General features: G+C 74.9%; 48 protein-coding genes, 2 tRNA genes and 1 pseudogene (2 of these 51 only partly in view). 19 read left to right on the top strand and 32 right to left on the bottom strand.

Annotation, left to right across the window (positions count from 1 at the left end):
- The 4 genes from GXP71_RS14910 to GXP71_RS14925 all read left to right on the top strand — a co-directional run.
- Positions 1-2117, top strand: partial view of a carboxypeptidase regulatory-like domain-containing protein gene (locus tag GXP71_RS14910; RefSeq protein ID WP_162353287.1) — the 3' portion only. It extends 922 nt beyond the left edge of the window; only the last 2117 of its 3039 coding nucleotides appear in the window; the start codon falls outside the window, past its left edge; the stop codon is at positions 2115-2117.
- Positions 2118-2250: 133 nt separating this feature from the next.
- The gene (locus GXP71_RS14915; RefSeq protein ID WP_162353288.1) at positions 2251-3063 is read left to right on the top strand and encodes an MBL fold metallo-hydrolase; all 813 of its coding nucleotides are present in this window, start codon (positions 2251-2253) and stop codon (positions 3061-3063) included.
- A 99-nt stretch (positions 3064-3162) separates the two neighbouring features.
- Positions 3163-3351: a hypothetical protein gene (locus GXP71_RS14920; protein ID WP_160142814.1), complete on the top strand. Its 189-nt coding sequence runs from the start codon at positions 3163-3165 to the stop codon at positions 3349-3351.
- A 14-nt stretch (positions 3352-3365) separates the two neighbouring features.
- Positions 3366-3554 (top strand): hypothetical protein, encoded by a 189-nt coding sequence (locus tag GXP71_RS14925; protein WP_162353289.1) that lies wholly within the window; start codon positions 3366-3368, stop codon positions 3552-3554.
- Positions 3555-3778: 224 nt separating this feature from the next.
- Here GXP71_RS14925 and GXP71_RS14930 read toward each other — a convergent pair whose 3' ends face one another.
- Positions 3779-4534, bottom strand: a complete 756-nt coding sequence (locus GXP71_RS14930) for an SDR family NAD(P)-dependent oxidoreductase (protein ID WP_162353290.1) — start codon at positions 4532-4534, stop codon at positions 3779-3781.
- Between the two features lie 254 nt (positions 4535-4788).
- Between GXP71_RS14930 and GXP71_RS14935 the strand changes: the two genes are divergently transcribed.
- The 3 genes from GXP71_RS14935 (at position 4789) to GXP71_RS14945 (ending at position 7601) form a co-directional block, all read left to right on the top strand.
- Positions 4789-5592 (top strand): exodeoxyribonuclease III, encoded by an 804-nt coding sequence (locus GXP71_RS14935; protein ID WP_162353291.1) that lies wholly within the window; start codon positions 4789-4791, stop codon positions 5590-5592.
- A gap of 42 nt (positions 5593-5634) precedes the next feature.
- Complete coding sequence (locus GXP71_RS14940) at positions 5635-6930, top strand: DUF4190 domain-containing protein (protein WP_162353292.1); 1296 nt, start codon at positions 5635-5637, stop codon at positions 6928-6930.
- Between the two features lie 110 nt (positions 6931-7040).
- On the top strand, positions 7041-7601 hold the full coding sequence (locus GXP71_RS14945; RefSeq protein WP_238402437.1) for a DUF4190 domain-containing protein: 561 nt from the start codon (positions 7041-7043) through the stop codon (positions 7599-7601).
- 91 nt (positions 7602-7692) lie between these two features.
- Here GXP71_RS14945 and GXP71_RS14950 read toward each other — a convergent pair whose 3' ends face one another.
- The 4 genes from GXP71_RS14950 to GXP71_RS14965 all read right to left on the bottom strand — a co-directional run bounded on the left by GXP71_RS14950 (position 7693) and on the right by GXP71_RS14965 (position 13256).
- On the bottom strand, positions 7693-8388 hold the full coding sequence (locus GXP71_RS14950) for a DedA family protein (RefSeq protein ID WP_162353293.1): 696 nt from the start codon (positions 8386-8388) through the stop codon (positions 7693-7695).
- 42 nt (positions 8389-8430) lie between these two features.
- Complete coding sequence (locus GXP71_RS14955) at positions 8431-9480, bottom strand: Gfo/Idh/MocA family protein (protein WP_162353294.1); 1050 nt, start codon at positions 9478-9480, stop codon at positions 8431-8433.
- A 156-nt stretch (positions 9481-9636) separates the two neighbouring features.
- On the bottom strand, positions 9637-12237 hold the full coding sequence (gene clpB / locus GXP71_RS14960; protein ID WP_162353295.1) for an ATP-dependent chaperone ClpB: 2601 nt from the start codon (positions 12235-12237) through the stop codon (positions 9637-9639).
- A gap of 143 nt (positions 12238-12380) precedes the next feature.
- Entirely contained in the window at positions 12381-13256 is an 876-nt protein-coding gene (locus tag GXP71_RS14965) for a hypothetical protein (RefSeq protein ID WP_162353296.1), read from the bottom strand.
- 212 nt (positions 13257-13468) lie between these two features.
- Here GXP71_RS14965 and GXP71_RS14970 point away from each other — a divergent pair, with 212 nt between their 5' ends.
- The 3 genes from GXP71_RS14970 to GXP71_RS14980 all read left to right on the top strand — a co-directional run bounded on the left by GXP71_RS14970 (position 13469) and on the right by GXP71_RS14980 (position 15741).
- Positions 13469-14125 carry a histidine phosphatase family protein gene (locus tag GXP71_RS14970; protein ID WP_162353297.1) on the top strand — a complete coding sequence of 219 codons (657 nt, stop codon included), beginning with the start codon at positions 13469-13471 and terminating at the stop codon, positions 14123-14125.
- Between the two features lie 300 nt (positions 14126-14425).
- Positions 14426-15418: an alpha/beta hydrolase gene (locus GXP71_RS14975; RefSeq protein ID WP_162353298.1), complete on the top strand. Its 993-nt coding sequence runs from the start codon at positions 14426-14428 to the stop codon at positions 15416-15418.
- Positions 15415-15741 carry a hypothetical protein gene (locus GXP71_RS14980; protein WP_162353299.1) on the top strand — a complete coding sequence of 109 codons (327 nt, stop codon included), beginning with the start codon at positions 15415-15417 and terminating at the stop codon, positions 15739-15741. Before GXP71_RS14975 ends, GXP71_RS14980 begins: the two co-directional genes overlap by 4 nt.
- A gap of 74 nt (positions 15742-15815) precedes the next feature.
- On the opposite strand, the gene GXP71_RS14985 is transcribed toward GXP71_RS14980, so the two are convergent.
- Both GXP71_RS14985 and GXP71_RS14990 read right to left on the bottom strand, forming a co-directional pair.
- Entirely contained in the window at positions 15816-17153 is a 1338-nt protein-coding gene (locus tag GXP71_RS14985) for an ion channel protein (RefSeq protein WP_162353300.1), read from the bottom strand.
- Positions 17154-17235: 82 nt separating this feature from the next.
- The gene (locus tag GXP71_RS14990; protein ID WP_162353301.1) at positions 17236-18228 is read right to left on the bottom strand and encodes a cation diffusion facilitator family transporter; all 993 of its coding nucleotides are present in this window, start codon (positions 18226-18228) and stop codon (positions 17236-17238) included.
- An 88-nt stretch (positions 18229-18316) separates the two neighbouring features.
- On the opposite strand from GXP71_RS14990, the gene GXP71_RS14995 reads away from it, so the two are divergent.
- The 3 genes from GXP71_RS14995 to GXP71_RS15005 all read left to right on the top strand — a co-directional run bounded on the left by GXP71_RS14995 (position 18317) and on the right by GXP71_RS15005 (position 20785).
- Positions 18317-19102, top strand: coding sequence for a VOC family protein (locus GXP71_RS14995; protein WP_162353302.1), 786 nt, complete (start codon positions 18317-18319; stop codon positions 19100-19102).
- A 115-nt stretch (positions 19103-19217) separates the two neighbouring features.
- Entirely contained in the window at positions 19218-19961 is a 744-nt protein-coding gene (gene trmB / locus GXP71_RS15000) for a tRNA (guanosine(46)-N7)-methyltransferase TrmB (protein WP_162353303.1), read from the top strand.
- Complete coding sequence (locus GXP71_RS15005; RefSeq protein WP_162353304.1) at positions 19958-20785, top strand: LysR family transcriptional regulator substrate-binding protein; 828 nt, start codon at positions 19958-19960, stop codon at positions 20783-20785. The genes trmB and GXP71_RS15005 overlap by 4 nt, the downstream gene beginning before the upstream one ends.
- 102 nt (positions 20786-20887) lie before the next feature.
- Here GXP71_RS15005 and GXP71_RS15010 read toward each other — a convergent pair whose 3' ends face one another.
- The 9 genes from GXP71_RS15010 to GXP71_RS15050 form a co-directional block, all read right to left on the bottom strand.
- On the bottom strand, positions 20888-21292 hold the full coding sequence (locus GXP71_RS15010) for a DUF5997 family protein (protein ID WP_304515689.1): 405 nt from the start codon (positions 21290-21292) through the stop codon (positions 20888-20890).
- A gap of 94 nt (positions 21293-21386) precedes the next feature.
- Positions 21387-23873, bottom strand: a complete 2487-nt coding sequence (locus tag GXP71_RS15015) for a glycogen/starch/alpha-glucan phosphorylase (protein WP_162353305.1) — start codon at positions 23871-23873, stop codon at positions 21387-21389.
- Positions 23874-24115: 242 nt separating this feature from the next.
- The gene (locus GXP71_RS15020) at positions 24116-24589 is read right to left on the bottom strand and encodes an aromatic ring-opening dioxygenase LigA (protein ID WP_124344427.1); all 474 of its coding nucleotides are present in this window, start codon (positions 24587-24589) and stop codon (positions 24116-24118) included.
- A 377-nt stretch (positions 24590-24966) separates the two neighbouring features.
- Positions 24967-26796, bottom strand: a complete 1830-nt coding sequence (locus GXP71_RS15025) for a YhgE/Pip domain-containing protein (RefSeq protein ID WP_162353306.1) — start codon at positions 26794-26796, stop codon at positions 24967-24969.
- A 43-nt stretch (positions 26797-26839) separates the two neighbouring features.
- Positions 26840-27934, bottom strand: coding sequence for a hypothetical protein (locus tag GXP71_RS15030; protein WP_162353307.1), 1095 nt, complete (start codon positions 27932-27934; stop codon positions 26840-26842).
- Positions 27935-28033: 99 nt separating this feature from the next.
- Positions 28034-31327, bottom strand: coding sequence for a hypothetical protein (locus GXP71_RS15035; RefSeq protein WP_162353308.1), 3294 nt, complete (start codon positions 31325-31327; stop codon positions 28034-28036).
- A gap of 182 nt (positions 31328-31509) precedes the next feature.
- Entirely contained in the window at positions 31510-34062 is a 2553-nt protein-coding gene (locus GXP71_RS15040; RefSeq protein WP_162353309.1) for an ABC transporter permease, read from the bottom strand.
- Positions 34062-34880 (bottom strand): ABC transporter ATP-binding protein, encoded by an 819-nt coding sequence (locus tag GXP71_RS15045; RefSeq protein WP_162353310.1) that lies wholly within the window; start codon positions 34878-34880, stop codon positions 34062-34064. The genes GXP71_RS15040 and GXP71_RS15045 overlap by 1 nt, the downstream gene beginning before the upstream one ends.
- A 122-nt stretch (positions 34881-35002) precedes the next feature.
- A complete protein-coding gene (locus tag GXP71_RS15050) occupies positions 35003-35692 on the bottom strand; it encodes a hypothetical protein (RefSeq protein ID WP_124341948.1) in 690 nt (229 codons plus the stop codon).
- A 233-nt stretch (positions 35693-35925) separates the two neighbouring features.
- Here GXP71_RS15050 and GXP71_RS15055 point away from each other — a divergent pair, with 233 nt between their 5' ends.
- On the top strand, positions 35926-40212 hold the full coding sequence (locus GXP71_RS15055) for an S-layer family protein (protein ID WP_162353311.1): 4287 nt from the start codon (positions 35926-35928) through the stop codon (positions 40210-40212).
- A gap of 86 nt (positions 40213-40298) precedes the next feature.
- On the opposite strand, the gene GXP71_RS15060 is transcribed toward GXP71_RS15055, so the two are convergent.
- The 3 genes from GXP71_RS15060 to nrdI form a co-directional block, all read right to left on the bottom strand.
- On the bottom strand, positions 40299-40961 hold the full coding sequence (locus GXP71_RS15060; protein WP_238402438.1) for a vancomycin high temperature exclusion protein: 663 nt from the start codon (positions 40959-40961) through the stop codon (positions 40299-40301).
- A 220-nt stretch (positions 40962-41181) separates the two neighbouring features.
- On the bottom strand, positions 41182-43587 hold the full coding sequence (locus tag GXP71_RS15065) for a beta-galactosidase (RefSeq protein ID WP_162353312.1): 2406 nt from the start codon (positions 43585-43587) through the stop codon (positions 41182-41184).
- Between the two features lie 190 nt (positions 43588-43777).
- Positions 43778-44251, bottom strand: a complete 474-nt coding sequence (gene nrdI / locus GXP71_RS15070) for a class Ib ribonucleoside-diphosphate reductase assembly flavoprotein NrdI (protein ID WP_162353313.1) — start codon at positions 44249-44251, stop codon at positions 43778-43780.
- Between the two features lie 150 nt (positions 44252-44401).
- Here nrdI and GXP71_RS15075 point away from each other — a divergent pair, with 150 nt between their 5' ends.
- Complete coding sequence (locus GXP71_RS15075; protein WP_162353314.1) at positions 44402-45409, top strand: aminoglycoside phosphotransferase; 1008 nt, start codon at positions 44402-44404, stop codon at positions 45407-45409.
- A 51-nt stretch (positions 45410-45460) separates the two neighbouring features.
- Here the strand turns inward: GXP71_RS15075 and GXP71_RS15080 are convergent, their stop codons facing one another.
- The 3 genes from GXP71_RS15080 to GXP71_RS20415 all read right to left on the bottom strand — a co-directional run bounded on the left by GXP71_RS15080 (position 45461) and on the right by GXP71_RS20415 (position 46419).
- Entirely contained in the window at positions 45461-45829 is a 369-nt protein-coding gene (locus GXP71_RS15080) for a DUF2200 domain-containing protein (RefSeq protein ID WP_124341953.1), read from the bottom strand.
- 83 nt (positions 45830-45912) lie between these two features.
- Positions 45913-46263 carry a hypothetical protein gene (locus tag GXP71_RS15085; protein ID WP_162350970.1) on the bottom strand — a complete coding sequence of 117 codons (351 nt, stop codon included), beginning with the start codon at positions 46261-46263 and terminating at the stop codon, positions 45913-45915.
- A gap of 9 nt (positions 46264-46272) precedes the next feature.
- Entirely contained in the window at positions 46273-46419 is a 147-nt protein-coding gene (locus tag GXP71_RS20415) for a hypothetical protein (RefSeq protein ID WP_235843352.1), read from the bottom strand.
- Between the two features lie 134 nt (positions 46420-46553).
- On the opposite strand from GXP71_RS20415, the gene GXP71_RS20675 reads away from it, so the two are divergent.
- Positions 46554-46730 carry a DUF4241 domain-containing protein gene (locus GXP71_RS20675; RefSeq protein WP_370521018.1) on the top strand — a complete coding sequence of 59 codons (177 nt, stop codon included), beginning with the start codon at positions 46554-46556 and terminating at the stop codon, positions 46728-46730.
- Between the two features lie 89 nt (positions 46731-46819).
- On the opposite strand, the gene GXP71_RS15095 is transcribed toward GXP71_RS20675, so the two are convergent.
- Positions 46820-46892 (bottom strand) — tRNA-Arg (locus tag GXP71_RS15095).
- 107 nt (positions 46893-46999) lie between these two features.
- Between GXP71_RS15095 and GXP71_RS15100 the strand changes: the two genes are divergently transcribed.
- On the top strand, positions 47000-48250 hold the full coding sequence (locus GXP71_RS15100) for a low temperature requirement protein A (protein ID WP_162353315.1): 1251 nt from the start codon (positions 47000-47002) through the stop codon (positions 48248-48250).
- Between the two features lie 55 nt (positions 48251-48305).
- Here GXP71_RS15100 and GXP71_RS15105 read toward each other — a convergent pair whose 3' ends face one another.
- The 5 genes from GXP71_RS15105 to GXP71_RS15125 form a co-directional block, all read right to left on the bottom strand.
- Positions 48306-49316, bottom strand: coding sequence for a hemolysin family protein (locus GXP71_RS15105; protein WP_162353316.1), 1011 nt, complete (start codon positions 49314-49316; stop codon positions 48306-48308).
- A complete protein-coding gene (locus GXP71_RS15110; protein WP_162354385.1) occupies positions 49313-50704 on the bottom strand; it encodes a hemolysin family protein in 1392 nt (463 codons plus the stop codon). Before GXP71_RS15110 ends, GXP71_RS15105 begins: the two co-directional genes overlap by 4 nt.
- 183 nt (positions 50705-50887) lie before the next feature.
- Positions 50888-51472, bottom strand: a complete 585-nt coding sequence (locus tag GXP71_RS15115; protein WP_162353317.1) for a hypothetical protein — start codon at positions 51470-51472, stop codon at positions 50888-50890.
- 60 nt (positions 51473-51532) lie between these two features.
- Positions 51533-52165 (bottom strand): PQQ-binding-like beta-propeller repeat protein, encoded by a 633-nt coding sequence (locus tag GXP71_RS15120; protein ID WP_162353318.1) that lies wholly within the window; start codon positions 52163-52165, stop codon positions 51533-51535.
- Positions 52162-52872 (bottom strand): hypothetical protein, encoded by a 711-nt coding sequence (locus tag GXP71_RS15125; RefSeq protein ID WP_162353319.1) that lies wholly within the window; start codon positions 52870-52872, stop codon positions 52162-52164. The genes GXP71_RS15120 and GXP71_RS15125 overlap by 4 nt, the downstream gene beginning before the upstream one ends.
- A gap of 169 nt (positions 52873-53041) precedes the next feature.
- On the opposite strand from GXP71_RS15125, the gene GXP71_RS15130 reads away from it, so the two are divergent.
- A complete protein-coding gene (locus GXP71_RS15130; protein WP_162353320.1) occupies positions 53042-53914 on the top strand; it encodes an aldo/keto reductase in 873 nt (290 codons plus the stop codon).
- 163 nt (positions 53915-54077) lie between these two features.
- Here the strand turns inward: GXP71_RS15130 and GXP71_RS15135 are convergent.
- Positions 54078-54166, bottom strand: a tRNA-Ser gene (locus GXP71_RS15135).
- A 120-nt stretch (positions 54167-54286) separates the two neighbouring features.
- Between GXP71_RS15135 and GXP71_RS15140 the strand changes: the two genes are divergently transcribed.
- Positions 54287-55342: an HNH endonuclease family protein gene (locus tag GXP71_RS15140; RefSeq protein WP_162353321.1), complete on the top strand. Its 1056-nt coding sequence runs from the start codon at positions 54287-54289 to the stop codon at positions 55340-55342.
- A 127-nt stretch (positions 55343-55469) separates the two neighbouring features.
- On the opposite strand, the gene GXP71_RS15145 is transcribed toward GXP71_RS15140, so the two are convergent.
- The 3 genes and pseudogenes from GXP71_RS15145 to GXP71_RS15150 all read right to left on the bottom strand — a co-directional run.
- Positions 55470-56750, bottom strand: a complete 1281-nt coding sequence (locus GXP71_RS15145) for a threonine/serine exporter ThrE family protein (protein ID WP_124341966.1) — start codon at positions 56748-56750, stop codon at positions 55470-55472.
- 216 nt (positions 56751-56966) lie between these two features.
- Positions 56967-57647 (bottom strand): annotated as a pseudogene (locus GXP71_RS20680) (rhomboid-like protein); the annotation flags it as partial.
- Between the two features lie 10 nt (positions 57648-57657).
- Positions 57658-57671, bottom strand: the 3' portion of a protein-coding gene (locus GXP71_RS15150) for a YdeI family protein (RefSeq protein WP_162353322.1). Its footprint extends 565 nt past the window's final position; only the last 14 of its 579 coding nucleotides appear in the window; its start codon lies beyond the right edge, outside the window; its stop codon occupies positions 57658-57660.

Here is a 57671-nt window from a genome sequence, read left to right on the forward strand (position 1 = left end):
CGACCCCCGTCGCCGTCACCGCGGGCGGCACGACCGCGCGCGTGGACGCCTCCCTGCGCCAGGGCGTGTGCCTCACCGGCGTCGTGCGCAGCGCCGCGGGCACCCCCGTCTCCGGCGCCCTGGTCCTCCTGCACCCGGCGGACGGCGGCACCGCGAGCCCGCACGGCACGACGGGCTTCGACGGCACCTTCCGCGTCTCCGACGCGGCTCCCGGTGACTACCTCCTCGAGGTCAGCACGTGGAACGACGACCTGGCCGACGGGTTCTACCCCGGCAGCACCGGCCGGGACGACGCGACCGTGCTCACGCTCGCCGCGGGCGACTGCGTCGACGTCGACCCGGTCACGATGCCCGTCGGCGGCACGATCACCGGACGCCTGCTGGCGGTCGACGGCACGCCGACGGCCGGCAACGTCACCGTGACGAGCGACGACGGGGCCTACGGCAGCGCGACCGCGGGACCCGACGGCCGGTTCGTCGTGCGCGGCCTCGCGAGCGGCGACTACGTGGTCCAGGCCAGCGCGTTCGGCGGCGGCATCGCCGTCTACCACCCGGGCGTCCCGACGCGCGCCGACGCCGAGACGGTGCGGGTGACCCTCGGCGAGGACACGGCGACCGGTGACCTGCGCATCGTCGCGGGCGGCACGCTGACCGGCACCGCGGTCAAGCCCGACGGCTCCGGGTTCAGCTCCGAGCTGTACGTCACGCCGGTCGGCGGCGGGTACGACGACACGCTGCTGCGCTACGTCGTCGACGGCGCGTTCACCGCCGGCGACGTGGTGCCGGGCCGCCACATCCTCTCGGTGGTCGCGGAGAGCCGCGGCTCGAGCGGCTTCTACGACGGCGTCACCACGTACTACGACGGCGGCGTCGGCACGCAGCAGCGCAGCAAGGCCGTGCCGCTCGACGTCGCGGCGGGCCAGACCGTCGACGGCCTGCACCTCGTCGTGCCGCCGCGCGGCACCGCGGCCGCGCAGGTCACGGCGGTGTCCTCGCCGCAGCCCGCGCCGGTCGGCCGCCCGGCGACCGTGCGGGTGACCGTCACGGGTGACGGCACGACGCCGACCGGTGCCGTCGGGATCTACGGTCCGACCGGGTTCCTCGGCGACGCGCTCCTCGAGGACGGCCGCGCGGACGTCACCTTCACGGTGCCGGACGTCGAGTGGGCCACCGACGGCGGGACGCCGCAGATCGGCGTCGAGTACGTCGGCGACGCCGTCCACGACCGGCAGTACGTGAGCGTGCCGTTCGCCGTGACGACGTCGACCGACCCGGAGCCCGCACCGCCGACGGTCTCGTCCGTCGACCCGGCCGCCGGGTCGGCGCTCGGCGGCACCCAGGTCGTCGTCACGGGCAGCGGTTTCGTGGGGACGCCGGAGGTGACGTTCGGCGGGGTCGCGGCCACCGGCGTCGTCGTGGAGTCCCCCACCACGCTGCGCGCGACCGCGCCGGCCCACGCGGCGGGGCCGGCGCCCGTGGTCGTCACGACCGACCGGGGCGCGAGCGACGGCACCGTGGCGTACACCTACGAGCACGTGCCGACGGCGACCACGCTCACCGCGACGCCGGCGACCGTGCCGAGCGGTGGCTCCGTGACCCTCACCGCGACGGTGGCGGCCGCGGGCGTCGTCCCCGGCGGCGCGGTCGCGTTCACGGTGGCCGGCGGCCAGCCCCGGACGGTGCCGCTCGTCGACGGGACCGCGTCGCTCACCGTCACGGCCGGCACGGCCGGGACGCAGGTCGTCACGGCGGCGTTCGTGGGCGACACGACGTTCGCGTCGTCGACCTCGACGCTCGACCTCGTCGTCACACCGGCGGCCGTGAAGCCCGTGCTCACGGCCGTGCTGCCGCCGGTCGCGTGCACCGCCGGCGGGACCACGGTGCTGCTGGCCGGGCGCAACCTCACCGGCACGACCGGCGTGACGTTCGGGTCGACGGCCGCGGCGTCGTTCCGCGTGGTCAGCGACACCGCGGTGTCCGTGCGGGTCCCGGCGCACGCCGCGGGCAAGGCCGAGGTCCGGGTCACCACGCCGGGCGGCACCACGAAGGCCGTGCCGTTCGTGTACGTCGCGCCGCCGCGCGGCTTCACGTGCCCGAAGGTGGCGGCCGTGTCCTGACGGACGCGTCGCACGACGACGGGAGGGGTCACCGGGCGCGGCTCGGTGGCCCCTCCCTCGTCGTGGGTGGTCCACGGCAGCATGGGCGGCGGACCCGCGGCCGCGTGCGCCGCGGGCGGCGGAGGAGACGACGATGACGTGGTGGATCTGCCGGACGTGCGCGGTGGAGAGCGCCGCACGGTCCGACGTGTGCCCCATCTGCGCCGACGAGCGGCAGTGGGTGCCGCAGACCGGGCAGGAGTGGACGACGCTCGACGCGCTGCAGGCCGAGGGCCACCGCGTCGCGGTCCGTGAGCTCGAGCCGGACCTCTTCGGGCTCACCGCGTCGCCCGGCGTGGGGATCTCGCAGGAGTCGAAGCTGCTGCGCACACCCGCCGGGATGCTGCTGTGGGACCCGCTGGGCTTCGTCGACGACGCGGCCGTGGCGGCGGTCCGCGCGCTCGGGGACGTCGTCGCCGTGGCCGCGTCGCACCCGCACATGTTCGGCGTGCAGGTCGAGTGGAGCCGCGCGCTCGGCGGGATCCCCGTGCTGGTGTCCGCGGCCGACGCGGGCTGGGTGCAACGGCCCGACCCCGTGGTCCAGACGTGGGAGGGCGAGCGCGCGGTGCTGCCCGGCGTCGTGCTGTCGCAGCCCGGCGGGCACTTCCCCGGCAGCGCGGTCGTGCACTGGTCCGCGGGCGCCGAGGGCCGCGGGGTGCTGCTGTCGGGCGACACGATCTTCGCCAACCCCGACCGCACGGCGTCGTTCATGCGGTCCTACCCCAACCGCATCCCGCTGTCGGGCGCGGTCGCGCTGCGGGTCGCCGAGCACGTGGCGCGGCGACCGTTCGACCGGCTCTACAACAACTTCGACGGCGTCATCCCCGCGGACGCGACCGCCGTCGTCCGGCGGTCGGCCGAGCGGCACGCCGCCTGGACCCGCGGGGACTTCGACGACCTCACCTGACGCGCGCGCGTCGCGAGGTCGACATACCGTCGGGGAGGGCGGACGCCCGTCACCACGGCGGAGCGACCGCACAGCCGCTCCCAGGAAGAGGGAGCACCCATGAGCAACCCGATCCCCGACCCCGGACGCGTGCCGGACTCGCCGGTGTTCGACGACCTCCCGCCCGACGACCCCCGCCGGGAGGAGGACCCGCTGCCGAGCGACGCGCCACCCGCACCCGACGCGCCCGACGTGCCGGACCGCGGCGACCTGGGCCCGACGACGTCGGCCGGGGAGCCGCCCGACTGACCCGAGGAGCCATCATGTGGGCCTTCCTGATGCGCCGCGTGCGCACCGTCCTCATCGCCGCCGTCGTCGTGCCCGTCGTCTCGGGCGTCGCCGGGAAGATCGCGTCCCGCGTCGAGCACGCACAGGGCGGACCGACGCTCGTGTCGCGCAGCCTGCGGCTCGTGGAGTCGACCGGCCGTCGCGCGCGCCGCGCGCTCGCCTGAGCCGCCCGCCACAGCGGGACGCTGACGCACCGACGGGATCCGTCCGGTTCACGCCGGCCGGGTCCCGTCGTGCTGCGCCGGTCGACGGGGACCGTCCGCCCTCCGGGCGCGGCACGCCGCTGCACCGGTCCGACGGTTCCATCCGTCCCGCCCGGCGCGGCATGCCAGTCCGACGGGTCCGTCCGCCCCGCCGGGCGCGGCGCCTCCGCCGGTGTCGGTCGACGTCAGCTGAAGTACGCGCCCCCGTTGACGTCGAGCACCGCGCCCGTCACGAAGGCCGCGCCGTCGGAGACCAGGTAGAGGACCGCCTCCGCGACGTCGTCGGGGATCCCCGCGCGACCGACCGCGGCCGCCGCGACCGCCGCCCGCTGGGCCGGCTCCGGGGTGTGCGTCGCGTGGAACGGCGTGTGCGCGACGAACCCCGGCGCGACCGCGTTCACCGTGATGCGCCGCGGCCCGAGCTCGCGCGCCAGCGCCCGCGTGAACCCCTCGAGCGCCGCCTTCGCGGTCGTGTACGCGACCATGCCCGTGCCGCCGCCGCTGCGGGCCGCCTGCGCACCGATGCTCACGACGCGGCCGCCGTCCGGCATGACCGACAGCGCCGCACGCGTCGCGTAGAACACCGACGACAGGTTGAGGTCGAGGACGTGGTGCCAGTGCGCGTCGTCCATCGCGGCGAGCGTGCGCCGCTCCACGATGCCGCCGACGTTGTTGACGAGCAGGTCGATCCCGCCGCCCAGCGCCGCGGCCGCGGTGCTCACCGCCTTGTCGACGTCCCACGAGTGCCGCGCGTCGACCTGGACCGCCGTCGCCGAGCGGCCCTCCTCCTCGATCTCCGCGACGACCTGCGACGGGTCGTGCGCGAGGTGCGTGACCGCGACGTCCGCACCGGCGCGTGCGAGCGCGACGGCCACCGCGCGGCCGATCCCGCTCGCGCCGCCCGTGACCAGCGCGCGTCGCCCCTTCAGCCCTTCGCCCACGTCGTCCTCCCTGACCCGCTCGTGACGGGTGCGCGCGAGCCGGGCAGCCCGGGGTCCGGTCCCCGGACCCGGCGTCGCTGGCGGAACGGTATCGAGGCGCTTCGCCCCAGGAACAGCCCGTACGTCCTTTTCGTCCGTCCGGTCGACACCCACCCGGTCCAACCGCGGCCGGGCGGGTGGCGCCCGCGACCGCGTCGTGGACCAGCGGGGCCGTCGCACGGAGGTGTCGGCCAGGGCCGGTAACGTCGCCGTCCATGCGTCTGGCCACCTGGAACATCAACTCGATCCGCGCCCGCACCGAGCGGGCCGTGTCCTTCCTCGAGCGCAGCGGCGTCGACGTCCTCGCGCTGCAGGAGACGAAGTGCAAGGACGAGCAGTTCCCCCGTGAGCCGTTCGAGGCCCTCGGATACCAGGTCGCGACCGCCGGGCACAGCCAGTGGAACGGTGTCGCGATCGTGTCGCGCGTGGGGATCGAGGACGTCGAGGTCGGGTTCCCCGGCATGCCGACGTGGGGCGACCCCGCCGTCGCGGAGGCCCGTGCGCTCGGCGCGACGTGCGGCGGCGTCCGCGTCTGGAGCCTGTACGTCCCGAACGGGCGCGAGGTCGACGACCCGCACTACGTCTACAAGCTCGAGTGGCTCGCGCGGCTCCGCGACGCGGCCGAGGGCTGGCTGGCCGCCGACCCCGCCGCCCCGTTCGCGCTCGTCGGGGACTGGAACATCGCGCCGCTCGACACCGACGTGTGGGACCCGGCCTGGTTCGCGGGCCGCACGCACGTCACGCCCGCCGAGCGCGACGCGTTCACCGCGCTCGCCCGGGCCGGCCTCACCGAGGTCTCCCGCGAGCACCTGCCCGCCGAGCACACCTACACCTACTGGGACTACCAGCAGCTGCGGTTCCCGCGGAACCAGGGCATGCGCATCGACCTCACGTACGCCTCGCCCGCCCTGGCGGCACGGGTCACGGGCGCGGCGATCGTGCGGGACGAGCGCAAGGGCAAGGCGCCCTCCGACCACGTCCCCGTCGTCCTCGACATCGGCGACCGACCGACCTCCTGAGCGGGAGGTCCGCGCGTGGGCGCGGTCGGCTAGGTTGCGGCCATGAGCAACGAGCCGGGCGGGCCGACGCCCGAGCAGAACCCCTTCGCCGCCCCGGACGCCCCGAAGCCGTCCCCGGGGACGACGCAGCCCGTCCCGCCTCCCCCGAGCGGGTACGAGGCCGTGCCGGACCCCGCGTCGGCGGCGGGACAGCCGCCCGTCGGGCAGCAGCCGACCACCGGTCAGCCGGGCGAGCAGCAGCCGACCTACGGGCAGCAGCCCGGGCACGGCCAGCCCGGCTACGGCCAGCAGCCCGGCTACGGCCAGCAGCCCGGGTACGGCCAGCCCGGTGCCGCGCAGCAGCCCGGGTACGGCCAGCCTGGTTACGGTCAGCAGCAGGGCCACGGTCAGCAGCCCGGCTACGGTCAGCAGCCCGGCTACGGCCAGCAGCCCGGGTACGGCCAGCCTAGTTACGGTCAGCAGCAGGGCCACGGTCAGCAGCCCGGCTACGGCCAGCAGCCCGGCTACGGCCAGCAGCCCGGGTACGGCCAGCCCGGCTACGGGCAGCAGCCGGGCTACGGGCAGCCGCAGGCCTACGGCGCCTACGGGCAGCAGCCCGGGTACGCCCCGGCGACCCGGACGACGGACGGGCTCGCGATCGCCTCGATCGCGACGAGCGCCGGTGGCCTGCTGCTCACCGCAGGCCTGCTGTCCCCCGTCGGCCTCGGGCTGGGCATCGCGTCGCTGCGCCGCATCCGGCGGACCGGTCAGGACGGGCGCGGTCTCGCGATCGCCGGCATCGTCGTCGGGGCAATCGGCACCGCGGTGATCGCCGTCAGCATCGTGGTGGGCCTCATCCTCTTCGCACGGGTCGCCACGGACGACAGCGTCCAGACCGCGCTCGACGACCTGGGCGAGACCGTCGACGAGGGCCAGACCGGGCCGGACGCGTCCGGCGAGCTCGGCTACTGGGAGCTGCGGACGGACCTGCCGGTCGGCACGTGCCTCGCCGCGTACCCGAACCAGTACGACATGAGCGACGCCGAGGTCGTAGCGTGCTCCGAGCCGCACAGCACCGAGATCGTCGCCCTGGTCCAGCTGGACGGGCCGATCGTCGACGACGTGGACGACCCCGCCTACGACGCGGCGGTCGACGTCTGCTTCACCGCGATCGACTCGCGCGCACCGGGCCTGTTCGACGTCGGCGGGTTCCCGGACGTGTACTACCCGCACCCCGACGACTTCGACCAGGCGGGCGGGTCGACGGCGCTCTGCACGTACACCGCGGACGACCCGGACCTCACGGGCTCGATCGTCGTCGGTGACCTGCAGGTCGCCGGGCAGGGGGTCGGCTCCTGAACGAGCCGCTCGGGCGGGGGGACGACTACCCCGAGCCGTACTACGCCGCGGGCTGGGAGGACGCCCCCGCACGTCGCGAGCCGCTCGCGGGCTGGGCGCTCGCCGCGGGCGTGCTCCTGCTGGCCCCGCTCGCGCTGGTGCTCGGGATCGTCGCGCTGCGCCGCACGTCGGCGCACGGCACCCGGGGCCGCGGGATGGCGGTCGCCGCGATCGTGCTCGGCGCCCTGGGGACGCTCGGCGTCGTCGTGGCCGTCGTCGTCGGGCTCGTGACCGCGCAGACGACGCGTCCCCTGCCGGGCGACGTCGGGTCGGCGCGCGACGCGCACGCCGTGCAGCTCGTGACCGGCACGTGCGTCGAGCAGCTGCCCGCCGACGGGTCGGTCGACGTGGTGCGGGTCGTGCCGTGCGCGCAGCCGCACGAGGCGCAGGTCGTCACGGAGTACGACTTCGCGGAGAACGCGGTGTGGCCGGGTCAGCAGGCGGCCGACGCGCGCGTCGCGAAGGCGTGCGTGCTCGACGACGCGGAGACGGCGGCGGGTGTGCGACCGGTGACGTGGGCGCCGACCGAGCAGGGCTGGTCGCGCGGCGACCGTCGCGGGCTGTGCCTCGCGGTGGTGGACGGCGGGGGCGTGACCGGGTCGTTCCTGGACGGGTCGGCGACGCTGCCCTGAGCCGGCGCCGCCCTGAGCCGCGGCGCGGTCGGCCCGCGGGTCCCTGCCCACGACCGGCCCGACGCGCGGACGTGGTGCCGCGCAGCGGTCGTCAGCCGCGGTCGGGCACGGCGCGGCGGCGGCGGGTGCGCGTCCACACGAACCGGCCGACGAGCCACGCGAGGATCGCGTAGACCAGCCAGTTCAGCCAGTCGCTGTACCGCCCGATGTCCTCCCACCGGTCGCCGAGGGCGTATCCCGCGAGGATCAGGCCCGCGTTCCAGACACCCGAGCCGATCACCGTGAAGACGCTGAACCGCAGCAGCGGCATCCGCTCGACGCCCGCGGGGATCGACACCAGGCTCCGCACGACCGGCACGCACCGCCCGACCAGCACCGCGGCGCCGCCGTGCCGGACGAACCACTCCTCCGACCGGTCGAGGTCCTCGACCTCGACGAGCGGCACCTTGCCGAGCCAGCGGCGCAGCCGCACCCGCCCGACGCTCGCGCCGATCCCGTACAGCACCCACGCGCCGATCAGCGAGCCCAGCGTCGAGGCGACGATCGCCCACACGAGCGACATCTCCCCCTGGCTCGCGACGTACCCGGCGACGGGCAGCACGACCTCGGACGGCAGCGGCGGGAAGACGTTCTCGAGCGCGACGAGCAGCCCGACCCCGACGGGTCCGAGCGCGGCGATCACGGAGACGACCCACCCGACGAGGCCGGTGAGCTCGGCCTCCGAGGTGGTGGTGGCGAGGGTCGCGTGGGGCCCGAGACCGGCGGCCAGCTGCAGGGGGGACCTCATCGGTCCGATGCTGTCATCCGCCCGCGACGGACGCGCGGCGGGTCACTCGCCCGGGTAGACGACGCCCAGCTGGCGGCGGGCCTCGTCGGCGGTCTCGAGGATGCGGACCGTCTCGGCCAGCGGCAGCAGCGGCGAGTCGGTGCGCCCCTCGGCGACGTAGGTCGCGAAGGCCGCGGCCTGGTACGCGAGCCCGTCGTACCCGGTGACGCGGTTGGCGTCCCAGCGGGCCGTGCGGTCGCCGACCGTCACGGTGAGCGCGGACGGGACGTACGCCGACTCGTCGACGCGCACGTGGCCGAGCGATCCGTGCACCGCGGTCGTCTGACCCGCGGCGGTGAGCATCGACGTGAAGAGCTGCGCCTGCGCCGCGCCGTACGCGACCTGCAGGCTGACCTGCGCGTCGACCCCGGTCGACGTGAGCGACCCGGTCGCCTGGACGGCCGACGGCGCGACGCCGAGACCCGCGTGCCGGGCGACGAACGAGGCGAACGCCACCGGGTACACCCCGAGGTCGAGCAGCACACCGCCCGCGAGCGCCGGGTCGACGAGCCGGTGCGTGGGGTCGACCTCGGCGCGCACCGCGAAGTCGCCGGTGACGCGGTGGACGTCGCCGAGCGCGCCGTCGTCGAGCAGCTGCCGCAGCACGTCCGTGTGCGGCAGGTACCGCGTCCACATCGCCTCCATGAGCAGCACGCCGGCCTCGCGGGCCGCGTCGACGAGGTCGCGCGCCTCGGCGGCGTTGCGCGTGAAGGCCTTCTCGACGAGCACGTGCTTGCCGGCGCGCAGCGCGAGGAGCGCCTGCTCGTGGTGGTGGCTGTGCGGGCTCGCGACGTAGACGGCGTCGATGCCGGGGTCCCCGACGAGCTCCTCGTACGACCCGTGCGCGCGCTCGAACCCGTGCTCGTCGGCGAACGCCTGCGCCCGCTCGCGCGACCGCGACCCGGCGGCGACGAGCTGCTGGTGGCTGTGCTCGCGGACGGCCGTGGCCCAGCGCCCCGCGATGTAGCCGGGCGCCAGGACACCCCAGCGCAGCGGCGGGGCGTCGGCGGGGTCGGGCGTGCGCGGGTCGGGCAGGTGCAGGTCGGCGGGCATCGGGCCAGCGTGCCAGACGCCCGCGCGGCGAGCCCCCGGCGACCGCCCGGCAGACCGCGCGCCCCGGCCCGTCACCCCCCGTCCGCCGGTGGCGTGGAAGGTCTGTCACGCCTGGTGCGACAGACCTTCCACGCGGGCGGACCGCGGCGACGGGGGTCAGGCCGCGGACGTCACCGTGAGCGTGTCGCCGTCGCGGTCGACGCGGACCGTCTGCCCGTCGTGCACCTCGCCGGCGAGCAGCGAGCGGGCCAGCCGGTCGCCGATCTCGCGCTGGACGAGCCGTCGCAGCGGGCGCGCACCGTACGCGGGGTCGTACCCCTCGAGCGCGAGCCACTCGCGCGCGGCGGGCGTGACGTCGAGCGTGAGCCGACGGTCGGCCAGCCGCCGGGCGAGCGACGCGACCTGCAGCTCGACGATGTGCCCGATCTCGTCGAGCGACAGCGGGTCGAACAGCACGACGTCGTCGAGCCGGTTGAGGAACTCGGGCTTGAACGCGGTCCGCACGGCGCTCATGACGGCGTCGCGCTTCGCGTCGGCGGACAGCAGCGGGTCGACGAGGAACTGCGACCCGAGGTTCGACGTGAGCACGAGGATGACGTTGCGGAAGTCGACCGTGCGGCCCTGGCCGTCGGTGAGGCGGCCGTCGTCGAGCACCTGGAGCAGCACGTCGAAGACCTCGGGGTGCGCCTTCTCGACCTCGTCGAGCAGCACGACGGAGTACGGCCGGCGGCGGACGGCCTCGGTGAGCTGGCCGCCCTCCTCGTACCCGACGTACCCCGGGGGCGCGCCGACGAGCCGCGCGACCGAGTGCTTCTCGGAGTACTCCGACATGTCGATGCGGACCATGGCCCGCTCGTCGTCGAAGAGGAAGTCCGCGAGCGCCTTGGCGAGCTCGGTCTTGCCGACACCGGTCGGCCCGAGGAACAGGAACGAGCCCGTCGGGCGGTCGGGGTCGGAGATGCCGGCCCGCGCACGGCGGACCGCGTCGGACACGGCCGCGACGGCGGGGCGCTGGCCGATGAGCCGCTCGCCGAGCACGTCCTCCATGCGCAGGAGCTTCGCGGTCTCGCCCTCGAGCAGCCGGCCCGCGGGGATGCCGGTCCAGGCGGCGACGACCTCGGCGACCTCGTCGGGCCCGACCTTGTCGGCGATCATCGGTGTGCCCTGCGCGGCGACCTCGTCGTCGGTCGTCTCCTCGCTGGCCTCGGCCTCGGCGATCTCCCGCTCCAGCGCCGGGATCTCCCCGTACTGGAGCCGCGCCGCAGCCTCGAGCGAGCCCTCGCGGAGCAGCCGCTCGGCGTCGGTGCGCAGCGTGTCGAGCCGCGCCTTGAGGTCACCGACGAGGTTGTGACCCGCCTTCTCCTTCTCCCACCGCGCGGTGAGGGACGCGAGGTCCTCGCGCCGGTCGGCGAGGTCCTTGCGCAGCCGCTCGAGACGGTCGAGCGACGCGGGGTCGTCGGACTCCTGGAGGACGACCTCCTCCATCTCCAGGCGCGTGACGGCGCGCTGCAGCTCGTCGATCTCGACGGGCGAGGAGTCGAGCTCCATGCGCAGCCGGGACGCGGCCTCGTCGACCAGGTCGATCGCCTTGTCGGGCAGCTGACGGCCGGTGATGTACCGGTCGGACAGGGTCGCGGCGGCGACGAGCGCGGCGTCGGAGATCGTCACCTTGTGGTGCGCCTCGTACCGCTCCTTGAGGCCACGCAGGATCGCGACGGTGTCCTCGACGGACGGCTCGCCGACGAACACCTGCTGGAAGCGACGCTCCAGGGCGGGGTCCTTCTCGATGCGCTCGCGGTACTCGTCGAGCGTCGTCGCGCCGACCAGGCGCAGCTCGCCGCGGGCCAGCATGGGCTTGAGCATGTTGCCCGCGTCCATCGCGCCCTCGGACCCGGCGCCCGCGCCGACCACGGTGTGCAGCTCGTCGATGAACGTGACGACCTGCCCCTCGGCACCGGTGATCTCGGCGAGGACGGCCTTGAGCCGCTCCTCGAACTCGCCGCGGTACTTGGCGCCCGCGACCATCGCCGCGAGGTCGAGGCTCACGAGCCGCTTGCCCCGCAGGGACTCGGGCACGTCACCGGCGACGATGCGCTGCGCGAGCCCCTCCACGACGGCCGTCTTGCCGACGCCGGGCTCGCCGATGAGCACGGGGTTGTTCTTGGTCCGGCGGGAGAGCACCTGCACGACGCGGCGGATCTCCGAGTCGCGCCCGATGACCGGGTCGAGCTTGCCGTCCCGCGCGCGCTGCGTCAGGTCGATGCCGTACTGCTCGAGCGCCTTGAACGTGCCCTCGGGGTTCGGCGTGGTCACGCGCGCGTTGCCCCGGACGTTCGGCAGCGCGGCCGCGAGCGCGTCGCGGCTCGCACCGGCGGAGCGCAGCGCGTCGGCCACGCCGGACTGCCCGGCGGCGAGCCCGAGCAGCAGGTGCTCGGTCGAGACGTAGTCGTCGCCGAGCGCGCGCGCCTCGGCGGACGCGGCCTCCAGGGCGGCGGCGGTCGCGCGCGACGCGGACGGCTGCGCGACGGTCTGGCCGGCCGACGACGGCAGGCCGACGAGCGTCGAGCGCACCGAGCGGCCGAGCGCGGCACGGTCGGCGCCGACGGCGTCGAGCAGCGCGTTCGCGACGCCGCCCTCCTGCTGGAGCAGGGCGTTGAGGACGTGCGCGGGCTCGAGCTGGGGGTTGCCGGCGGCCGACGCCTGCTGGATGGCGTCGCCGAGGGCCTCCTGCGAGCGGGTGGTGAACTTGGCGTCCACGGAATCTCCTGTCCGAGCGGTATCGGGGTCTGCCCGACTCAACATCGACCAAACTTGAGTCTATTCCGCTCAACTTGGCCGAGCGACCCGATCCGATCGGTGACGACGGCGGGGCCGGCCGTCCGGGCACCCTCGCCGACGCGTCAGGACGTCGGCCTGCCCGCGCACTGGCCGCGCCGGGTCCCGTCGACGGTCACCCCGTCGAGCACGGCGACCCCGCCCACGTTCGCGCGGCACACCAGGTCACCCGCGACGCGCACGTCGCCGACCCGCACCGGGCCCACGTTGCGCAGGAGCGTGAGCGTGCCGCCCACGGTCGTCGTCGGTGCGTCGGGTCCCGTGGGGCACGTCGCGCGGGGACCCACGTCGACGGCGGCCGCTGCGTCGCGGACGGTCACGCCTCCCGCGACGTCGGTCCCGCACACGATCACGCCGAACGGCGGTCGGGTGATCTGGAGCGACCCGCCGAGCGTCGAGTCCAGGATCCACGTCCAGCCGTCGGTGATCCGGACGTCGCCGTCGACGGTCGCGCGCTCCAGGTCGGTCTCGAACGCGCTCGACCGGACGTCGCCCAGCACGTGCACGTCCGCGAGCTCCAGCCACTGGCCCGGGCCGGTGACGTCACCGGCGACGGTCGAGCCGAACGCGAGCACGACCGCGGTTGCGGCGCGCAGGCGGATCGCGCCGAGGTCCGACCCGTAGACCTGCACCGACCCGGCGACGCGCAGCGTCCCGTCGACGGTCGAGTCGCGCAGCAGCAGGTACGAGCCCTCGGCCTCGAGGACCCGCACGTCGCCGTGCACGACGGAGTCGGTGAGCTCGCACGGCCCGTCGACGAGCAGGTCGCCGTCGACCACGACGTCACGCGCCTGCCACGGCAGGGCGCTGCAGCGGGTCACCCCGGACCCGTGCCCCGTCCGCTCCCGCGCGTCCGCGACCCCCGCGGGTCCGACCAGGGCACCCGTCGCGAGCGTCACGGCGGCGAGCGCCACGGTCAGCCGGCGGACATGAGCACGCATGGTCCTGCTCCCGACGTGTGGGGACGTGACGAGCCCAGTGTCCTCGCACCCTGCGGCCGTCACCGGTCCGATCGGGCAGCCGTTCGGATGGTCCGACCGTCGCGCGGGCGTGCTGCCGGCGAACGGTCGCCGACGCGTCACCTCCCCGTCGGCCGGGCGACACGTCGCGCGCCTAGCGTCGCGAGCGACACCGAAGAGAGAGCAGGGCGACGATGACCCTCACGATGACGCTCGTCCGGCACGGGCGCACCCACTTCAACGCACGCCGCGTCCTGCAGGGACGCTGCGACTCCCCCCTGACCCGCGACGGCCGCGCCGGCGTGCGGACCACCGCGCGGCACCTCGCCGACGTCCCGTTCACCGCCGCGTGGTCCTCGCCGTCCGGCCGGGCCGTCGCCACCGCGGTCGAGCTGCTGCGCCACCACGACGGCATCCCGCTGCGCACCGACCGCGGGCTGCTGGAGTACGCGTTCGGGATCTACGAGCAGAAGCCCGAGAGCGTCCTCGACCAGGTCGTCGCGTGGCCCGACCTGGTCACCGAGGTCCTCGCCGGTCGCCACCCCGGCCTGCCCGGCGGCGAGCACGCGCGCGACTTCATGGACCGCACGCGCGACGTCTTCGCCCGCATCGCCGCGCAGCACGAGGACGGGCACGTCCTCGTCGTCGGCCACGGCCTCACGCTCGGCGCGTACCTGGCGACGGTCGACGAGGTCGGCCTGGTGCCGCTCCCGAACGCGTCCGTCTCGACCGTCGATGTCGACCGCGACGGCACCCCCCGCATCACGAGCCTCGCCGTCGACGTCGCGCACCAGGGCCACATCGCGGCCCGCCCGATGCGCACCGCGACGGCGGTCCCGTCGGTCGCCTGACGCACGACCCGCCGTTCGACCCGGTCCTGGGTACCGCTCAGGCGCGTCCAGCGACCGCCAGGACCGGGTCGGCGAGCGCGGCAGTCACCCAGGACCGGGTCGGCGGGCGCGGCGGTCACCCACGACCGGGTCGGCAGGCGCGGCGGTCACCCACGACCGGGTCGGCAGGCGCGGCGGTCACCCACAACCGGGTCGGCAGGCGCGGCGGTCACCCACAACCGGGTCGGCGGGCGCGGCGGTCCGTGACGGCCGGTCGGCGTGTGCTGCCGGCGCGCGGGTGTCCGGTGGCAGGATCGCCGCATGGACGACGACGTCATCGACGTGCCCGACGTGCTCGGCGACGGGTGGACCGCCCGGACGATCCCGCTGCGGCCCGACCACCGGTCGACGCGCGGCGTCGACCCCGTCGCCACCCTCGTCAGCCCCGCGGGTTCGCTGAGCGACGAAGGGCCGCGGCGCGAGCGGGCCGTGCTCTACCTGCACGGGTTCGTCGACTACTTCTTCCACCCGCACGTCGCCGACGCGCTCGCCCAGCACGGGTACGACCTGCACGCGCTGGACCTGCGGGACTTCGGGCGGTCGATCCGCGACGGCCGCGTCCCGAACGCCGCGCGCGAGCTGTCGGTGTACGCGGAGGAGATCGACGCGGCGGTGCGGCTGCTGCGCGAGCGGTACGCGTCGGTGTCGCTGCTCGGCCACTCGACGGGCGGGCTGGTCGCGGCGCTGTGGACGAACGGGCGGCCGGGTGCGGTCGACGCGGTCGTGCTCAACAGCCCGTGGCTCGACCTGCGGGGCTCGTGGTTCGAGCGGCACGCGCTCACGCAGGCGCTGCGCGTCGTCGGGCGGGTCGCACCGGACGTCGTCGTCGGGCACATCGCGCCGCACTACGGGCGCGCGCTGCACAGCGAGACCGGCGGCGAGTGGGACTTCGACCTCACGTGGAAGCCGCACGACGGCTTCCCGGCGCGAGCCGGGTTCGTCCGCGCGGTGCGCGCGGGGCACCGGCGGGTCGCGCACGGGCTCGACATCCGGGTCCCGGTGCTGGTGCTGGCGTCCGACGCGTCCGGCCCGGACGACCGCGAGCACGACGCGCTGCTCACGACGGACTCGGTGCTCGACGTCGCGCACATCCGCACGCTCGCGCCGCGGCTCGGCCCCGACGTGACGTTCGTCGAGGTGCCGGGCGGCGCGCACGACCTGGCGCTGTCGCCGGCGCCGGCCCGCGAGCGCTACCTCAAGGAGGTCGTCGGCTTCCTCGACCGCGTGACGGGCGGTCGCCCGGAGGCGTCGTGAAGGTCGTCGACCACGAGCCGTCGTCGTGGTTCCTGCTGGAGTCGGACGGGTCGCTGCTGCTCGACGTGCACGTGAACCAGGGACCGGTCAGCGGCTCGCTGCTGGTCGCGCTCACGGACGGCGAGCAGGACGCGTACGAGCACCAGGGCCGGACGGCGCTGACGCGGCTCGCGGCGCGCGTGCAGGACTCGGCGCCGCTCGCGGCGGCGTCGACGTCGCCGTACCGCTCGCGGGACCTCACGCGGGTGCTCGGGGCGGACGTGACGGCGGCGGTCGTGGCGTGGCGCGCGGGCGTCGACGGTGGGACGGTCGCCGGGGCCTGAGCCGGCCGCGCCGGTCGACGTCCGCGGTCACCGGTCGTGTCCGCCCCCGGGGGCGGCCTCGGCCGGACGGGCGCTCACGTACGGTCGACGGACCCCTGCTCCTCGGTGGTGTCCGGCGGGGTGAGCGACGCCCCCGAGCCGGCCTCGGCGGGTGTCGGCTCGTCGAGCGGTGCCGCCCGCAGCTCGGGCCGGTTGGTGACGAGCAGCCAGGCCGCGAGCGTCGCGAAGAGCAGCGGCGGGATGAGCGTGGCCTGCGGGATGATCGCGACGACGAGGAAGATGCTCAGCCACCCGCTACGGGTCGCGGCGACGATGATGCCGACGGTCGCGGAGCCCACGGCGAGCGCGGTCGGGACCGACGGGAACGCCACGGCGACGGTGTACCCGAGCGCGACGCCGACGAAGGTCGCGGGGAAGATCCGGCCGCCGCGGAACCCGACGCTCGACGCGACGAGCAGCGCGACGAGCTTGATGAGGGCGAACGCGAGGAACCCGAGGGCCGTCGTCTCGCCGACCATCCCCGGGAGCTGCTTCATCTGCTCGAGGCCCTTGAACAGCGTGATCGGCCCGCCGAGGACACCGAGGAGCCCGAGGACCAGGCCGCCGAGCGTCAGCAGCAGGACGGGCTGCCGGACGCGGTGCACGAACCGGTGCAGGGGCGTGAAGACGTACGCGGCGAGCAGCCCGACCGCGGCGGCACCGAGCGACACGGCGACGGCGATCGCGAGGTCGGCGACCTGGATCCCCGGGTAGGCCGGTACGTCCATCGCGAAGTCGAGGTCCGACAGCAGCAGCATCGTGAGCGCACCGGTCGACGACGACACGAGCGGTGCGAACAGCCGGTCCCACAGCGGGATGCGCCGGTCGCCGGGGTCGAGCTCGCTGAACATGAGCGCCGCGGCGAGCGGCGTCCCGAACATCGCGCCGAGCGTCCCGGCGGTCGACAGCGCCATCCACTGCGGCACCCCGACGCGTCCGGCGACGCGCGCGCCGAGCCACACGACCAGCGCGGCGTTGATCGCCATGATCGGGTTCTCGGGACCGAGGCTGACGCCGCCCGCGAGCATGAGGACCATCGCGAGCGCGAGCCCGGGCAGGACCCGCGGCGGCAGCGGCGGCTCGACGAGCCCCGCGGACGCGGGGTCCGGGCCGGCGTGCCCGGGCGCGAACCGGATGACGAGCCCGACGAGCAGCCCGGTGAGCGTGAGGATCACGACGATCCACACGGGCGAGTCGCGGTCGAGCCCGAACAGGCCCGACAGGTCGTCCCAGAGCCAGCCCTCCACCACCGACGCGAGCGCGCTGAGGCCGATGAGCAGGAGCCCGCACAGGATGCCGACGAGGGCAGCCGGGATCGTGAGCTCGAGCAGCTGCCGCACGGGCACGCGGAACTCGGTCGTCGGCTCGGTCATCGCCACCCCCCGTCCCCGCGTGCCCGCCCAGCGTCCCCGGACCGGCGCGTCGTGCGCGTCACCCCTCACGGATGACCGCCGGTCAGTCGTGGATCGACGGCTCCTCCGGCTCGGAGAGCGACAGCAGGGCCCCGACGACGCCGGCCGTCGCGGAGATCCGGCGCTCGAGCGACGCGAGCAGGTGCGACGCCTCGGTCTCGCCCGGGTCCCCGTCGAGGTCGACGGCTCCCGTGAGGTAGACCTGGCGGGCACCGACGAACTCGAGGCGCAGCTGGGTCACGCGTGCGACCTCGGGCAGCGCCAGGAGCGCGTGGACCGCGGCGGCGTGCAGGGCGGGGTCGACCGCCTCCCCGACGAGGAAGCGTCGGTTGCGGTCGATGAGCACGACGGCGACGACGCCCAGGAGGATCCCGACGAGGATCGAGCCGATCGCGTCGGGCACCGCCGAGCCGGTGATCTGGTGCGCGGCGATGCCGCCGGTCGCGATGAGGATGCCGACGATCGCCGCCGCGTCCTCGAAGAACACCGCCCGGACCGTCGGGTCGGACGTCGCGAGGACGTGGTCGACGAGGTCGCGGTCGCGTCGTGCGGCGGCCCGCTTCGCCTGCCGCGACGCCTGCACGAACGACACGCCCTCGAGCACGAGGGACACCCCGAGCACCGCGTAGGCGATGCCGAAGTCCGACGCGGGCTCCGGGTGCGACAGCTCCTGGACGCCGTGCGTGATGGACACGCCCGCCCCGACGGCGAACAGGCCGATCGCCGCGAACAGCGACCACACGTACACCTCGCGGCCGTACCCGAGCGGGTGCGAGGTGTCGGCGGGCTTGGCCGCGCGCCGCTGGGCGATGAGCAGGAAGACCTCGTTGCCCGCGTCGGCCCACGAGTGCGCGGCCTCGGCGAGCATCGACGCCGCGCCCGTGATCACGGCGGCGGCGGTCTTCGCGACCGCGATCAGGACGTTCGCGCCGAGCGCGATCGCGACGGTGAGCGCGGACTCGCCGTGCCCGTCGTCCTCGGCCTCCTGAGGCACCCCCAGGACGTCGACGGCGGGCTCGTCCGGACCCGGCTGCATCATGCGTCCGTGACTAGCACCATCGCTCGCGTGGTGCGACCCGGAGGAACGGTGTGGGATGGGCACGCACCGACCACGAGGAGGACCGATGACGACGCACCGGGGCAGCTGGCCCACGGGCACCCCCGCCTGGGCCGACATCACCGTGCCGGACCTGGACCGCGCCATCGCGTTCTACGGCGCGCTGCTGGGCTGGCGGTTCGAGCGCGGCGGGCCGGAGGTCGGCGGCTACACGCAGGCGTTCGTCGGCGGCCGCCGTGTCGTCGGGATGGGCGAGCCGACCGGCGAGGACCCCGCGCCGCCGTCGGCCTGGTGCCTGTACCTCGCGACGGACGACCTGGCCGCGACCACGGACGCCGTCACCGAGGCCGGCGGGCAGGTGCTGCTGCCGGGCATGGAGATCGTCGACTTCGGCTCGATGGCGATCTTCGTCGACCCGACGGGTGCCGTGTTCGGCGGTTGGGAGCCGCACGGGCACACCGGGTGGGACGTCACCGACGAGCCCGGGGCGATCGTGTGGACCGAGGTCATGTCGCACGACCAGCCCGCGTCGCTCGCCTTCTACCAGCACGTGTTCGGGTTCACGGCCGACGACATGAGCGGGCCGGGCTTCGCGTACGCGTCCGTGCGGCTCGACGGTCAGCTCGTGTGCGGCATCGGCGGCTACAGCGACAAGGTCGACCCCGAGACGCCCGCCGCGTGGACGCTGTACTTCGGCACGCCCGACACCGACGTCGCGACCCGACGGGCCGTCGACCTCGGCGGCACCGTCCTGAGCCCGCCGTCCGACACGCCCTACGGCCGCATGTCGATCGTCTCCGGCCCGTTCGGGGAGGTCTTCGCGCTCATCGCGGAGAGCGACGACGAGGCCTGACGTCGATCCTGCCGCCTGCCGTGCCGGTCCGCGGATCGGCCCGACGGGCGCCGGGGCCGATCCGAGGGCGGGGCACGAGGACGGGCACCGGCGCCAGGTTCCGTAGGCTCGCGGGGTGACCCTGCCCTCCGACGCGTTCCGGCACGTCGCGTCGCGAGCCCACGAGCCGCTGCGCACGTTCCACCCACGACGCGCGACGCTCGGGCGCGATCGCGAGCGCGCGCTCGCGCACCTGTGGCCGCGGTTCGGTTTCTCGGTGCACGACGACGCGCTCGGCCGGGCGCCGCTGCGCGCCGACGGGTCGCTCGACGTCGCGGCGCTGTTCGGGCGGGCCGCGCCCCTCGTGCTGGAGATCGGGTCGGGCATGGGCGAGACGACCGTCGCCATGGCCGCCGCCGACCCCGACCGCGACTACCTGGCCGTCGAGGCGCACCTGCCGGGCGTCGCGAACCTGCTGGTCCTGGTCGAGCGTGCCGGCCTGACGAACGTGCGGGTCGCGCACGGCGACGCGCTCGACCTGGTGCGCCGGCACGTCCCGGAGGGCACGCTCGACGCCGTGCACGTCTTCTTCCCCGACCCGTGGCCCAAGGCCCGGCACCACAAGCGGCGGTTGGTGCAGCCCGCGCACGTCGCGCTGCTGCGGTCCCGGCTGCGCGTCGGCGGCACCCTGCACTGCGCGACCGACTGGGCCGACTACGCCGACCAGATGCTCGACGTGCTCACCGCCGACCCCGGCCTGGAGAACCCCGCCGACGGGTTCGTCGCCCGCCCCGCGCACCGCCCGGTCACCAAGTTCGAGCAGCGCGGGATCGACCTGGGCCACGAGGTCCGCGACGTCGTCATGAGGAGAACCCGATGACCGCCGACGAGCACGCCACACCCGGGGCGGACGACACCGGCGGAGCAGGTCGCGTGTTCCGCGTGCTCGTCGTGCCCGGCGTGAACCCGGACCGCTGGCTGCGCGTGTGGCGCGAGCGCCTCGCCGACGTCCCGCTCGAGCTCGTCGTCGTCGAGCCGCCCGACGCCGAGCCCGCCCTGCGCGCGGGCGACGCCGACGTGGCGATCCTGCGGCTGCCCGTCGACCGCGACGCGCTGTCCGCGATCCCGCTCTACACCGAGGAGACCGTCGTCGTCGCCGCGCGCGACCACGTCTTCTCCGTCGCCGAGGAGGTCGCGCCCGCGGACCTCGCCGACGAGACCGTGGTCCGCCCCGACGACGACCTGGTGCGCTGGACCGACGCCCCGGGCGAGCCGTTCGCGGGCGGCCCGGTCGCGACCACCGCCGACGCCGTCGACCTCGTCGCCGCCGGGATCGGCGTCGTCCTGCTGCCCCTGTCCGTCGCGCGCCTGCACCACCGCCGCGGCCTCGTCTCCCGCCCGGTCACCGACGCCCCCGGCTCGGTCGTCGCCCTCACGTGGCTCACCGACACCCACGACGACCTGACCGAGGAGTTCATCGGCATCGTCCGCGGCCGCACCGCCGGCTCGTCGCGCGGACGCGGTGCGCCCGAGCCCGCGGGGCGGTCGGCGAAGGGCGACAGGAAGTCCACGAAGGCGCGTGGCACGTCGGGCGGCACGAGCGCCGGGAAGACGGGTGGGGCGTCAGGACGGCGCGCGGGCGGGTCGTCGTCGGGCCGCCCGCAGCGCGGCGGGACCAACCGAGGCCGTCGCCAGGGGCGGTGACGGCGCGCATCGCTCACCGAGCGCGTCACTCCGTGCCGAGGTCAGGCGCAGCTCACGAGCTCGGCGCGGACCGACGAGCTCGACGGCGACGGCGGGAGGCGTTCAGTCCTCCGCGCGCTTGGCCGCCTCCGCGCGGCGGTCCGTCTCACGCGCGCGCAGACGGCGCTCCTCGCGCCGGACCTCCTCGAACGTGGCGCGCTCGCGGACCAGCCACTCCGGCGGGTCGGCGATCAGGGCGTCGATCTGCGCGGTCGTGAGCGGGTCGGTGACGCCGCCGCGCGCGAGGCCGCTGATCGACACGCGCAGGCGGCCGGCGACGACGGTGCGCGGGTGCGGCCCGTCGCGGCGCAGGTCGACCAGCCACTGCGGGGGGTTGCGCTGGAGCTCGGCGAGCTCGTCGCGCGTCACCGGGCCGGCCTGGAACTCGGGCGGCGTCGCGGGGAGGTAGACGTCGAGCTTGGCGGCCGCGGTCGACGGCTTCATCTCCTGCGGCTTCTTGGGGCTCACGCGCCCACCCTAACGACCACGCGCGCCCCCGACGCCCGTGGGGCCCCGCCGCTCGTCGCGACGAGGCCCCCGGGTCGGTCGGGTCGGACCCGGCTCAGGCGCTCGGGTCGACGGGCGCCGCGTGCCAGACGCGGTCGAGGTAGTCGCGCATCGACCGGTCGGACGAGAAGAACCCGGCGCGGGCGACGTTGATGATCGCCGACCGCGTCCAGGCCTCCGGGTCGGCGTACGCGGCGTCGACGCGGGCCTGCGCGTCGGCGTACGCCTGGAAGTCCGCGAGCACCAGGAAGCGGTCCTCGTGGAGGAGGTTGGAGACGACGGGCTCGAACACGCTGCGGTCACCGTCGGAGAAGGCGCCCGACGCGACGAGGTCGAGCGCGTGCCGGAGCTGCGGGTTCGTCTCGTAGTACGACGTCGGGTGGTAGCCCCGCTCGACGACGTCCGCCACCTCCGGCTCGGTGAGGCCGAACAGGAAGAAGTTCTCGTCGCCGACGAGCTCGCGGATCTCGACGTTGGCGCCGTCGTCCGTCCCGATCGTCAGGGCACCGTTGAGCATGAACTTCATGTTCCCCGTGCCGGACGCCTCCTTGCCGGCGAGCGAGATCTGCTCCGACAGGTCGGCCGCGGGGATGAGCGTCTCGGCGAGCGTGACGTTGTAGTTCGCCGGGAACGCGATCGTGAGCCGCCCCTCGACCGCGGGGTCGGCGTTCACCGTCCGGCCGACCGCGTTGATGAGCCCGATGATCTGCTTGGCCATCCGGTACCCGGGTGCGGCCTTGGCACCGAACGCGAACGTCCGCGGCGTCACGTCGGCCGGGTCGAGCGCGCCCGACGTGATCTGCTCGTAGAGCGACACGACGTGCAGCAGCTTGAGCGTCTGCCGCTTGTACTCGTGCAGGCGCTTCACCATGACGTCGAACATCGTCTCGGGGTCGAGCACGATGCCGTCGCGCTGGGCGAGCAGGTCGACGAGCCGGCGCTTGTTCGCCGCCTTGATGTCACGGAACCGGCGGCGGAACTCCGCGTCCTCGGCGAGCGGCTCGAGCGCGCGCAGCTCGTCGAGGTCGGTCACCCACTTCTCGGACCCGAGGACCTCGGTGACCAGCCCGGACAGCCCGGGGTTGGACAGCCGCAGGAACCGGCGCGGCGTGATCCCGTTGGTGACGTTGGTGAACTTGCCGGGGTAGTACTCGGCGAAGTCGTGCAGCACCTTGTCGCGCAGCAGCTGCGAGTGCAGCGCCGCGACACCGTTGACCTTGACCGCCGCGACGGTCGCGAGGTGCGCCATGCGGATCCCGCGCTCCGGGAACTCCGCGATGATCGACATGCGGCGCGCCCGCAGCTCGTCGTCGGGGTACGCGGCGCGCAGCCCGACGAGGAACTGCTCGTTGATGCGGTAGATGATCTCGAGGTGGCGCGGCAGGAGCCGGCCGAGCAGCTCGACGGACCACACCTCGAGGGCCTCGGGCAGCAGCGTGTGGCACGTGTACGAGAAGACCTGCCGCACGACGCTCCACGCGTCGTCCCAGGACCACTTCTTCTCGTCGACCAGGATCCGCATGAGCTCGGGGATCGCGATGACGGGGTGCGTGTCGTTGAGCTGGAAGTGGATGCGGTCGGGCAGGTTCGTCAGGTCGAAGTCCTTGGGCAGGACCTGGTCGACGAAGTCCTTGAGCGAGCACGCGACGAAGAAGTACTGCTGCTGGAGCCGCAGCTCCTTGCCCTGCGGCGTCGAGTCCTCGGGGTAGAGGACCTTCGAGATGTTCTCGGCGAACGTCTGCGCGCGGACGGCCTGGGCGTAGTCGCCGGAGTTGAAGATCTCCAGGTCGAACGCGCGCGTCGCGCGGGCCGACCACAGGCGCAGGGTGTTGACGCGGCCGTTGCCGTAGCCGGGGACCATGTAGTTGTACGGGACGCCGAGCACGCTCCAGCCCGGGAGCCAGCGCTTGCGGGTGGTGCCGTCGTCGTCCTCGTAGTCCTCGACGGTCCCGCCGAAGCTCACGTTGACGGCCATCTCCGGGTGCGGGAACTCCCACGGCGAGCCGAGCGTGAGCCACGAGTCGGGCTTCTCGACCTGCCAGCCGTCGACGAACGTCTGACGGAAGATGCCGTACTCGTAGCGGATCCCGTAGCCGATCGACGGGACGTTCATCGTGGCGAGCGAGTCGATGAAGCACGCCGCCAGACGGCCGAGGCCGCCGTTGCCGAGGCCCGGCTCGACCTCGGCCTGGCGCAGCGTGTCGAGGCTGATCCCGAGGCCCGCGAGCCCCTCCTCGACGATGTCGGTGAGGTCGGCGGCCAGCAGGGCGTTGTCGAGCTGGCGCCCCAGCAGGAACTCCGCGGACAGGTAGGCGACGGACTTGGCCTGGAGCTCGGACTGCCGGCGCAGGGTCTCGAGCCAGCGGACCATGAGGTAGTGGCGGACGGTGCGGGCCAGCGCGAGGTACTGGTCGTTGACGGACGCACGGGAGAGGTCGACTCCCTGCCCGAAGTTCAGCTCGCGCAGGTACTCCCGCACGAAGCCCTCGACAGTGCGCTCACGCGTCGCGACGGGTTCGGTGTTCGCTGTCACCTCACTCACGGTAGCGGCGCTCCTCCCAGAAGGTCACCGTTGCGGTGACGGTGCAGGTCGTGGCACCCTGCCCGGCCCGTCGGACGGTCGTCCGGGTGGCCCGGCAGGGGTCGTGCAGGTGCGCGGGACGGCCCGAGGGTCGGCGCCCGGCGCGCATGCGGAAGGCCGGCACCCCCTGGTCGGGTGCCGGCCTCCCGGTGGTCCTCACCGCGGCGGGGTCACCGCCGTGCTGGCGGGTTCGCCGTGCGGTGTCAGACCGCGGCCACCACGGGCCGCTCGACCGTCGAGGTTCCGGCGACGACGGTGCCGAGCGAACGGATGGCCCAGCCCACGAGCCCGAAGGTGACGCCGACGCCCATGACGAGGAGCGCGACACCGAAGGCGACGACCGAGGTGAACAGCGACGCCCGCAGGAACGAGCCGTTCATCACCGTGGCGCGGACCGGGTCCTCACGGTCCAGCTCGGCGTAGGTCTTGCCGCCCGACGCCTCGAGCGCGTGGTGGTTGATGATCGCGGCCTGCGAGTACGCCTCCCAGGGCGTGTCGACGATCTGGTTCGCGAACATGTCCGCGTCCTCCGAGACCGTGATGTTCTCGGCGCGCAGGTTGCTCGACACGGCGCCCCACGTGACGGCGCCCGCGACGAGGAAGACGCCGCCGAGGATCATGACGATCAGGCCGATCAGACGGGCCGGCGACTTGGTGGTGACGGTGCTGGTGCTCATGGTTCGTGACCTTTCGGTACCCCCGGAGTGCGGATCTCCCCAGATCCGGTGAGCCGATCGGGCTCACATGAAGATCGTTGCGTTCACATCTGCTTCACGTACGGGACCCAAGTCCCACGTTCTTCGCGGTGTCGCCGCAGGTCATCCGCCCTTTTTCGGGCAGGCGCACGGAGGAGGGCGCGCGGGGACCGGGGGTCGGACGCGCCCTCCTCCTCGCCGGAGCGCGTCCCCACGCACCGGCGTCGTGCCCCCTGCTGCCCCGACCGGCCGCACCTGCCGGTTTGCCCGGGGCCATGCCCGCAATCCCACTCCCCCCGCGGGGCGTTCACGCGGGACTTAGGTCACTGCGGACCTGCGCGTTCACCGGTTCGGGGGTGTCAGACGAGCTCCACCGACGGGCGCAGGCCGGCCGGGGTCCAGCGCTCGCGCCGGCGGGCGGCCACGCACGTGAGGGCGAACGCCACGGCCGCGGTGCCGAGGAGCAGCCCGACGTCGACCCACACGTACGGCGTGAGCGGCCCGCCCGCGACCGAGCGGCGCACCGCGTCGTTCGTCCAGCTCATCGGCAGGTAGGGGTGCACGGTCTGGAAGAACGTGCCGAACGTCTGGATCGGGTACGCCCCCTCGCCCGCCGCGACCTGCAGGACCAGCAGGATCACCCCGACGAACTCGCCGACGAGCCCGAACGCGGCCTTGAGCAGCTGCATCAGCGCGACGAAGCACACGCCCGACGCGGCGAGCACCCCGAGCAGCACCCACGGCGCGTCGGGGGCGACGCCGACCAGCAGGAGCGCGCCGAACAGCAGCCCCGCCTGCAGCAGCACCACCGCACCGCCCGCCAGCAGGGGTGCCCCCGCGACGGCGAGCGGGCCCGCACCCCAGAGCTGCCCGCGCCGGTCCAGCGGGGACAGCACGAGGAAGACGAACACCGCGCCGACGAACAGGCCGAGGCCCGCGAAGTAGCTCGTGAAGCCGTCGCCGAAGTGCGCGATCGGGTTGTCACGCACCTGCTCGACCGTCACCGGCCGCGACAGGACCTCCCCGAACGTCTCGCGGTCGACGTCGGTGATCGGCACGTCGAGCTGCTCCGCGGCCTGCGCGAGCCCGTCGGCGAGCTGCTGCGCGCCGGGTGCGAGCTGGTCGGCCAGCACCGTCGCGAGGTCCTCCGACCCGTCCGCGACCGCCTGCGCGCCGTCGGACAGCGCCTGGCCCTGCTGGCTGGCCCGGTCGGCGGCGGTCACGGCCTCCGTCGCGAGGTCGGACAGCGCGCTCGCGTCGTCGGCGATGTCCGACGCGTCGTCGGCGGCGTCCTCGACGGCGGGCAGCACCGTCGCCTCGAACGAGTCGCGGATCTCCGCGACCCGCGCCGCCGCGTCGACCTGCCCGGCGGCCGTGAGCTGCTGCTCGAGCGCCGTGAGCCGGGCCGACACGTCCTGCGCGGCGTCGGCCGCCCCCGAGGTGCGGGCCGCGACCGACGAGGCCACGTTCGCGACCGAGTCGGCGAGCGCGGGAGCGTCCTGCACGGCGTCGTCGACGTCGGCGAGCGCGTCGGCGACCTGCGCGACGCCGTCCGCGACCTGCGCAGCGCCGTCGGCGACCTGCCGGGCGGCGTCGGCGGCCTCCCGGGTCCCGTCCGCGAGCTCCTGCGCGGACCCGCCGACCTCACCGCCCGCGTCCTTCGCCTGTCCCAGCAGGCCGTAGACCACGTCGAGGTAGTCCGCCTGCACCTGGCTCCCGGCGGTGCCCTCGACGGCCTGCGACGCGTCGCCCGCGAGCACCCCGACGAGGTAGTTCCCCGCGTCGTTGGTGCGGACCTCGACGCGCGCCTGCTGCGGGTCGGCGCTGGACAGCGACGCGACCTGCGCGGAGAACTCCGGCGGGATCGTGACGACGACGTAGTACGTCTTGTCCTCGAGACCCTGCGCGGCGGTCTCGGCGTCGGTCGCGGTCCAGTCGAGCGTGTCCGACGTGAGGACGGCCCGTTCGAGGTCGTCGCCCGCGGCGAGGTCGCTGCCGTCGGCCGTCTGGACCGGCTCGTCGAGGTTCACGAGCGCCGCGGGGATGTGGCCCGAGCGCGCGTACGGGTCCCAGTAGCCCCACACGAGCACCGCACCGTAGATCGCGGGCACGGCCAGCACGCCGACCAGCACGACGGCCGCGAACCGGTCGCGCACGAACCGTGCGAGCGTCAGCAGCGCGGCCCTCATGCGGCACGTCCCACGGAGCACCCGCGCACGACCTGCGTCGCCCTCATGCCGCACGACCCACGATGCGCGTGAGCGGGCCCGCGTCGGGCGGGCGGAAGTCGCCCGCGGTCACGACGAGGACCGTCGACCCCTCGCGGGCCAGCCGCTCGGTGAACGCGGTCATCGCGTCGCGGTCCTGCGTCGAGCCCGACGGGAACGGCGCGACGACGACCGGCGGGTCGCCCGCGACCGCCACGACGAGGCCCAGGAGCGCCTTGTGCGACGCCGGCAGGTCGTCCGCGGGCTGACCCGCCGTCCCTGCGAGCCCGGCGTCCGTCAGCAGCGTCTCGAGCGTCTCGTCGTCCAGCCGCGTGCCCGCCCGCCGGTGCGCCTGCCGGACGACCTCGCCGACCCGGGCACGGTCCTCCAGCAGCCGCAGCCGTGGCACCCAGCCGATCCCGACGACGCGACGCACGGCCCGGCCGGAGCGGCGCGTGGCGTCCCGCGGGTCGACGACGTGCACGTGCCCCTCGTCGACGGTCAGCCGGCCCGCGAGGGCGAGGGCCGTCGCGTCGCGCGCGAAGGGGTCGAGCGTGACGAGCCACGTGACCGTGCGTGCGGCGAGGCTCAGCTCGAGACCGCGGACCAGCCAGCGCGAGCGGTCGCGCACGCCGACGCCCGCCGCCTCCAGGACGGCTGTCGACGCGTCCGGGACGAGCACCGCGCCCACCGCCGCCCCGATCGCCGCCGGCGGGGTGGGCGCGGGCGGGACGGAGCGCGGGAGTGCCACGGTCGGGGCTGCGGGGGGCGGGGTGCGGACGGGCGTCGCGGACGGTCCCGCGACGACCGCGACGGGCGCGGTCGGCCCGGCGGGTGCGGTCGCCTCGCTCGGGAGCGGGCGGTCCCGGCTCGTGCGCGGCTCGCGGTCCGTGGCCGGGTCGTCCGCTGCGGTGCGCGGCTCGCGGTCCGCGGCCGGGTGGTCCGCCGCCGGGAGCGGCTCGCGGTCCGCAGCCGGGTCGTCGGCCGCGGTGAGCCGCTCGTCCGTCGCGGTCGTGTCGGGGGCGTCCGCGTCGGCGGCGGTCGGCGGGTGCTCCGGGTTCGGGGGCGCGTCGTCGTCGGGCCCGGCGCTGCGCGCGGGCTCTGCTCGGCCGTCGGTCATCCCGCCCCCCAGCGTCGGATGTCGCACCCGGGGTCAGCCAAGCACGGACGCGACGTCGCCGCGCGCGACGCACCTGGCCCCGCGCGACGTCGTCCGTCGTCAGGTGGTCCGGCGGCGGACCACCAGACGCAGCGCGGCGCCGCCGACGAGGAGCCCGAGGGCGAGCGCGACGAGCGCGACGGCGGACGCACCGGTCGTGGCGAGGGCGGCGTCACCGCCCCCGGCGCCCGCGTCCGGGACGGTCGGGTCGACGGGTACCGGCGGCTGCGGCGGGTCGGGCGGGTCGACCGGGGGCGCGTAGACGTTGAGCGCGGCGCACGTGACGTCCGCCCCCTCGTCGACGATCACGACGTCGCCCAGCACGGTCGCGCTGTCGCAGGTCCAGCTGGCGAACCGGTAGTCGGCGGGACCGTCGAGCCCCTCGGCCAGCCGGTACACGCCCGGCACGACGGGGATCGAGCGGACCGCGGTGCTGCCTCCCGGACCCCGCCACGTGCCCGTCGGGCCGGTCGCGACGAGCGTGAAGTCCGCCGGCTGCGCGGTGCCGCCGACGACGACCTTCTGGAGCGTGAGCGTCCCGCCGATCCACGTGTTGGTCGCGGTGCAGGTCACCTCGTCGTTGGCAGCGAGGTCGACGGTCCGGTCGACGACGGGATGGTCGGGCCCGCAGTCCCACGCGTCGAGGTCGTACCCGCGGCCGGCGACGTCGGTCCGTGCGACCTCCGCGAGCGTGTACGTGCCCGGCGCGACGACCCCCGTCGCCCCGGCGCTGCCGGACGTGCCGCTGAACGACGAGCCACCCGGCGACGACGCGACCAGCGTCCAGTCCTGCGCCGCGGCCGGTCCGCCGTCGACGGACTTCGCGAGCGTGAGCTGCGCACCCGCCCAGCGGTTCGTGACGGTGCAGGTCACGTCGTCGCCGAGGGCGAGCGTGATCGACCCGTCGGCGGCGACGGGCACGGTCCCGCCGGACGCGTCGACGCACGTCCACCCCTGCGAGACGTAGTTCGTCAGCCCGATCTCGGTGAGCCGGTACGTGCCGGCGCCGACGGGCACGTCGGTGACGGTCACGCTGCCGGTGCTGCCGACGAGCAGGCCCCCGCTGCCGATGGCGAGCAGCACGAACGCGGACGGCTGCGCGGGACCACCGCCGCGGTTGTCCAGGGTCTTGACGAGCGTGAGCTCCGGGGCCACGTCGGAGTTGACGATCGCGCACCGCACGTCGTCGGTGAACGGCGACCCGTCGGCACCCGTCGCGGGGACGACGAGCACGCCGTCGGGCGCGTCGACGAACGCGCCGCCGGCCTGGCAGATCCAGTCGGACGCCTCGTAGCCGGGTGTCGTCGCGGGCGACTCCGCGAGCTGGTAGGTGCCCGGGGTGATCGCGACGCGCGTGACCGCGGGCGTGCCGGTGGTGCCGCTGAACGACGTGGGCCCGGTCGCCGAGAGGGTCCACTGCGACGCGGTCGCGGTGCCGCCCGCGTCGTTGGCGACGAGCTTGGTGAGCGTGAGGTGCGGCTGCGTGGCGACGTTGGTGACGGTGCACGTGACGTCGTCCCCGGCGGCGAGGGTCACGACGTCGCCCGCGATCGGGGCGGCGCCGCACGTCCAGCCGGACGCGGTGAACCCGGCGATCGTGGACTCCCCCAGCGTGTAGGCGCCGGCGGGCACCGGCACGCGGGTGGCGGCGGGAGACCCGCTGACGCCCGAGACGGTCGCCTCCGGACCCGTGGCGGTGAGCGTCCACGCCGCGGGCGGGGCGCTGCTGCCCTCGACCTCCTTGACGAGGGTCAGGAACGCGCCGGACCACGTGTTCACGACGGTGCAGACGACGTCGGCGGGCTGGTCGACGGTCACGACGTCGGCCGCGACGGTGGCGCCGTCGCAGGTCCACGGGCCTGCGGTGTACCCGGGCGGCCCGTCCTCGGACAGCGCCCACGACGAGCCCACGTCGACGGCCTGCCGCGTGACGGCGGGCGAGCCTGCGGGCCCGCTGAGGACGACGCCGTCCGGCGCGTCCACGGCGGTCAGCGTGAAGTCGCCGGGGAGCGCGGTGCCGCCGGCACGGTTGTCGACGACCTTGGCGAGCGTGAGGCTGCCGCGCTCGATGGTGTTGGTGATCGTGCAGGTGACGTCCGCGCCGGCGGTGATCTCGACCGTGCCGGTCGCACCGCCGCCCCCGCCGTCGCACACCCACCCCGACGCGGTGTAGTTGGTCGGCCCGGACTCGGCGAGCGCGTACGTCCCGGCGGGCACCTGCGCGCCGGTCACCGCGGGACCGCCCGAGACGCCCGAGACGCCCGACACCGTGACGGGTCCTGTCGCGCTGAGGGTCCACGCCTGCGGGATCAACGACCCGCCCACGGCCTGCTTGACCAGCGTGAGCGTTCCGCCGGTCCACGTGTTGGTGACGGTGCAGACCGCGTCGCCGTCGCCGTCGGCGAGCGTGAGCGTGCTGCCGCTGACGGTCCCCGCGGTGCACGACCACGCCGACGCCGTGTACCCGGCCTGGGCGGCGGGCGTCGTGGGCGTCTCCGCGAGCGTGTACGTGCCGGACGGGACGGGCACCTCGGTGACGGTCGGCGAGCCGGACACGCCCTCGACGGTGCCGGGCGGGCCCGTCCCGGACAGCAGGAAGTCCGCGGTCGTGGCCGGGCCGCCGACGACCTCCTTGCGCAGGGTGACGAGGTGCGGCGTCGGCTGCGACCGCGAGTTGGTGATCACGCACTCGACGTCCTGGGCGAGCGACACCACGACGCTCGACGGGCCGGTCTGCGTGCCGCCGGTGCAGACCCAGTCGCCCGCGGTGTACCCCGACGGGCCGCCGGTCTCGGAGAGCTGGTACTCGCCGATCCGCACGGGTCCGCTCGCGGCGCCCGGGCCGGTCACGGTCGTGGGGCCCTGGGCGGTGAGGTTCCACGCGCTGGGCGACGCCGGACCGCCCGTCACGACCTTGCGGAGCGTGAGGCTCGGCTGGATCGCGTCGTTGCGGACCGTGCACGTGAGCGTGCCGTCGGCGGGGACGGTGACGGTCGGCGTGGGGTCGGTGAACGTGCCCGCCGCCCCGCAGTCCCAGCTCACGAACGCGTACCCGGGCACACCGCCGGACTCGCTGATCGTGTAGTCGCCCGCGGGCACGACGAGCGACTGGACCCCGTTGAGGCCGTTGCCGGTGAACGTGTACGCGGGGTCCTCGGTGTTCACCGCGGTCATCGTCCACAGCTCGCGGCGCCCCTCGCTCGCGCCCGTGTCGAGGTTCTCGATGCGCTTGAACAGCGACAGCCGTCCGGTGACGTCGGGGTCGACCGCGGCCGCGGCGGGGGCGACCGCGCCCAGCACCGCGAGGACCGCGAGCAGCACGGTGGACGCGACGGGAACGGCAGGGCGACGCACGGTTCCTCCCCCGCGGGCCGTGGCCGGCGCCGGACCCGCCCGTGCCCCATGCCGGACACGTCCTGTCGACTGTCACACGGACGGGCGCGCTTCACGACCCGGGGCGCGCGCGACGTCGCTACGACCGGGGCAGCACGACGCGGACCACGCGGGGCGTCCGCACGGTCCGCGTCGCGAGGCCGTCACTCGTACGCGACGGCGTCCAGCACCTTGAGCCGGGCGGCGCGGATCCCGGGCCACAACGCGGCCAGCACGCCGACGACGACGGCCAGCGCGACCATCCCGCCGAGGTTCGCCCACGGCACGGCGAGCTCCGACAGCCCGTCGTCCGCGTACACGGTCGGCATCGTCGCGGCCAGCGCGACGCCGACCGCGAGGCCGAGCACGGTCCCGAACACCGCGGTCAGCACCGACTCGATCGTCACCGTCCCGGCGAGCTGCAGGCGCCCGAGCCCGACGGCCCGCAGCAGCCCGATCTCCCGCGTCCGCTCGATCACGGACAGCGCGAGGGTGTTGACGATGCCGAGGACCGCGATGACGACGGACAGGCCGAGCAGCGCGTAGAGGATCACGAGCAGCTGGTCGACCTGGGCCGCGAGGTTCGACACGAACTCGTCGCGCGTCAGCACGGACACGACGACGTAGGGCGCGACGACGTCCGCGACGGCGTCCTGCAGCTCGGTCGCGCTGACCCCGGCGGCCGCGGTCACGAGGATCGTGTCGACCTGCTGCTGCTCGCGGGGCACGAGCGTGTCGAGCACCTGCTGGTCGACCACGAGCGGCGCCCCGAGGACGTTCGTCGTGAAGACCGCCACGACGGACAGGTCCTGCGGCCCCGCGGCGCCGGCGACGGTCAGGTCGTCGCCGACCTGCCAGCCGTGCTGGTCCGCGGCGGCCTCCGTGACGGCGACCTGCCCCGCGTCGAGCGCCTCGAGCGCGGCGAGCGACCCGTCGACGAGCTCGACCTCGACGGACCGGCCGAGCGTGCCGTCGGCGAGGCCGATCACGTAGTCGACCGCGGGCTCCTCGCCCGGCCCGGAGACGGCGAGCGGCGCGAACGCGACCGCGTCCGAGGTGCCGGCCTCGGGCAGCGCGGCGACCTCGTCGACGGCCCCGGACGGGATGACCATGGTCGCCGAGCGGACCACGACGTCGGCGTTCGTCTGCGCCTCGACGACGCCCGTCACGGACTGCTGCGCCGACACCGCGATGACGGAGACCGCCCCCACGAGCGCCATGCCGATCATGAGCGCGCCCGCCGTGTTCGCGGTGCGGCGTGGGTTGCGCACGACGTTGCCGCGCGCGAGCCGGCCGACGGGCCGCAGCAGCCGCACGAACGGCCACGCGAGGACGCCCACGGCGGCGCGCGCGACGACGGGCGACAGCATGAGCACCCCGACGAGCACGGCGCCCGCGCCGACGCCGAGCAGCGTCTCGGCGGCGTCCTCCTCCGGCCGGGTCAGGGCCAGGGCGAGGGCGGTGACGCCGAGCGCGCCGATCGCGAGGCCGCCGACGGCACGCCAGCGCAGCGACCGCTCGGGCACCGCGACGTCGTCGCGCATGGCCTCGACGGGCGGCACGAGCGCGGCCCGGCGGGCGGGCAACGCGGCCGCGAGCACGCTCACGGCGGTCCCGACGACGAGCGACACGACCACCGTCGTCGCGTCGACGGGGATGTCGCCGACCAGGTCCATGCCGATCGACCCGAGCACGACGCGCAGCCCCGACACCAGGGCCAGACCGCCCGCGACGCCGAGCGCCGACCCCAGCAGCCCGACGACGGCCGCCTGCACGAGCACCGACGCGAACACCTGCAGCGGGGACGCCCCGACGGCCCGCAGCAGCGCGAGCTCGCGCATGCGCTGCCGGACGGACATCGCGAACGTGTTGGAGATGATGAACGCGCCGACGAACAGCGCGATGCCCGCGAAGACCAGCAGGAACGTCGTGATGAAGCCGAGCTGGGACGCGATGTCGGCCTTGCTGTCGGCGCGCAGCGCGTCGCCCGTGACGACCTCGAGGCCGTCGCCCGCGAAGGGTGCGAGACGCTCGGCGAGCTGCTCGGGCGTCGTGCCGTCGGCCGCGTACACGGCGATCTCGTTCACGCCGCCGCCGTCGGGCGACAGCACGTCGAGCGCGGTCTGCTGGTCGACCAGCACGATCGTCGCGCCGGCCATCGGCCCGCCGAGGTCGACGCGTCCGACGATCTCGACCTCGGTCACCTCACCGCCGAGCACGGCCGTCGTGGTGTCGCCGACGGACAGCCCGGACGACTCGAGCGTCGCCGTCTCGAGCGCCACCTCGCCCGTGCGCTCCGGCCCGCGCCCCTCCACGACGTGGAGCGACGGGTCGTCGGGCACGTAGTTGAGGGCGAGGCTGGGCGCCTGCGTGGACTGCACCGCGGTCCCGTCGGCGCCGACCAGGACGATCGTGCCCGACAGGCCGCCGATCGCGTGCGCGACGCCGTCGACCGCGGCGACCTCGTCGACGAGCTCGAGCGGCACGCTCTGCGCGGTCGTGGTGCCCATGACGACGGACGCGTCGTCGGGCTGGTCGACGCGCACGTACGCGTCGGCGGGCGCGGCGGCGTCGACGATCCCGTCGAAGGTGCCCGACAGCATGGTCCGCAGCGCGAACGTGCCCGCGACGAACGCGACCCCGAGCGCGACGGCGAGCAGCGAGAGCAGGAACCGCACGAGGTGCGCGCGGATCCCGCGGAGCGCGACGCGGCCCATCAGAGCGCGGCGGGGGACGACGTCGCCACGGGAGCGGCGGACGCGGCGGACGCGGCGGGAGCGGCGGGCTCGGTCGACCGTGCCGGGCGAAGCGCCGCGAGAGCGGCGAGCACCGACTCGGTCGTGGGGTCGACGACCTCGCCGACCAGGCGCCCGTCGGCCAGGAACAGCACGCGGTGCGCGTACGACGCGGCCGTCGGGTCGTGCGTGACCATGACGACGGACTGCCCGAGCTCGTCGACGGACCGGCGCAGGAAGCCGAGCACCTCGGCCGACGACGTGGAGTCGAGGTTGCCCGTGGGCTCGTCGGCGAACACGACGGCGGGCCGCGAGACGAGGGCGCGCGCGCACGCCACGCGCTGCTGCTGCCCGCCCGAGAGCTCGGACGGCTTGTGGTCGAGGCGGTCCTCGAGCCCGACGGCGCGCACGACGGTGTCGAGGTGCGCGCGGTCGACGGGACGCCGCGCGATGTCGAGCGGCAGCGTGATGTTCTCGAGCGCCGTCAGGGTGGGGACCAGGTTGAACGCCTGGAAGACGAACCCGAGGCGGTCGCGGCGCAGCCGGGTGAGCTTCCGCTCGTTCATGCCGGAGACCTCGAGGCCGTCCACGACGACCGTCCCCGCGTCGGTGCGGTCGAGCCCCGCCATGCAGTGCATGAGCGTCGACTTGCCCGACCCGGAGGGGCCCATGATCGCGGTCAGCTCGCCGCGGCCGAAGTCGACGTCGACGCCCGCGAGCGCGTGCACCGCCGTGTCGCCCCTGCCGTACGTCTTGACCAGCCCGCGCGCGCTCGCGATCGGGGTCGTGTCCCTCGCCATGTCCTCCGCCTCTCACCGCACGTCGTCCGACGTCCGTGCTCACCTCACGGCACGCCGACGCGTGCCCGCCACGGACGATGGTCCTCGTGCGGCGGGGTCGGGGACATCGGTGACGTCCCTGGTCAGGCCCTGGTCGGACCCTGAGCGGCGTCGGGCGTGCCCCCGGGGGCGGACCCCGGGCCGACGTCGCCGGTGCGCGCGGCCGGCCGGTACGGCTCCTCCCGGACGGCGTGCGCGACGACGAGCTTCAGCACCATCACAGGTCCGAACCACGCGAGGCCCTCGGGCGTTCCCGCGATGGGGGCCGCGACGAGCGCGACGGTCGCGAACCCGAGCGCGACGGGCCGCTCGAGGTAGGCGGGGACGGACCGGACGACGACGACGCCCGCGACCGGCACGAGGTACCACCACAGCGCCCACACCCAGGTCACGTCGGGCACGACCACGGCGAGGACGAACGGGTGGACGTGCAGCGCGGTGAACGCGACAGGGTCGTGCAGCACGCGGTCGAGCCGGGTCACGGGCGGCGCGAGCGGGGAGTGGTACAGCCGCTTGGCGGAGCCGAGGGCGTTGGCCGCGACGCCGCCGGTCACGTCGACCGCGACGAGCAGCACGACGACCCACGTGAGCCAGGGCCAGTCGTCGGGTGCGGTGAGCACCAGGACGCCGACCGCGAGCGCCGTCGTCGCCCACACGACTCCGCGCTCGGCGCGCGTCGCACCGGTGCCGAACAGCCAGTCGCGCGGGCCCGGCGGGACCACCCAGTCGACGGGTGCGGCGCGGGTGGCGCGCGCCGAGGTCGCCTCGTCCATCCGTCCGTCCTCTCCCCCTGTCCGTCCACCCTGCGCCGTCGTGGGCCGGTCGTCCACGTGTGGGCCGTTGGCGCAGGTCACGACGGTTCGTCGCGGTTGTCCTCGGCCGGACGGGTGGCGCGGCGTGTGACGTGGGTCGTTGAAGGTTCAAAATCCGCGCGCGAGACCGGACGCTTGTCCAGGTCCCCGAAGAAATCGAGGGTCTGATCCCCGACGAAAGCTGTGGCCCCCTCATGCCCACCGGCCCCCTGGCCCCGTCCGCGCCCCCCACCGGGGCCCGCCGGCCGGCCCGACGCACGACCGCCCTCGCGGTGCTCGTCGCGCTCCTCCTCGCCCCCCTCACGGCCCTCGGCCTCGCGAGCCCTGCGGCCGCCGCGACGGTGCGCGCCTTCACGCCCGTGTTCTCCGCGAACACCAACGGCGACATCCTCGTGGCGGCCAACACGCTCATGACGTGCAACGCCACCTCGGGCACCAACTACACGAACTGCGCCGCCGCGCGCGCGTCGAGCGTCAACCAGGCGTACTCCAACAACGACTTCACCGCGCAGTTCGTCAACGACGACGCGGACGCCTCGACGTTCAACGCGTCGAGCGCGACGCTCACCGTGCCCGAGAACGGCTCCGTGCTGTTCGCGGCCCTCGTCTGGGGCGGGCGCACCGAGACCGCGAACGCGACCTGGTCGAACTCGGCCCTCCGCGGGAACGTCAAGCTCAAGGTCCCGGGCTCCGCGACGTACCGCGACCTCACGGCCAGCCAGGTCGACGTCAACACGTCGGACAACGGATACCAGTCGTACCTCGACGTCACGGGCCTCGTCGCGACCGCGGGCAGCGGCGTGTACACGGTCGCGAACGTCCAGTCGACGACGGGCACGACCGACGACTACGCCGGCTGGTCGCTCGTCGTCGCAGTCGCGGACCCGGCCGCGCCGGCCCGCAACCTCACGGTGTTCACCGGCTTCGGCTCCGTCGCGTCGGGCAACGGCATGCCGACGTTCACCGTGAGCGGCTTCCTCACGCCGCCGAGCGGGCCCGTGAAGACGACGCTCGGGGCCGTGACCTACGAGGGCGACATGGGCCTCACCGGTGACGCGTTCCGCCTCAACTCGACGACGATCTCCGACGCGCTCAACCCCGCGACCAACCCGTTCAACTCGTCGATCAGCCGGCACGGCGTCGCGGTGCCCGGCCGCTCGCCGTCGTACAGCAACCAGCTCGGCTTCGACGCCGACCTGTTCAACGCCGACGGGATCCTGCCGAACGGCGCGACGAGCGCGAACCTCACCCTCACCACGGGCGGCGAGACGTTCTACCCGGGCGTCGTCACGTTCGCGACCGAGCTGTACGACCCGAAGCTGCTCGGCGTGAAGAGCGTCGAGGACGTCAACGGCGGGCTCGTCGAGCCCGGCGACGTGCTGCGCTACACGGTCCCCGTGCAGAACATCGGCCTCGACACCGCGTCCGACTCGCGCTTCTTCGACGCGATCCCGACGGGCACCACCTACGTGCCGGGCTCGCTCGTCGTCGACACCGTCCGGCAGACCGACGCGGCGGGCGACGGCGACGTCGGCCACTACGACGGCTCGCAGAACGGCCACGTGATCGCCTACCTCGGCTCGGGCGCGACCTCCGTGCACGGCGGCGACGTCCCCGTCTCGGCGTCCGGGTCCACCGCGCAGCACACCGTCGTCTTCGACGTCCGCGTGAACGCCGACGCCCGCGACACCCAGAAGATCGTCAACTCGGCGGCCATGACGTACCGCGGCGCGACCACGTACGCCGCAGCGGCGTCCGCGTCGAACGTGCTGCTCAACCCGGTCGTCACCACGCCCCTGCCGGGCCTCAACCGGCCGCCGGTGGCACAGCCGCACGTCCTGACGTTCACGCCCGGGCCCTCGCAGCGCCGGCTCGACATCGACGTGCTCGCGAACGACAGCGACCCCGACGGGGACGTGCTGACGGTCGTCGCCGTCACCGACACCGCGGGCGGCACCGCCGAGATCCTGCCCGACGGCCGGATCCGCTACACGCCGCGCGACGACTTCGCCGGTCGTGACGTGTTCACCTACACGATCCAGGACCCGGGCGGCTACCGCGCGACCACGTCGGTGCAGATCGAGGTGCTCAACACCGCGCCGAACGCCGTCGCGGACGTCGCGACGACCCGCGGCGGGACACCCGTGGACGTCGACGTGCTCGTCAACGACACCGACCCCAACGGCGACACGCTGCGCCTGCGGTCCGCCGGACCGACGAGCGCCAACGGCGGCACGGTCACCGTCCTCGACGGCGACACCGTGACCTACACACCGCGCGCCGGCTTCAAGGGCACGGACACGTTCGAGTACGTCGTCGAGGACTCGCGCGGCCTGACCGACACGGCCGTCGTGACCGTCACGGTCACGAACAACGCGCCCGTCGCGGTCGCGGACTCCTACACCGTCAACACGGGCGCCACGCGGTCGATCTCGGTGCTGGCCAACGACACCGACGCCGACGGCGACCCGCTCACCGCGGTCCTCGTCACCGGTCCGGCGCACGGCACGCTGACGCTCAACCCGAACGGCACCGGCACGTACACGCCGAGCGGCTCGTACCGCGGGACGGACTCGTTCACCTACCGGGTGTCCGACGGCACCGCGCAGTCGACCGTCGTCACGGTCACCTTCACCGTCAACGGCGCACCGACAGCCGGCGACGACACCGCGACAGTCGCGGCCGGCCAGACGTCGGTCGACGTCGACGTCCTGACGAACGACGCGGACGCCGAGGGCGACCTCACGGTCACCGTGACCGGCGCCCCCGCGCACGGCACGACCGCCGTGCAGGCCGACGGCACCGTCCGGTACACGCCGAGCACCGGCTGGGCGGGCACCGACCGGTTCACCTACACGGTGACCGACGAGGGCGGGCTCACGGACACCGCGGAGGTCGTCGTGACCGTCGCGAACACCCCGCCGGTCGCCGTCGACGACACCGCCAGCACCGCGACGAACACGTCGGCGAGCCACGTCGCCGTGCTCGCCAACGACACCGACGTGAACGTCACCGCCGGGGTCCCCGGGCAGTCGCTGCGCATCGTCTCCGCGACCGCGGACCGCGGCACGGTCGACGTCGAGACCGACGGGACGCTGAGCGTCCACCCGCCGACCGGCTTCTCCGGCACGATCGTCGTGACCTACACGGTCGGCGACGGCGCGGGCGGCACCGACGTCGGCGAGCTCCGCGTGACCGTCGCCAACGGCTCGCCGTCCGCGGTCGCCGACGGCCCCGTCACCACGCCGACCGACCGGTCCGTGCTGGTCGACGTGCTCGACAACGACACCGACCCGAACACGGCCGACGTGCTGTCGATCGTCCCGGGCTCGGTCACGACGCCCCGCGACTCCGGCGGCACCGCCCGCGGCACGGCCGCGATCGAGAACGGCGAGGTCCGCTACACGCCGCCGACCGGCTGGGCCGGCACCGTGACGTTCACCTACGACGTCACCGACGGCGACGTGACGGCCACCGGCACGGTCACCGTGACCGTCGCCAACGCCGCGCCCGTCGCGGTCGACGACACCGCCTCCACGGCGTCCGGCACGCCCGTCACCGTGGACGTGCTCGGCGACGACACCGACGCGAACATCCCGGGCACCGACCAGGTGCTCGTCGTCACCGGTGCCACCGCCGACAACGGTGCGACAGTCGTCGTCGAGACCGACGGCCGCCTGACCGTCACGCCGGCCGCGGGCTTCGCGGGCGACGTCACCGTCACCTACACCGTGTCCGACGGTGCGGGCGGCACGGACACCGGGACGCTCGTCGTCACCGTCGCCAACGCGGCACCCGTCGCCCCCGCGGTCACCGGGACGACCCCGTACGCGACGCCCGTCGAGCTGGACCTGCTGGACGGCGTCACCGACGCCAACGGCGACCCGCTCACCGTGACGGTCGGCACCCCCACCGGCGCCGACGGCACCACGCGCGGCACCGTGACCGTCACGAACGGCGTCGCGACCTACACCCCGCCCGCCGGGTTCTCCGGCACCGTGACCTTCACCTACACCGTCGACGACGGGACCGACACGACCACCGCCACGGTGACCGTCACCGTCGGGAACGCCGCACCGGTCGTCGTGAAGGCCCCCTCGGGCGGCACGAAGGTCACGACCGGCACGGGCACCTCGGTGACGATCGACGTCCTCGCCGACGTCACCGACCCCGACGGCGGCACGGTCACCGTCGTCGACGTCACGCAGCCGTCGTCCGGCGTCGTGGCGATCGTCGACGGCAAGCTCGTCTACACCCCGGCGCCCGGCTTCACGGGCACCGTGACCTTCACCTACACGGTGGTCGACGACCAGGGCGCCCGCACCACGGGCACCGTCACGGTCGAGGTGGTCGACGGGCGCGCGGCGCTCGCCACGACCGGCGCGGAGGTCGCGACCGTCGGCGGGGCCGCGCTCCTGCTCCTCGCCCTCGGCGCGACGCTGGTCGCCGTGCGGCGTCGCCGGGCGGTCACGACCGCCTGACGCCTCGACGCCGACACCATCGGAGCCCGGTCCCCCAGGGGGCCGGGCTCCGGTGCGTCGGGCCGCCGGCGGTCGCGGCGGTGCGGTCAGCCGTCGGCCGTCGCGAGCGCGTCGTCGACGCCGGTCTCGCGCGGGCCGCCGAGCGCGGGCGGGCGGGACGTCGCGGCGTCCCACGCCGCACGCAGCGACGCCGGCACCTCCCGGACCCGGTACACGACGGCCTTCGCGGGCTCGACGCTCGCCGCCGACACCCCGACCCCCGTCACGTCGATCCCCGCCTCGCGGCAGGAGAAGAGCATGCGGCGCAGGTGGTAGCTCTGCGTGACGACGACGGCCTGCTCGACGCCGAACACGTCGTGCGCGCGCACGCACGTGTCGTGCGTGTCGAGCCCGGCGTGATCCCGCACGATGCGACCCGCGGGGACGCCCCGGTCGACGAGCCAGTCGCGCATCGCGGTCGGCTCGTCGTGCCAGCGCGTGCTGTTGTCGCCGCTCACGAGCACCACCTGGACCGTGCCGCGCGCGTAGAGGTCCGCGGCCGCGTCGAGGCGACGCCGCAGGTACGTCGACGGGCTGCCGTCGGGCCGCAGCCCCGCCCCCGGGACGATGACGACGGGCGTGTCCGCGACGTCCTCGACCGACGCGCGGACGGCCGACTGCCCGACGCCCTGCACGACGAGGAACGTCCCGAGCACGGCCGCGCCGAGCACGCCCGCGCCCACCGTCACCAGCCTCCGCACCCTCGCCACGGCGGCGATGCTAAGCCGGGCGCAGTCGCCGCGTCGGCGAAACCCGCGACATCGCCACGAGATCGCGACATCCGGGTCACTCCCCGTGGCGAGAGCGTCCACTCGCGACCGGTCCTGCGCGGGCGCGTCCGGCGGCCGGGCGCGCGGGGCCGTCGAGCGGGAGCGACCAGACGTCAGGTCATCGGGGCGCGCGGGGCCGTCGAGCGGAAGCGACCGGACGTCAGGTCAGCGGGGCGCGCCAGGTCCTCGAGCGGGTCAGGGCGACCGCGTCCAGCGAGCCGAGCGGACCCTCGACCGAGCGGCGACGGTCCGCCGCCTCCGCGGGCAGCCACACCGCGGCGTCCGGGTGCAGCGGGAGCACGCGCACCGACACGCGGTCCCCCTCGGCGCCGGGCAGCACGTCGAGGTCGACGTCCCACGGCGTCCCGTCCCAGAACCGGTCGGCCACGACGCGACCGTCGACGAGCAGCTGCGCGACGTCCCCCGCCCACGCGACGTGCAGGTGCCGGACGGTCCCGTCGACGGGCACGCCGACGTCGGCGAGCCGGTGCTCGGCGGAGAGCTCCGCGACCCGGTCCGCCGAGGGCGCCGACGCCCGACCCTCGTGCGCGCCGTACGACACCGCGGGCTCGCCTACGGCGCGCACCGCCGTCGTCACGACCGCGACGGCCCCGACGGCCCCCGCCGCGACGTCACCGACAGCATCCGCGGACCCGTCGTCGGCGGCCCGGCCCGTCCCCGCACGCACGTCGAGCCGCTGCCAGCCGTCCGGGGTCCACCGCTGCACGAGGGGCAGCGACGACGCACGCACGACGACCTCGTCGTCCTCGAGCCACAGCGGTTCGGCGCTGCGCAGCAGCACCCGACCGTCGGGCCCGTCGAGCACCCACACGCGATCGGCGTCGGCGGCACCGAGGACGAGCACCCGTCCGCCCGCGGCGCCCGCGTGAGCCGCGCGGTCCGCGTCGTCCGCGTGGGCCGCGCGCCCCCGAGGCGCGTGCAGCACGACGACGCCCCCCGTCCTCTCGTCGAGCGCACGGACACCGGGCGCGACGGTCCAGCCGTCGCCGGACACGCGCACGTCGGGGTCGACGACGACCTCGACCGGCACCCCGGCCGACGCGAGGAGCACGAGCGTCCCGTCGGGCAGCGTCGTGAGCGCGGAGGCCGTGGCCCAGCGCAGCCGCACCGGCACGCCGCCGGCCGCCGTGACGTCGAGCCCGAACGGCCAGCGCGCGAGCGTGCCCGCGGGCACGTCGGTCGGCCGCGACGGCAGCACGACCGGCCCGGACGGCAGGTCGACCTGCACCTGCACGCCGCGCAGCGTGGGCAGCGGGACGTGCGGCTGGTGCCAGACGACGAAGACGAACCCGGTGCCGTCGGCCTCGCGCACCGACCAGCGCAGCGTCGCGCTGTCGTCGACGCCCGACGGCAGCACGTCGGGCAGCGTCGAGGGCATGGTCGCGAGCACCGGCCCGAACGCCGCGAGGAACGCGTGCTGCGTGCGCAGGGCCGCGTGCGAGGGCGCGAGGAGCCCGGCGGCGCCGACCGGGGCGTGGAAGTCGTAGTCGTACGACGGCAGGTCGTTCGGGTAGCCGGTCGCGTGCGACTCCTGCAGGTCCGGGCCGGGGTTCGAGCCGCCCGCGTACATGTAGTAGCCCTGCCACGCGGACCCGGACGCGACCTTGCCGTGCGCGACGGCCGCCACGTCGAGCGCCGACGGCACGGGACGCCGGTGGTACGTCGTGGCCATGCCACCGCCGAGCTCGCACGTCGCGGGCGGGAACGCGGTGTCGCGGTCGACGGTCGGCGCGCCCTCCTCGCCGCGGACGTCGGCGCCGATCCCGGGGTCGTCCCACGTGTGCGACACCTGGTAGTGCGCGCGGAAGGTGTCGTGCCACCCGGCGTCGGCGTCCACCCAGAACCCGTCGCCGTACCCGCCGTACAGCGGCAGCACCTCGCCCGCGGGCAGCTGTGCGCCGCCCCACGCCGTCGCGGTCCACAGCGGCGCGCTCAGCCCGGCCTCCCGGGCCAGCCGCTTGAGCGTCGCGAGGTGACCGGGCTGGTCGTAGAGCTCGTTGTCGAGCTGGATGCCGAGCACCGGACCGTCCGGCCCGCACAGCGCGCCGAGCTCGACGCCGAGCCGCCCGAACCACCCGCGCACCAGGTCGAGGTAGCCGGGGTCGTCGGTGCGGTGCCGCACGGGCGCGTCCTGCACCCAGTCGGGGAACCCGCCGTTGCGCACCTCGCCGTGGCACCACGGCCCGATCCGCAGCACGACGCGCAGCCCCTCCTCCGCGCACGTGCGCACGAATGCCGCGACGTCGAGGCCGTCGTCGAACCGCGCCGCGCCGCGCACGGGCTCGTGGTGGGCCCAGATCACGTACGTCGCGACGACGTCGACGCCGCCCGACCGCACGAGCCGCAGCGTCTCGCGCCACCGCGACCGCGGGACGCGGGAGTAGTGGACCTCGCCCGACACGGGGATCCAGGGCGTGCCGTCGCGCTCGAGCCACCGCGACGTCAGCGCGAGCCCGGGCCGCACGTCCTCGTCGTTCGCCATCGCCGGCCGGGTGAGCGGCTCCGACCAGCCGGTGGGGCGCACGCGCGGGAGGTGGTCGGGCACGGAGAGGCTCCTCGTCGTCGGGGGTCGCCGGCCTGTCGGGCGTCCGCCGGCGCCCCACTCTCGCACGTTCCGACGCCCGACTGTGCACGGTCCCACACCGGTCGGCCCGCGTGTCCTCCGCGCCTGCCCGGCCGGTCCGGCGCGAGCGACGCCGTCCGCAGGGCCCGGTCGTCCGCCGCCCGCGCGCAGGTCAGCCGGCGACCGTGCTCGCGTGCGCGCCCGCGAGCGCGAGGTCGAGGTCCGCGAGGATCTCCCGGCACCGCGCGACGTCCCACGGCGTCCCGGCGAGCTCGAACTCGAACAGCACCGGCCGCCCGGACCGTGCCGCGATCTCGCGGCAGGCCATCTGGTAGTGCGTGCCGAAGTTGCGGTTGCCCGACCCCATGACGCCGACCAGCGCACGCCGGTTGACGGGCGAGCGCAGGAACCGCCGCACCCCCTCGGGGATCGTGTCGTTCGCCGGGTTGCCCGTCTTGTAGGACGGGGTGAGGAGCACCCACGGCCCGTCGACCTCGGACAGCCGGTGCTGCCGCTCCGCGAGGTTGCGCACGGGCCGGTCCAGCCGCTCGGCGAACGTCCGCACGAGGCCCGACGTCGACGAGTAGTAGTAGACGGGCGTCTGCCGCGCGCCCTCGTCCTGCGTCGCACCCGGGTCCGTCGTCACGTCGTCATGCTCGCCCGCACAGCGGCGCGGGACGTAGGACCCAGGGCCCGGGCACCCACCGCCGAGACCGGCTGCAGGCGACGGCGACGCGCCGCGAGACGGCGGGTATTCGACTGGCCCCCCGCGTCGCGACGTGCCCACGATGCGAACGTGCTCACCCTGAACCAGATCCGCGCGCTGCGCCGGACGGTCGACGACGCGTGGCGCTCGCCCGTCGCCGACGCGGTCGCGGCCGCGTGGGGAGCGCCCGCCGGGTCGGCGCTGCTCTGGCGGTCGTCGGCGTCGCACGTCGTCGTGGTCCCGGGTGGGGTGCGGGGCGTCGACCGGCCCGTCTACCTGCGGTTCGTGCCCGAGTCCGCCGACGGCGCCCGCGGCTTCGCCCGCGGCACCCTGCTGCACGCCCGCCTGTCCGCCGACCACGCCGACGTCGCCGCGCTCGTCCCGTCGTCGTCCGGCCGCCTGCTCGAGCGCGTCGCGACCCCGCTGGGCGACGTCCTCGCCGCCGCGGTGCGCCGGGTCGACGGGGACGAGACGGACGTCGACGACCTCACGCCCGACCTCGCCGCCGCATGGGGCCGGGGGCTCGCCCGCTTCCACGCCGCGGCCGCCCGGCACGCCGACGTCGTCGACACCGCACCCGCTCCCCCGCTCGCCGCGCTGCTCGACGACGCCGACGACGCGCTCGCCACCGCCGCGGCCGCGCTCACCCGCACCCTGCGCGACGTGCCACCGGCGCCGCTCGTCGTCGGGCACGGCGACCACGAGCTCGACAACCTGCGCTGGCGCGGCTGGCGGCCCGTGTGCTTCGACCTCGACGAAGCCGCCCGACGACCGGCCGCCGCCGACGTCGCCTCCGCGGTCCGCGACCTGCTCGGCGCCGACCCGACCACGCCCGCGCACCCCGACCTGCTCGACGCGTTCCTCGACGGGTTCGCCCGGACGTCAGGGACCGTCGTCACGCCGCACGCGCTGCTGCCGCACGTCGCCGCCCTGGCCGCGTCCCATGTCGTCGACGTGCGACGCGTGCTCGACCTCCCGCCCGACGACCTCGTCGACCCCGCCGACTCCCCCTGGCTGCCCGACCTCGCCGACCGCCTCCGCGCCCACGCGGCGACGCAGCGCGGGATCCTCCTCGCCGCGACCCGCGCCCTCGCCTGACCCTCCGGCGAGGGACTTCGGCACCCGCGCAGGAGTCGAACGGAGAGGTCGCTAGACCGCCGCCGGGGTGCTGCCGCGCAGGATCGACGTCATCTTCTTGCCGCGCGCGACCTCGTCCACGAGCTTGTCCATGTACCGGATCTTCTGCATGAGCGGGTCCTCGATCTCCTCGACCCGGTACCCGCAGATCAGGCCCGTGATGAGCGACGCGTTCGGGTTGAGCCCGGGCGCCCGCGCGAAGAACTCCTCCAGGGTCCGCTCGTCGGCGACCGCCTCCCGCAGCCCGGCGTCGTCGTACCCCGTGAGCCACGTGACGACCTGGTCGACGTCCTCGCGGGACCGGCCCTTGCGCTCGACCTTCTCCACGTACAGCGGGTAGATGCTCGCGAAGCTCATCCCGAAGATCCGGTGCCCGGCCATGTCGCTCGCCCTCCGTCGTCACGCGCGGCGCCGTGCCGGCCCCGTCGTCCCTGCGGCCAGTATCCCGCCCGCGCCCGCCGCGGTCAGGAGCGTCGGCGCGGCCAGTCGAGCATGACGAACAGGTCCCGCTCACCCGGGCGCCCTTCGAGCAGCGCCCGCGCGAGCGCCGGCTCGCCCGCCTGCTCGCAGGACCACAGCTCGAAGTCGACGACCTGCGACCACGCGGGCGGCAGGTAGCCGAGCACCGTCGTGCCGCGCACGACCTTCACGACGTCGTGCTCGGTGCGCGCGAGCACCACGGCGAACCCGCGGTCCGGGGTGCGCGACGGTGCCCGCGTCGGCTCCTCGACGAACCCGCGGACCCGCACGGGCACGCGGCCACCGCTCGACGGCACGAGGCGGCCGGGCAGGTCGGTCGGGGGCGACCAGTGCATGGCGGGAACCTACTCCTCGACGCCGTCGCCGTCGCCGGGGACCGTCGGGACGGTCGCGGAGCACGTGGTCAGGCGGGTGCCGTCGACCAGCACGTCGACGTCGACGGTCCCGGCGCTCGCGCCCTCGAGGGGGATCCTCGTCCACCCCGACGTCACGTCGACGCCGCTCTCCGCCGTCCCACCGGCCGTCGTGGTGCGGACCGCCAGCTGGCGCGACGGGTCCGCCGACGACGCGACGTCCCGCCACGACAGCTCGAGCGCGACGGTCGTGGGCCCGTCGTCGCGACCACATCGAGCACGGCGTCGACGCGGTCGTCTTCAGCGCCGGGTACGGCGACGGCGGCTACCCGACCTTCCTCGGGTACGACGCCGACGGCGTCGTCGTGAGCGCCGTGTCATACGGCGGCGTCCTGCCGTGGGCGCTGAGCGGTCTGCCGGGGACACCGCCGGACGAGCCCGGCATCTGACATCCGCCGCGGGCACGGCACCCTCCGGGGACGACGACGTCCCGGAACGACGAAGCCCGCCCCACCGTGGCGGTGGAGCGGGCTTGCTGTGCGCCCGGAGGGACTCGAACCCCCAACCTTCTGATCCGTAGTCAGATGCTCTATCCATTGAGCTACGGGCGCGTGACCCTCGCGGGCCGTCCTGAACGATACAGGGACGACCGGCCAGTCCCCAAACCGGGATCACGTGACCCTCGGCACGCCGCGTCGTGGCTGGCAGGATCGCGGCCATGACGAGCACCGGACGGCTGGGCACGGGCGGCGGGCGGGTCGGGATGCGGGCCGACGTGCTGCGGCACGGGGACGGTCACGACGGCAGCCGCGTCGGGTACGTGGAGCTGTTCTTCGACCTGGTGTTCGTGTTCGCGGTGACGCAGCTGTCGCACCTGCTGATCGCGCACCCCGACGGCGAGCACGTCGTGCAGACGCTGATCCTCGGCTGGGCGATCTGGTGGCTGTGGATCGACACGACGTGGGTGACGAACTGGCTGGACCCCGAGCGGCTGCCGGTGCGGGCGATGCTGATCGTGCTGATGCTGCTGGGCCTGCTGATGTCGAGCGCGATCCCCGAGGCGTTCGGGGACAAGGCGCTGCTGTTCGCGGTGCCCTACGTGACGATCCAGGTCGGGCGGACTCTGTTCACGGCGTGGGCGATGGGCCGGCACTGGCCGGTCAACGCGGTGAACTTCGTGCGGATCACGATCTGGCTGTCGGTGTCGGGCGTGTTCTGGGTCGCGGGTGCGCTGCTGGAGGAGCAGCGGCTGCTGCTGTGGGCGGTCGCGGCCGTGATCGACATGGCGGGGCCACGGTCGATGTTCTGGGTGCCGGGCATGCGCGGGACGCACGCGTCGACGTGGGAGGTGCGCGGCGACCACATGGCCGAGCGCGTGGCGCTCTTCATGATCATCAGCCTGGGCGAGTCGATCATCGTGACCGGGACCGCGTTCGGGGACCTCGCGGTGACGCCCGTGACGGTCGTGGCGTTCCTCGCAGCGTTCGCGTCGACGGTCCTCATGTGGCTGCTGTTCTTCGACCGGTCGGAGCGGAAGGCCGCGGAGTACTTCGCGTCGCGCGACGAGACGGGGATGGTCGCGCAGACGGCCTACACGTACGTGCCGTTCCTGCTGGTCATGGGCATTGTGGCGACCGCGGTCGCGGACGAGCTCGTGCTCGCGCACCCCGAGGGGCACCACGGCGCGACCGACGGGTGGACGGCGTGGATCATGTGCGGCGCGGTGGCCGTCTACCTGCTCGGCAACGCGCTGTTCCGGCGGGCGACCGGCGGTCGCTGGTCCGTCTGGCACCTGGGCGGCGTGGCCGCGGCGCTCGCGCTCGTGCTGCTCGCGCCCGTCGTCACGCCGCTGACGCTGTCGTGGCTCGCGAACGCCGTGCTGCTGGCCGTCATCCTCGGCGACGTCCGCGCCGCCCGACGTGCGAAGGCCGCAGCCCGAGCCCGCGAGGGGGACCGGGCTGCGGCCTAGTCGTCGGGCCCGGGCGTGGCTGCCGACCGATGGCACCGACCGCCGAGCCGACCCGTCAGACCGCGTCGGCGAGCCTCGGGAACAGCCGCGCGACGAGGTCGTCGAGCGTCACGACGCCCGCGAACCGCGCGTCGTCCCGCAGCACGGCGAGGTGCTGCCGCTCCTCGCGCATCTGCGCGAGCGCCTCGTAGACGGGCGTCCCCGCGTCGAGCGTGAGCACCGGCCGGACGAGGTCGTCGACGGGCTCGTCGTCGCCGCGCACGAGGGTGTCGCGCACGTGCACGACGCCGGTGAGGGCGTCGCGCGCCCCGACGAGCACGCGCAGGTGCCCGGTCTCCCGGGTCGCCGCGCGCACGTCCGCGGCGCTCGCGCCCGACGGCACGGCGGTGGGGTCGCGGTCGGAGCGCGCGAGGTCGCCGACCGTGAGCGTCTGCAGGTCCAGCGCGCCCGTGACCTGCGCGGAGTAGGCCGCGTCGAGCGCGCCGACGTTCGCCGAGTGCTCGACGAGGTGCCGCAGGTCGTCCGGGTTCTGCCCGCTCGCGACCGTGTCGGTCGGCTCCACGCCCACGCGACGCAGGCACCAGTTCGCGGCCTCGTTGAGCCCGCGCAGCAGCGGACGCGTGAGCCACATGAACCCGCGCATCGGCAGCGCGAGGAGCGTCGCCGACGACTCGGGGTGCGCGATGGCCCAGGACTTCGGCGCCATCTCCCCGACCACGAGGTGCAGGAACGTCACGACGACGAGCGCGAGCACGAACCCCGCGACGTCCGACACCCACGCGGCCACGCCCCACGACTCGAACAGCGGGGTCAGCCAGTGGTGCACGGCGGGCTTGGTGATCGCGCCGAGCGCCAGGGTGCACGCGGTGATGCCGAGCTGCGCACCCGCGAGCAGGACGGTGAGCTCACCGGACGAGCGCAGCGCGGCGCGGGCCGAGCGGCTCGTCGGGGCGTCGTCCTCCAGGCGGTGGCGCTTGGCGGCGAGCGACGCGAACTCGACCGCGACGAAGAACGCCGACAGCGCGATGAGCGCGACGGTGACGACGGCGACGACGAGCGGGCTCATCGGGACTCCTCCGACGTGGCGGCCGCGATCTCGGCGGCGGTGGGCGGCGGTTCGGCGGGCACGGTCACGCGGACGGTCGCCGGGACGTGGCGGTCGACCTCGAGCACGTCGACGCGCATCCACACCTCCTCCGCGTGGTCGGCGTGCGCGAGCTCGGCCGGGTCGGCGGGCAGCAGCACCAGGACGCTCGTGCCGACGGGCGGCAGGGCGCCGTGCGCCTCGATGACGAGGCCCGCGATGGTCTCGACGTCGCCGCGCGGCAGGTCGCGGCCGATCGCGCGCTCGACCTCGTCCAGGTGCACGTCGCCCGGCATGACCCACGCGCCGTCGTCGAGGACCGGCGCGGACCCGGTGACCGGGTCGTGCTCGTCCGTGATCTCGCCGACGAGCTCCTCGGCCAGGTCCTCGACGGTGACGACGCCCGCGAGGCCGCCGTACTCGTCGAGCACGCACGCGAGCTGGTTGGTGCCCGTGAGCGCGCGCAGCGCGTCGGGCAGGGCCATCGACGTGGGCACGAGGACGGGCGGGCGCAGCAGCGTCGCGACGGCGGCGTCGTCGGGCTCGGTCGTCGCCAGGACGTCCTGGAGGTGCACCACACCGAGGACGTCCTCGTCGTCGGAGACCACGGGGTAGCGCGAGTGGCCGGTGCTCATGCGCAGGCGCAGGTCACCGACGGTGTCGTCGGGACGTACGACGTCGACGCGGGAGCGCGGGATCATCGCGTGCTCCACGTCGCGCTCGGGGAAGTCGAGGATGCGGTCGAGCAGCACGGACAGCTCGGTCGGCAGGTCACCGGACTGCGCGGACTCGGCGACGATGTGCTCGAGGTCGCGGACGGTCGCGGAGTGCTCGACGTCGTGGACGGGCTCGATGCGCAGCACACGCAGCAGCGCGTTCGACGCGGAGTCGAACACCCGGATGAGCCACCCCATGACGCGCAGGTACAGCGTGGTCGACGCGGCGAGCGCGATCGCGACGGGCTCGGGGCGGGCGATCGCGAGGTTCTTCGGGAACAGCTCGCCGAACACCATCTGCACGAGCGTCGAGAACAGGAGCGCCAGCACGGTGCCGACCGCGATGCCGACGCCGGTGGGGATGCCGACGCCGCCCAGGGCCTCGCCGAGCGACTCACCGATCAAGGGCTCCGCGACGTACCCGACGAGCAGGCCCGTCACGGTGATGCCGAGCTGCGCGCCCGACAGCATGAACGACGTGCGCTTCGTGACCGCGAGCGCACGACGAGCGGCGGGGTCGCCGGCCGCGGTCCGCGCACCGAGGCGCGACCGGTCCACGGCCATGTACGCGAACTCCTGCGCCACGAACCAGCCCGTCGCCGCGGTGATCGCGAGCACCACGAGCATGCCGACGAGCAGGGACAGCACCCACATCTCAGCGCTCACCCACCCTCACCGGTCGTCGTCGTCGGTGGGGTGGGTAGGGACTACAGCCGCCGTCCATCTCTCTCCAGGTAGGGAACGTTCGCCTCGGCTCAACGATGCCGCAGCCCGGGGAGTTCCGCCGCACGGCCGTGACGCCCGCCACGGACGTGCGGCACGCGCGACGACCAGTGCTCAGTAGACGGCGGTGCTCTCCTCCTGGAGCCGCTGCTCCAGGTCGCGCGCCGCGGCCACGGGCCCGGCGACGACCGGCACGAGCGCGACCAGGAACGCCACGACGACCACGAGCCACCCCCCGGGTCCCAGCGCGGGCGCGCCCCGGAAGAGCGCCCGCCGGTAGTCGCGCACCGCACGCGACGCGAGCGCGACCGCGGCCAGCACGAGCAGGACCGAGAACGTGTTGACGACCGACCGCATCCAGACGCTCACGAGACCCGACAGGGCCAGCACCCCCAGCGCGAACCCGAGGAACCAGAACGCGGTGCGGCGCACGGCCCGCGCCTCGTCCAGCCGGTTGAGCTGGTAGGCCGCGCCCTGCGAGACGGTGTCGGCGAGGTTGAGCGAGTCGCCCAGGCGCGCAGGCACCTGGCCGAAGGTCGACGCCTGGCCGAAGGTCGACGGCGCGCCGCCGAAGGTCGACGTCGGCACCTGGCCGAAGGTCGACGCCGGCACGCTCGGACCCGGTGCAGGCGCGGGGCGCAGCTCGGGTGCGGCGCCGTCGGGGTACCAGCCGGAGGGGGCGAGCGGGTCGTGGGTCACCGCACGATCCTGGGACCGCACGGGCGTCGGCGGCACCATCGCTCCGCCCGGTTCACCCGGTCAGCCGTGCCCGAAGACGACGTAATCCTGCCCGTCGCCGTGCAGGTCCATGACACCGAGCACGAGCCGGCCGTCCGGCGACGCGTTCCAGGTGACCTCGTCGCCCCCGAGCGCCTCCGTGGCCGCCGGGTCCGGGGTCGGTCCCGGCGTGGGCGCCGGTCCGAGCACGACGACGTGCCGCTCACCCGTCGGCTCGACGTGCACCGACCACAGCCGGTCGCCCTGGAACGAGAGCGCGTCGAGCTGGGTGCCGCGCGACGCGAGGATCACGCGGCCGTCGGTGAGCAGCTGGTAGACCGAGCCGCCCTCGCTGGGCACCGCGACCCGCCACCGGACGTGCCCCGTGCGCGCGTCCACCGCGACGACCTCGTCCTCCGTGCGCGCCACGACCAGGCCGTCCACCGCCATGGCCGTCCGCACGTCGAGCCCGGGCACCTCCCAGCGGACCGAGCCGTCGGGCTCGCGCAGCCGCGCGACGCTCCCGTCGGGCTCGTCACCGGGCACCGTCTCACCGCCGCGCGTGCGCGTCACCACGGTCGACGCGGCCGTGCCCGTCAGCAGGGCGTCGCCGAGCGTGCCGTCGTCGACGATCGTCCACGCACGCGACGACGGCTGGACGAAGGTGCTGCTCAACCCCGCCGGGTGACGAGCGTCGACGCGGTGGGCTCCGCGGGGCGGGCCGGTGCCGCGGGCTCCGGTGCGGCTGCGTCCCGTCCGGGGCGGCGCGCGAGCCCCTGGCACGTGCCGACCGCGTCGGACAGCATCGCGACGAGCGCGTCGTCCGCGTCCGGCGCGGCGGCCACCGTGGCGACCGAGACCTCGACGACCCGGCGCGTCAGCCCTCGGACGCGCCGCGGCGCACCCATCGCGCGCGTGAACCGCTCGGCCCACGCGGCGTCTCCCGGAGGCACGGTCGCGAGCAGCGCAGTGGTCGCGGGTCGCCGGCGCGTCGGCGGTCGCGCGTCGGACGCCGCCAGCAGGTGGTCGAGCGTGAGCACGGCGACGACCAGGTCACGCCGGTCGACCGGGCGCGCCTGCCGCACGGCGTGGCGCACGGAGACGGACGCGACCTCCAGCGCCCAGGTCGCGTCGTCGCCGCGCAGGCCCACGAGCGTCGGGACGAGGTGCGCGAGCGCCTCCCGGGCGCGGTCGCCCACCAGGTCGTTGACCGACCGGGTCAGGTGCGCGAGGAGCGGGTCGGTGCACGCCGGGTGGTCGCTCCACCGCTCACCGGCGAGCAGGCTCGCCCACTCCATGGCACAGCCGCCGTCGCGCGGGTTCCGGTGGCGTCCGGCGGACAGGACCGGCAGGGCGTCAGGGAACGAGGACGAGTCGAGCACGCCGACCACCTCCGAGCGAGCGGGATCCCGTCAGTGTCCGTCCGCCCGCTGCGTGTGGCAAGGACACCCGAGGCGGTCGACGGACCGGCGGTCGCGGCCGGGCCGACCTACGCTCGGGATCCGGGCGACCCGCTCGACCACGACGTCGGACCAGAGGAAGACAGCACCCATGCAGACTCGCAGCATCGGCGACCGCCAGGTCAGCGCGATCGGGCTCGGCGGCATGCCGATGTCGATCGAGGGCCGCCCCGACGAGGCGCGCTCGGTCGCCACGATCCACGCGGCGCTCGACGCCGGCGTGACCCTGATCGACACGGCGGACGCCTACCACCGCGACGCGGACGAGGTCGGCCACAACGAGGAGCTCATCGCGCGCGCCCTGCGGTCCTGGGGCGGCGACACGTCGGACGTCCTGGTCGCGACCAAGGGCGGCCACCTGCGTCCCGGCGACGGCTCGTGGACGAAGAACGGCGACCCGGACTACCTGAAGTCGGCCGCGAAGGAGTCCGCGCGGCGGCTCGGTGTCGACGCGATCGGCCTGTACCAGTTCCACCGCCCCGACCCCGCGGTGCCCTACGCCGACTCCGTCGGCGCGATCCGCGACCTGCTCGACGCGGGCGTCATCCAGATGGCGGGGATCTCGAACGCCGACCCGGCGCAGATCCGGGAGGCGAACGACATCCTCGGCGGTCGGCTGGTCAGCGTGCAGAACCAGTTCTCCCCCCGCTTCCGCTCGTCGCTCCCCGAGCTCGAGCTGTGCGCCGAGCTCGGCATCGCGTTCCTGCCGTGGAGCCCGCTCGGCGGCATCTCCCTCGCGCGGTCCGGCGAGCTCGGCGCGGAGTACGCCGCGTTCCTCGACGTCGCGGCCGACCACGGGGTCTCGCCGTTCCAGGTGACGCTCGCGTGGGAGCTCGCGCTCGCACCGGTCGTCATCCCCATCCCGGGGGCGTCGCGGCCGGAGTCGATCCGGGACTCGGCGCAGGCGGCCGCACTGACCCTCACGCCCGACGAGGTCGCGCGCCTGTCCGCCGCGGGCGCCTGACCCGCGACCACCAGCCGGCGACCGCGACCGGCACGACGCTCGACCTCGGGCGACGTGCCGGTCGGTCGCCAGGCACGTCGCCGGGAACAGCGACGCCCGCCCGGAGAGACCCGGACGGGCGTTCGGAACGACCGCTGACGGCAGCGACGAGCACTGCCTCGAGCGGAGACGGTGGGATTTGAACCCACGGAAGGGTTGCCCCTTCACGACCTTAGCAGGGTCGCGCACTAGACCTGGCTATGCGACGTCTCCAAGTGCAGCACAGGGTACCTGCCGTGCTGACCGGGCGGCAAAGCGTGCGCTGACCAGCACCGGGACCGGCCGTCGGACCGCTGCTCACGGGTGTCGGTGGCTGTGCCGATACTCCTCCTCGTGAGCCTCACCTCCGGAACCCGGGGTCGACGCCGGACCCTCGTCGCCCTGCTCGGCGCCGCCCTCCTCGCCGCGACCGCGGCTTGCGGGCCGCTCGACGCGACCAGTCCCGCGGCGGGCTCCGTCGAGGACGACGAAGGGCTCCACGCCGATGCGGCCGCCGGGCTCGCCGCACCGGAGTCCGCGCCGACGACCGACACGACGGCGACGCTCGACGCGGCCCGCGGGCAGTCGGCGCTCGTCGCGCTCGGGCTGCTCGAGGTCAAGGGTCGCGCGCCGAAGACCGGGTACGACCGCGACCTGTTCGCGTACCGGGGCGTCGACCTCGACGGCAACGGCTGCGACACCCGCAACGACGTGCTGCGGCGCGACCTGACGGCCGTGACGCTCAAGCCCGGGACGCAGGACTGTGTCGTGCTGTCGGGCACGCTCGCGGACCCGTACTCGGGCACGTCGATCCCGTTCGTGCGCGGGGAGTCGACGTCGGCGGACGTGCAGATCGACCACGTCGTCGCGCTGTCCGACGCGTGGCAGAAGGGCGCCCAGCGGCTCGACGACGCCGCCCGGCAGCGGCTCGGGAACGACCCGCTCAACCTGCTCGCGGTCTCGGGGCCGCTGAACACGCAGAAGGGCGACGGCGACGCGGCGACGTGGCTGCCGCCGAACACGGCCTACCGGTGCGCGTACGTCGCGCGCCAGGTGGCCGTGAAGTACGCGTACGGCTTGTGGGTCACGGCCGCCGAGCGGGACGCGATCGCGGGAGTGCTCGCGTCGTGCCCGGACGAGCCGCTGCCCGCGGGGTCGACGCTGCCGCCCGAGCGCGTGGCCCCGGCGCCCGTCGACCCGGCGCCCGTCGACCCGGCCCCCGTCCCCGCTCCGGCGCCCGGCGGCGGCGTCCCGGCGAACCCGGGCAACGCGGTGAACTGCGGGGACTTCGCGACGTGGTCCGAGGCGCAGGCATGGTTCGAGACGTACCTGCCCCACTTCGGCGACGTCGCGGAGCTCGACGGGGACGACAACGGCGTCGCGTGCGAGCGGCTGCCCGGCGCGCCCTGACGACGCGGCTCGACCGTCCCCGCCGCGCGCTGACGACGCGTGGCTCCCCGGTGCGCGGACACCGACGGCATCCGGCTCGAGGGCGCCTGCCGGGCACCGGCGGCCCGCGCGACCGGCCGTGCGCGGGTCAGCGCTCGAAGGCCCACACGCGGTCGGTGAGCATGCGCGCGACGGCGAGGCCGATCGACAGGGCGACGACGACCAGCGCGGCCTGCACGCCGTACGCGAGCGCGGACGTCGTCTGCCCGTCGGACAGGTGGAAGACGGCGCGGTAGGCGGTGACGCCGGGGACCATGATCACGACGGCGGGCACGGAGATCGTGATGCGCGGGACGCCCAGCCGCGGTGCGACGACGGCCGCGAGCAGCCCGACCAGGAGCGCGACGAGCGCGGCGGCGGCCTGCACGACGACGCCCGCGTCGACGAGCTCGAGCCGGACGACGTTGGCGACCATGCCGACGGTCGCGGCACCCACCGCCATGCGCCACGGGCTGTTGAACATGAGCGCGAACCCGAGCACGCCGAGGAACGACGCGACGAACCGCAGCGCGAGCAGCAGGCCGCTGTCGAGTCCGAGCGGGGGCGGCGGGTCGGGCTGGAGACCGACGATGCTCGACACGCCCCAGACCGCGAGCGCGGCCGACGTGAGGATCATGAGCGCGTAGACGAGCCGCGCGACACCGGCCGAGAAGTCGAGCTTCGCGAGGTCCAGCGCACCCGTGACCAGGGCGAACCCGGGGATGAGGAACAGGACCGCGGAGACGTACCCGGCCTCGTGCCGCACGCCGATCGCGCCGACCCCGTGCAGCACGGTGACGAACCCCAGGTACGTGAACGCACCGAGCGCGGCCGCGAGCATCGTCACGCCGAACTGGTTGTAGCCGCGGTGCAGGAGCGCCCGTCGCAGCGCCTGTCCGAGCGACGCCCCGACGAAGACCCCGATCACCTCGACCGGGCCGCCGTTGTTGAGGAACGCGAAGGCCGCGCACGCGATCCCGGACCACAGCGCGTTGAGCAGCGCCGGGTAGAGGGGCGCGCGGGCGGCGATGTCGTCGAGCGCGGCGGTGGCCTCCTCGACGGTCGTCTCGACGCCGTCGCGCAGCTTGCGGTCCTCCAGGCGGGACACGAGCGCCTCGAGCCGCGACAGCCGGTCGGCGTTGATGCCGACGGACCGCACCTCGGTGACCTCGGTGCGGAACGACCGGCCCCGGTGCGACGTCGCCGTGATCTCGGTGAGCGTCACGTGCGCCTCGTGCCGGTCGATCCCGAGCGCGCGGGCCATGCGGGCCATCGACGCCTTGACGCGGTATGACCCGGTGCCCGCCGACAGGCTCAGCCGGCCGACGCGCAGCGCGACGCCCGAGCGGCGGATGAGCTCGAGCTCGTCGTCGTCGGGTTCCGTGGGCACGAGGCCATCATGGCCGGTCAGGGGCCCCCGGTCGCCCGGGACCGTCGTCCCGGTCGGGGTCGTGGGCGTGTGCCGCTCGTCACCGTGCGACCGGCGGTGGGTCCGCCGCGGGTCCCATCCGTCCGGGCTCGCCGCCGCGTCGACGCCACGGCTCACGACGAACGCCACGGCCAGGCCGACGGCGAGCGCGCTCGCGTGGCCGACGTCCGTGAACGTCCGCTGCCACACGCCGGGCAGCACCCACACCCCGACCAGCAGGACCAGGTACCACCACCGCCACCGCTGCGGCACGCGCGCGACCAGCACGCCCGTCACGCACGCGACCACGTAGCTCACCCCGACGTCGTCGGCGTCGGCGAGCGCGGGCGACAGCCACCCGCGCGCGATGCCCGTCGTGAGCACCGCCCCCACCACCAGCGACGGGACCACCTGGCCCGCGACGATCACGAGGAGCGTCGCCACCCGGCCCAGCCACCGCTGCGTGTACGCGACCGCGACGACGAGCCCCACCACGAGCACCAGGTTCGACGGGTGCGGCAGCACGAGGCCGCTCAGGACGAGCGACTCGACCGGGCGCGCACGCATGTTGTCGAGGTTGCCGCTCGCGTGCGCGGTGATCGCGTCGACGATCGCGTCGGACAGGAACGCCATGACGAGCGCACCGAGCGTGACGAGACCGCCGTAGACCAGCGCGACGTCCGACCGGCCGACGGTCCGCCCGACGTCCCGCAGCACCGCCCGGGCGACGTCGCGCCACGATCCGCGGGGTGCGCGCGGAGTCGGCGTGCCGGCGCCGCGGGGTGCGCGCGGAGTCGGCGTGCCGGCGCCGCGGGACGGCACGCCGGCGGCGCCCGGCGGCGCCGGACCGTCGGCCGCACCGCCGCCGTCGCGTGTCATGGCCGGCCGGTCACGACCGGGCGC

Source organism: Cellulomonas sp. H30R-01, assembly GCF_010119915.1.
Lineage (GTDB): Bacteria > Actinomycetota > Actinomycetes > Actinomycetales > Cellulomonadaceae > Cellulomonas > Cellulomonas algicola.

Excerpts from the sequence above, each read along its gene's own strand:
- GXP71_RS14915 (WP_162353288.1), top strand. The coding sequence starts at position 2,251 with ATGACGTGGTGGATCTGCCGGACGTGCGCGGTGGAGAGCGCCGCACGG.
- GXP71_RS14920 (WP_160142814.1), top strand. The coding sequence starts at position 3,163 with ATGAGCAACCCGATCCCCGACCCCGGACGCGTGCCGGACTCGCCGGTG.
- GXP71_RS14925 (WP_162353289.1), top strand. The coding sequence starts at position 3,366 with ATGTGGGCCTTCCTGATGCGCCGCGTGCGCACCGTCCTCATCGCCGCC.
- GXP71_RS14935 (WP_162353291.1), top strand. The coding sequence starts at position 4,789 with ATGCGTCTGGCCACCTGGAACATCAACTCGATCCGCGCCCGCACCGAG.
- GXP71_RS14940 (WP_162353292.1), top strand. The coding sequence starts at position 5,635 with ATGAGCAACGAGCCGGGCGGGCCGACGCCCGAGCAGAACCCCTTCGCC.
- GXP71_RS14950 (WP_162353293.1), bottom strand. The coding sequence starts at position 8,388 with ATGAGGTCCCCCCTGCAGCTGGCCGCCGGTCTCGGGCCCCACGCGACC.
- GXP71_RS14955 (WP_162353294.1), bottom strand. The coding sequence starts at position 9,480 with ATGCCCGCCGACCTGCACCTGCCCGACCCGCGCACGCCCGACCCCGCC.
- GXP71_RS14965 (WP_162353296.1), bottom strand. The coding sequence starts at position 13,256 with ATGCGTGCTCATGTCCGCCGGCTGACCGTGGCGCTCGCCGCCGTGACG.
- GXP71_RS14970 (WP_162353297.1), top strand. The coding sequence starts at position 13,469 with ATGACCCTCACGATGACGCTCGTCCGGCACGGGCGCACCCACTTCAAC.
- GXP71_RS14975 (WP_162353298.1), top strand. The coding sequence starts at position 14,426 with ATGGACGACGACGTCATCGACGTGCCCGACGTGCTCGGCGACGGGTGG.
- GXP71_RS14985 (WP_162353300.1), bottom strand. The coding sequence starts at position 17,153 with ATGACCGAGCCGACGACCGAGTTCCGCGTGCCCGTGCGGCAGCTGCTC.
- GXP71_RS14990 (WP_162353301.1), bottom strand. The coding sequence starts at position 18,228 with ATGCAGCCGGGTCCGGACGAGCCCGCCGTCGACGTCCTGGGGGTGCCT.
- GXP71_RS14995 (WP_162353302.1), top strand. The coding sequence starts at position 18,317 with ATGACGACGCACCGGGGCAGCTGGCCCACGGGCACCCCCGCCTGGGCC.
- GXP71_RS15005 (WP_162353304.1), top strand. The coding sequence starts at position 19,958 with ATGACCGCCGACGAGCACGCCACACCCGGGGCGGACGACACCGGCGGA.
- GXP71_RS15020 (WP_124344427.1), bottom strand. The coding sequence starts at position 24,589 with ATGAGCACCAGCACCGTCACCACCAAGTCGCCGGCCCGTCTGATCGGC.
- GXP71_RS15025 (WP_162353306.1), bottom strand. The coding sequence starts at position 26,796 with ATGAGGGCCGCGCTGCTGACGCTCGCACGGTTCGTGCGCGACCGGTTC.
- GXP71_RS15030 (WP_162353307.1), bottom strand. The coding sequence starts at position 27,934 with ATGACCGACGGCCGAGCAGAGCCCGCGCGCAGCGCCGGGCCCGACGAC.
- GXP71_RS15040 (WP_162353309.1), bottom strand. The coding sequence starts at position 34,062 with ATGGGCCGCGTCGCGCTCCGCGGGATCCGCGCGCACCTCGTGCGGTTC.
- GXP71_RS15045 (WP_162353310.1), bottom strand. The coding sequence starts at position 34,880 with ATGGCGAGGGACACGACCCCGATCGCGAGCGCGCGCGGGCTGGTCAAG.
- GXP71_RS15050 (WP_124341948.1), bottom strand. The coding sequence starts at position 35,692 with ATGGACGAGGCGACCTCGGCGCGCGCCACCCGCGCCGCACCCGTCGAC.
- GXP71_RS15055 (WP_162353311.1), top strand. The coding sequence starts at position 35,926 with ATGCCCACCGGCCCCCTGGCCCCGTCCGCGCCCCCCACCGGGGCCCGC.
- GXP71_RS15080 (WP_124341953.1), bottom strand. The coding sequence starts at position 45,829 with ATGGCCGGGCACCGGATCTTCGGGATGAGCTTCGCGAGCATCTACCCG.
- GXP71_RS15085 (WP_162350970.1), bottom strand. The coding sequence starts at position 46,263 with ATGCACTGGTCGCCCCCGACCGACCTGCCCGGCCGCCTCGTGCCGTCG.
- GXP71_RS15100 (WP_162353315.1), top strand. The coding sequence starts at position 47,000 with ATGACGAGCACCGGACGGCTGGGCACGGGCGGCGGGCGGGTCGGGATG.
- GXP71_RS15105 (WP_162353316.1), bottom strand. The coding sequence starts at position 49,316 with ATGAGCCCGCTCGTCGTCGCCGTCGTCACCGTCGCGCTCATCGCGCTG.
- GXP71_RS15110 (WP_162354385.1), bottom strand. The coding sequence starts at position 50,704 with ATGTGGGTGCTGTCCCTGCTCGTCGGCATGCTCGTGGTGCTCGCGATC.
- GXP71_RS15130 (WP_162353320.1), top strand. The coding sequence starts at position 53,042 with ATGCAGACTCGCAGCATCGGCGACCGCCAGGTCAGCGCGATCGGGCTC.